Consider the following 57,671-nt stretch of genomic DNA (forward strand, 5'->3'; position numbering starts at 1 on the left):
TCTCCCTTTCTCTAAAGAATGTCAGCTAAATTCTTATCCATAACTGACGTTAATTGGAGAATATAACCTTTGATTCTTCAACTTGTGTTTAGATTCATGCATATTCAATGGGTCAATTAATGACATCAACAAAAAAGGACTACCGAAATGGTAATCCTAAAAGTGATGAATATTTTTAGTTTTGGATTAGGAGTTACTCAAACTTAAAACCTAGGGAGCAAGGGCATTACCACGAAGAAGGCTACCAATTGTCTTCGCTGTAATCTTCATCTGCTTGAGGGGATTCGCAGGAACAACTGTCTTGTAGAGGTAACTATCAAAAGTTAGCTCTTGAACATCGATGTCTGCACACATTTCGACGAACGCTTCACGAGTTGCATTGGAACGGTAGAAAACACGTTGGAGGATATCGAGCACGAGGTAAGTTGCGCCGTACTTTTTATCCCAAATCTTGAGGTAGCGCTTGAGGTCAGCCTCTGTGGGAACAGTTTGACCGTTGTTGGATGCTTCAACGATGACCTCTGCACACATACGAGCAGACTTGGCTGCGAAGTAAATACCTTCACCGGAAGATTTTGTTACAGTACCTGCTGCATCACCAACGAGGGCAACACGACCAACTACACGGCGAGGTCTGGGGTGCTCAGGAATGGGGTGAGCTTCTACGCGGATGATTTCACCACCTTCGAGGCGCTTCGCTGCGCGGGCACGGATGCCAGCTTGAAGTGTTTTGATTTTGGCTTGGTTTACTTTCATGGTGCCAGTACCAACCGCAACGTGGTCGTACTTGGGGAATACCCATGCATAGAAGTCAGGAGAAACGTCGTCGCCGACATACATTTCTGCAAGCTCTTCGTAGTATTCCATCTTGTCTTCGGGAAGACGGATACGCTCTTGGAAGGCGATCGCGTAGTTGTAGTCACCAGCATCGATGGCCTTCGCGACACGAGAGTTTGCGCCATCAGCACCAATCACAAGGTCAACTTTGAGGGTTTTCATTTCACCCTTAATTGCACCATTGGTGTGGTCAGAATAGTGGAGGGTGTAGGGATCCTTGTCATTAGTGGGGATCTCTAGTTTAAAGACTGTGCCGTTAATGAGAGTTGCGCCAAGGTCAGCTGCGCGGTTACGCATGAAGCTGTCCATTACCTCACGACGGCACATGCCGATGTACTCGTCATCCTTGAGGGTTTGACCAATGCTGACCTCAACATTTGAGGGGGAGATCAGTTTCATTTTTCGTACACGACGGTCGATGATTTCGGGGGGAAGATCGAACTCGTCCACCATGCATAGGGGAATCGCGCCACCACAAGGTTTGGCGTTATCCAATTTGCGCTCGAAAATGTAAGTTTCGATGCCCGCTTTAGCTAAAATTTCAGCGGCGGAAGAACCAGCAGGGCCTCCTCCGACGACAGCAACCCGTAGTACCAAGGCTATTTCCTCGTCTCATGAACTATACGATGCGCATCGTATCACGCTCACTTTGTTTGATGCCTGTGGAATCGAGAGATCCTGACAATCTTGCAATAGACCGTAACAACTTCGTAACGAAAGTTAATGTACTTATCTTGGATGCTATGGGCTGGGTAGGCGATCGCCTATGTTCGGTTGGGGAAGGTTTTTAATCTCGAATGCTAGGGCTAAGGAAAGGGAAATGGGGATGCGGAAAGATGGTGATATGAGTCTTTGATGTTGTGATCTAGGGAGGGCTCTTGCTGTGTTGCTTTGTCTGCTGGGTCAGCTTTGATTTATGTTTTATTTAGGTTCACAGAAAAACACATATATTCATCTTTGCGCTACTGTATGTCCTGGTCGCTGGGTCATTATGGCGGACTCGATTAGGCTTGTGCTGGGGTGATGTTAGGCTGATTTGGTCATGGCAATTTTAACGGCAGCAATAATCACTCCAAGAACGGTTGCCCCCAAGGCAAAGGCGCTTAAACCTGCCATAATCCTTGGCCCCCAAAGACGTCGGGTTGTGTCTTGGATAAATTGATTGTGGGAGCCGGCATAGACCAGAATGCCCTCGATCGCGTTAATTTGTTTGTCTTTGTCATCGCCGGTCATTACTTCACCGATTAAGTTGCGCCCGACGATGGTGAGTCGTTGTCCGGGGTTGATGTAATTAATTTTGTTGTCGCGTTTCCAGTTGCGGGTGCGGTAGTTGTCGTTGGTCATGGCAATTTGTGTGTCTTCGAGATCTAGCAAGATTTTTAGGGGGGTCCACAAACCGTTGCCGTCGACGTATGCAAGGTACTCGTTGTTTCTGCCTTTAATGGGGTTATCGGGGCTGGCGATCGCCACGAGGACTAGGGGTTCACCGCTTTGTACTGTTGCGAGTTCGGTACTGTCCGTAACTGGGGGTAAATCAATGACTGATTGCAGTGCATTTTTAGCATTTAGGGTGTAGAGAATATTTCCCCCAAGCAGCAAAATGACCACCGTAAAGGCTGGCAACATCCTTTTGGCAAAAAGTTTGAGGGTCGGTGTTGTGGCAATGCCAAACTTAAATAGGACAGCACTGACGATTACTGAAAATAGAAAGATGAGGATACTGGTAAACATCGACTCGAATCAACGACATTGTCCTTAAGGTTAGCGGTAAATGGCTTATGGATCAGCGAAATAATCGGATTATCTATCGAAGTGATAAGTATGGTGAACTGCCGCAAATCTCGGCGCTGATGGAGGCTGTTTTCCAAGACTGTATTGCACCGGGCTATGATCCCCAAGGTATTGATGAATTTTTACAGTACATCCACCCCACGGCGATCGCCTATCGTTTGAAGCGCAATCATTTTTTACGGGTTGCGGAGGTAGAAGGCAACATTGTCGGTGTGCTCGAAATGAGAACTTACCATCATCTTTCTCTTTTATTTGTAGACCGAAAATTTCAACGACAGGGTATTGCTAAACGGTTAGTTCAGGAGGCGATCGCCATTTGCCATGCAGAAAATCCCCAGCTCCAAAACATTACTGTCCATGCTAACCCCGGAGCTATTCCTGCTTACAAAGCAATGCAGTTTCAAATCGTGGGAGAAGAACGGGTCGAAAATGGCATTCGCTATGTTCCCATGCGTCATGAATTGGAGCAAAAAAATCAGTCACACTAAAAACTATGTGACCTTTTCGGATAGACCAGTCAGTCCCTGTTTAATAAATCAAGCAGCTTCTAATAATCTTGTTTCTGCCAGCACCTGTTGGTAATAGCCACGTAGTTGTTGAGTTGCTGCAGCCCACCCCCATTTTTCAGCTTCAGCTCTAGCATTAGCCCGCATGATTTCCCGCTCTTCTGTCGCTGCCAATAAACGTTGCGTTGCTTTCACCGCGCCATCTGGATCAACAGGATCAAACATAAAACCGTTTTCGCTATCAGTCACAATATCGGGAATACCGCCAGAGTTGGCTGCCACCACGGGACAGCCTGCCGCCATCGCTTCGAGGAGAACCAAACCAAGGGTTTCGGTGCGAGAAGGAAAGACAAAAGCATCGGCAGAGGCAAAAGCAGAAGCCAGTTCTAAACCTTGGAGATAACCGACAAAGTGTGTATTCGTGCCAGCAAAATGTTCTTCTAATTCACTGCGGTAGGGGCCATCACCGACGATCGCCAACCGTGAACCCGGAATTGCTTCAAGGACAGGTTTAATCTGGTCAATTTGTTTTTCTGCTGAAACCCGACCAACGTAGAGAAGAATTGGGGCTTCTGGATGACCTTGGGAGAGGCGATCGCGCATCTTTTCCGACTTGAGGCTGGGCTGAAACATTTCCGTATCAACGCCCCGCTGCCACAGATCCAAATTTTTAATGCCATGTACCCGCAACTCTTCAACCATTGCCGTTGACGTACATAAATTTAAAGACGCTTGATTATGAGCTGCTTTCAGAAGTTCCCAAAGTACCCCTTCCAAAGCTCCCAAGCCGTAATGTTGCAGGTATTGGGGTAAATGGGTGTGGTAAGAGGCCATTAGGGGAATATCCATTGTTTTCGCGAAAAAAATCCCGCCTAACCCTAAAATTGCTGGATTAACGACGTGAATCAAATCCGGTTGAAATGCCTCGAGGGCTTTACCCACCGAAGGGCCAGGAAATGCCATCTTTAGTTCGGGATACCAGGGAAGCGGATTGCCTTTAACGCCGTAAACCTGTGCGCCTTTATGTTCCCGCAGTCCACCATCGGGACAGAAAACCATCACCTGATCACCACTGCGCTGCAAATGATCGACTGTGTGGCGGAGCCGAGTTACGATGCCATCTACTTTTGGTAAAAATGTCTCAGTAAAAAGGGCGATACGCATATTACAGAACTTCACAAAGAAAATGATTTGTCTGTAGGGTATCAGACAAGGTGGCATTTCTTCACATAATAAATCCTTAATTAGTTGCTATTTATGGGTTTGCTCGGCAAGGGCGATCGCCAAGTGCCCTTTATTAAAAATGTCCAAGTTGCAAGGTTAAACTTTTGGCTCCTTGACATTGTCATAGCAAACTGCGTAGCCAAAAAATCTTTGTTGAAGTCAAAATTGTCAAGACAGGCCCGAAGTTTTCCTAACAAAAATCCGGCAGCCTTAAATGGTTCATCTCCACTGTTTATTGTGTCGAGCCAAGAGAGTCTTACCAAAAATCCCAATGACTGCAGTTACTGCTCCAAGTTTATTTGTAACTAAACTCTTGGCGATCGCCCCGCTCACTTTTCAATCAATTTTAATGAAAGTCTTATTTCTCGACTCCTAATTTCCCAAAACCCGATAATCCACTAATGGCAATCTAGGCTCTCTGCCAAGCCCAAGCCTTTGTTCGGCAAGTGTTGATCTGAAAGTACTGTCCTTATACCTCTTGGGTTCCTAAACTATTAGCTCTTAGTTTTGGCGCAAAAGCCTAGGCCAACTTCAAGAAATGCATTTAGCCAATTGTTTTGTTCTAGTTGGCTGGAATGACCCATTTGTCCCTGTATGTCTATAAGTAATGGCAGCCAGAAAACCCATTATTTGCCGTAGCGATGGCGATATCACCAATGTCGTTAAGCAAGCACCATCAAGAAGATCTCATTATTCCATCTAAAGATGAAGCCGCCGCAACCGCAGCCCTCAAAACTATGCTCGACCATCCAAACAAAACTCGCAAGATGGGTAAAAGCGCCACACACCTAATTTCGGACAAAACTCACATGGGATGTCACACCCCAATAGTTCATTCAATATTTTGAAGCCGCGCAATCAAACTAAACACGATTTCTCTAAAAACAGGCCAAAATAATTTAGAAGAACATTCACCTTGCCCCAACTATTTTCCTCCCTAATTTTTAAATGGTTACCGCAAAAGCAAAACAAAACGATCAAGCACTGACCCCAAAGCAAGAGAGTAAGCTCATTCCCCACCCTCAAGTTCCGGGGACAGCCTGTCTTGTACTCGGCTGTGCTGCCGCTTTTGCGATGTATCCCCAAGCGGCAAACGAAAGCCTTGAGGCCATGGCTCAAGTTGCAGCAGAATATGTCGGTTTAGGATTTCTTGGTAGTTTGCTGTTTGATCTAACGAAGGGTTTGCGAAATCTTCTGAGAACTGATGTTCTTTGTATTTTAGGAATTTATGCTTTAACCCTTGCTGAATTTTTGTTTCCTCAAGAAGGATTTAATATTTGGGCACTCACACCAGAAACATTTTCTGTCGCTATTAATATGACGCTGCTCGGCATTCTTGTATTTTCTGTAAGCCGTCATTTAGTCAAGCCGACTCGCATTAAAGCTAAAATTCTCAACTTGGAAGGTCTTTCTCCCAATGCGATTGTCATTGTGACGATTGTCTGTGCCTTTTTGGGCTTTCTTTCGATGTTAATATCGGTGGATTTTCGACTTTTTGGTGACGAGCCCGGTAGTCGAGGCATGTTTTCTTACATGCAGGGAGCTCGCTTCAGTCAACCTTGGTCGAGGGCTGGTCGTTTAGGGGGGGGGTTAGGCACTTTGCTTGGGGAACTGGCTTTATTGCAATATGTTATTCCGCCTTTGTTTGGTGTCGCGATTAATCGTTTTAAGCAGTTTGGGATTGTGCGTTTTGGCATTATGGCTGCGATGTTTTATGCGGTTATGTTTGGCGCTTTTGCTGGAGGCACTAGAAATATTTTTGTTGCTCATATTTCAACCTTCACAATGAGCTATTTAGTGACTGTGCCGAAGAAAAGTTTTATGCAAAATTTCATTCGGATGGTTTTGCCTACAGTCTTTGTTTTCTGGTTAACTGGCTGGGCTTCTTACCATATGCTTGAATTCCGCACAATTGGCTTAAGGCGCTATTTGGAAGATGAGGTGTATAAGACTGAGTCGGTGAGAGACACTTTAGCTGTGGATTATAATCTGGCTTCTATGGCTTTAATCGGTGAGGGGATGCCGAAAAATTATCCTTTCCTTGGTAATGATTTGGTGGTGTGGGCAGTTGCCAAACCGATTCCGCGAGCATTATGGAAAGGCAAACCGGAGGGTTTGAGTGTTTCGATGGAAGAGGTTGCTGGTGTGTCAGGCTATACGATCGCGATTACTTATATTGGTGAAGCCTACATGTTTGCTGGGTGGCCGGGAATTGTTATTTTTTCGGCGTTTTTTGGGGCTTTGTCGGCTTGGTGGAATCGAATGGCAATTTTGACCCAGTCTGATTACGGGTTGGTGGTCTACGCACTGGGATTTTTTGCGGCAGGTTTAACGATGCGCAGTTGTTTTTGGACGACGACTGCTATTTTGCCTGTGATTGCCCTTGTGGTGTTTCGGAAGTTTGGACCTTTTAAGTGATTTTTATCGGCTGGAGGCGATCGCCTTCAATAGAGTTGTTTTAGTATTACCGTTAGTTGAGAACCTTGCGCTGAGCCATCCATGAAAATCCTCCACATTATTCCCTCGATTAGTGCCGATATGGGAGGCCCTTCACAGGTCGCGCTAAACTTGGTTAAAGCTTTGCGAGATCTTGGGGAAGATGCGGAGATTTTAACCACTAATTTTGGGATGGGAGAGATCAAAACAGGCGATCGCCTCGACTATATTTTTGATGAATCCCTCAATTTGTCTGTCCCTGTATGGTTTTTGCCCTACGATCCGCCAAATCTGAAAGAGTTTATTTTTTCTAAAGCCGCGACGGCTTGGATGTGGCAAAATCTCGCCAACTACGACATTCTTGACCACCATTATTTATTTTCCTACTTGCCGACCTGTGCCGCGGCGATCGCCCGTTTCAAGAAAATTCCATATACCGTCAGAACAATGGGACAGCTCACACCTTGGGCACTCAATCAAGGCAAAGCAAAAAAACAGCTCTACGCCACTTTGTTTGAACGAAAAAATCTACAAAAAGCCGCCGCAGTTCACTGCACTGCCCTAGGGGAAGCAGAAGATGTGCGCTCCTTTGGTATTGACACACCGACAGTGACTTTGCCATTAGGAGTCAATATTCCAGACGAGATTCCCAACGCAAGACAGCGATTACGGCAGCAATATAATTTGCCTGAAAATGTGCCAGTAATTTTATTTTTATCGCGTCTCCATTACAAAAAACGTCCCGACTTATTGCTGAGATCCCTAGCAGATTTACAACGGGAAAATGAACCCTTTTTTGGGATTTTTGCCGGGACTGGAGAGCCAGAATATATCGAAGAACTACAGCAACTTAGCCAAGCACTAAAATTAACTAAAAAGGTTGTTTTTCCCGGCCTGATCACAGGTGAAGAAAAAGAATGTCTATTGCAAGGTGCAGATATTTTTGCCTTGCCGTCCTACTCTGAAAATTTTGGTATTGCGGTAGCGGAAGCCCTCGTCGTGGGTTTACCTGTCGTCATTACGAAGGGTATTCAAATTTCCCCTGATATTGATGCTGCAGGAGGTGGCATCGTCATCGAAGATACCCAATCATCACTAACCTCTGCCCTGCTAAACTTGTTGCGTCAGCCAGAGGAACGAAACGCAATTGGCACAAAAGGTAAAGCCTTTGCCCGTCACACTTACTCTTGGTCGGCGATCGCCCAAAAACTCGCAACAGAATACCAAAAACTTTGCCATTAGCTATCTAACGTGAGTTTTGCTTAAGCATGCTCGGAAGTACGACGCAGTGAATGGGAGAGCGAGAGATCGGGAGATGTTTCTATACAAACAATCCTACTAGCTTTCAAAAAATGCAAATTTTCGTTGCTTCCCCATGTCTCTCCCTCTCCGTGTCTCCTTTTCTCTAAAGAATTTTGGCTACATTCTTATCCATAACTGACGTTATCTAAACCTTGAAACCATATCACCCGCAGCAAATTAACGTTACTCATAAATTATTCACAATAAAAAAGAGAGGCCTGAAAACCCCTCGATAAAAATTATTGAGATCAGAAAATCTAGTTTTTTATCCCATTGAGTAAATGACCGAATTTACTCTTCGACTGCACTGACGTACTCCTCTTCAATTTCCACAACATCAGCAGTATCCTCTTGCTCCTCAACAGTCAGACCAGCCGCTTCAGCCAAGAGTTTTTGACGATACTTTTCAGCCATTTCCTCAGCCTTCTCAAAGACAAGCTCGCGATTCTTGAGCATATCGCCGGGTTCAGGCTCAAGCTGCTTTGTCGAGAGGGAGATTCGGCCACGCTCAGCATCAAGATCAATGATCATCACCTTAAGTTCGTCGTTCACTTGGAAAACACTATGAGGTGTATCAATGTGATCGTGGGAAATTTCGGAAATGTGAAGCAAACCACTCACACCACCGATGTCAATAAATGCACCATAGGGCTTTATACCACGGACGGAACCAACAACAACCTCACCAACTTCAAGGCCGTTCATCTTACGCTCAACAAGGGCGCGACGGTGGCTGAGGACGAGGCGATTGCGATCTTCATCAACCTCAAGGAATTTAAGGGGAAGCTCTTGACCCACTAAATCTTCCTTAGCTTGGCGGGTGCTGATGTGAGAGCCGGGAATAAATCCACGCAAACCCTCAATACGAACCAGCGCACCACCACGGTTGGTTGCAAAAACAAGGGAACGAACCGTTGCATCTTCTGCTTGCAGCTGACGCACACGCTCCCAAGCACGCATGTACTCAATACGGCGAATAGAGAGGGTTAACTGACCATCTTCGTTTTCATCAGTGAGGATAAAAAACTCACGGGTTTCTTCTGCTTGTAATACTTCATCCGGAGAATCCACACGGTTGATGGACATCTCCTGAATAGGAATATATGCTGCTGTCTTTGCACCAATGTCAATCAGTGCGCCTCTAGGCTCCATGCTAAATACCGTTCCGGGAACAATATCTCCGGGACTGAAATGGTAATCGTACTTGTCTAAAAGCGCGGCAAAATCATCGTGGGTAAAACCAATATCTACTGTAGTTGTGTTCTGACTGACCATGTGTGTTCTATTCCTAGTGTTTAATCTCCTAAATTGTTTGTTGCTTGCCCCCTTTTTTGATGGCTGGTGAATTTTCTAGATTATCGCTACTCTGGGGAGAACAATCTAAGTCAATTCTTCATCGTTGTGGAGGTATAGCCAAGGGATGGGAAAGCATCTCCTTCGCTAGCGTAGGTAAATTACGGAGAGTGGCGATCGCAGTTAGGGATGCGGTGCATAGTAATTTACAGCAGCAAAAGACCGTCGTACTACTTACAGATCGTAGTATGACTATCATCAATATCTTAAAAATGACAAAAAGTAAATATATTAAGATACAGGATATCAATAGTATCTTAAAAAAGGTCTGAAATCCATAGTTTTATCAGGCGAGTTTAGCGAAAAGCATACTCTAAAGTTATAAAATCCTTTCCTAAGCTTTATTTAGTTGTGGTGGAGGCTAAAACAGAGGCGGGGGATTCGGAGGCTGGCGTGATTTCTGTTTCGGTATCTTCTAACCACTGACTCGCTTCTTCTGCTGTATCTTGCAAGTGATTTAGGGTATTGATAAAGTCATCGACATCTTGGAAGTTGCGGTATACAGATGCAAAACGGACATAAGCAACTTCGCTTTCTTGTCGTAAACGGTGAAGGACTAATTCTCCGATTTTGTCGGTAGATATACTACGCTTTGGGCTCTGCTGTAATTTGGTTTCGATATCTTCTGTAATTGCTTCGATGGTGCTGGCAGAAACATTGGTTTTTTCGCAGGCTCTTGCCATACCGCGCATGATCTTGGAGCGGTCAAATGTTTCGCTTTGTCCATTGCGCTTGATGACAGAAACTGGGACAAATTCGATGCGCTCGTAGGTGGTGAAGCGGTGCTTACAGCTTAAACATTCACGGCGGCGACGAATGCTACGTCCTGCACCTGTAGCCCTCGATTCAAGGACACGGCTATCTGTATGGTCACAATAGGGACAATGCATAATATCGAAACTGTTTATTCAATAAACTCTTGAGGGTGGAATGGTGCTAGGTGCTGTGTTTTCTACTACGAAATCCTGAACCAAGTGCCTCTTGTGCGATGTACGCGTTAGTCGGGACTTGATTCAGGGAAACCCATCGGAAAAAATTTCAATCGTTACTTTTCGATGCGGGGGGGCTCACGGAAGGCGATCGCAAAGAAGAGCACTGATAATGCCATCGCGAGGACGACAATGTAAGCTACACTATCCATTTTTATAAACCAATATATTTTGAACTTTGGTATAACTTTAACATTTTTTTCGTTGAAATCATTGTCGGTACTATTCGAGTGAACTCTTTTGCAAAAATGCTTTAAATTTGGTTGGTTTGATTGTTCTAAATGGCTTGTATTTCAAGGTGTTGTCCAAGACGCTGATAGTCTTAGAAGGGGTTTTGAAGAATGGTTGTAATTTGGATGATGGGCGGCATCAATGGTTGATACTCGACAATATTTGGTTACAGCTGAAGGGCAAGGGCAACGTCTTGATCTCTGGTTATCACTGCAGTTAAATGACCTATCGCGATCTCGGGTTCAAAAACTTATTGGACAGGGACAAGTGGTTGTTAATGAGGTTGTTTGTACGGCGAAGAAATATAAATTAAATGATGGCGATCGCCTAATTGTGACCATTCCGGCACCGACGACTTTGGAGCTAGAACCGGAGGAGATGTCTTTAGATATTTTGTTTGAGGATGAGCATTTACTGATTGTCAATAAGGCCGCGAATGTGGTGGTTCATCCTGCGCCGGGTCATTACACAGGCACTCTTGTCCATGGACTGCTGGCGCACTGTGGCGATCGCCTGGCGGGGATTGGTGGTGTACAGCGGCCGGGGATTGTCCATCGTCTAGACAAGGATACGACGGGGGCGATCGCCATTGCGAAAACTGACCAAGCCCACCAACATTTACAGGCACAAATTAAGGCAAAAACTGCACGGCGAGAATATTTAGGTGTGGTCTATGGTTGTCCGACCCAAGCCGCTGGCATTGTTGATGCTCCCATTGACCGCCATAAGGTTGATCGAAAAAAAATGGCTGTGCTCGACTCTGGTCGTCCAGCGGTAACGCGGTGGGAACTGCAAGAAAGGCTGGGGAATTATTCACTTTTGTATTACCGATTAGAAACAGGTCGTACCCACCAAATCCGAGTCCATAGCGCCCATATGGGCAATCCGATCGTTGGCGATCCTCTCTATACAAATAATCGATCCTTTAAAGTAAATTTAACGGGGCAGGCGCTCCATGCTCGTAAATTGATTGTTCAGCATCCTATTACTCATGAAACCATTGAGGCGATCGCCCCTTTGCCCACAGAATTCGAAAAATTATTAAACTTCCTGCGGCAGCGCGGTTAAAGCCGGTAGCTCGACGTAAAAAATTGTGCCCCTTGGCTGATTATCTTGGATGCGAATCTCACCGCCATGGGCTTCGACAACCATCTGACAAAACGCTAATCCTAAACCCGTTTGAGCTATTTTTTCTTGCCTTTTACCAATGTCATATTTTTGAAAAATGTGGGCTTTCTGCCCATCGGGAATACCTTGCCCAAAATCTTTTACGGCTAATTGCAGTGCTGTTTCACCAGAAATCTGATTTTGAGTCGCGCTAATATGCACCTCAATGGTGGTTTGGAACGGCGAAAACTTTAACGCATTCGTTAAAAGATTATTTAAGACTCGTACTAACAAAGGGCGATCGCCAGTAAACCTTTTTGGTAAATCATCAGCGAAAATCACCTGGATTTGAACCCTTCTCGATACTGCTAGATCTTCAAAATCCGCCACCGTATCTTTAACCCAGTCTTGAATCACAAACGACTCCTTCTGGAGCGTCAGAACACCAGCCTCGGCCTTCCCATAGGTCAAAAAATCATTACGTAGCCCTTCTAAAGAATTTGCCGCTCGTCGAATACGAGATAAACCCTTTTTTACCTGTTCTGATAATTCCAAACGATCAAGAATTTCCGTTTGTAGCAAAAGAGTCGTAATTGGATTTGTAAAATCATGGACAACCATGTCTGTCAAATCATCTCTTAATTTGCGGGAATTTTTAAGGGCATCATATTGAAATTTGATACGGAGCATCGAAATCACCCGTGCCCGCAGCTCAACTTTATTAATCGGCTTAGCGAGGAAATCATCTGCACCACTTGCTAAGCATTCTGCTAAATAATCATGGCCTAATGCTGTGATCATGATCACAGGAATATGTTGCCATTGTCTATTTTTTTTGAGGCGTTGACAAAAACTAAAACCATCGATCTCTGGCATCATTGCATCAACTAAAATCAAATCTGGAAGATGCTTTTCGAGCCTTATAAATGCTTTTTTCGCGGATCTAAGATAGCTAAGGTGATAGCCTTCGGCAAATAAAAATCCTTCAATGACGTCAAAATTGTCTGGCTCGTCATCAACAATAAGAATATATGGTGTTCTAGGAAATAAAGGTTGATTCATGGATTGAGGATTTGCTGAAATTCTTGCCCTTGCTGCATTACAGCCGGCGTAGTGCGATTTGTTTCGGATCTACTATTATTGATGGCGCTGTTATCGAAATGATAACTAGACAATATTAAAGTATTGATAGTCTAAAGCTAATTTGTCTTGGGATAATATGAAAAATGTATTTTTTTGCTAAAGGCGACTACTTAAGTAATATCGTAAAAAAAAGTATTTTCTGTATGTCTTTTGGGGGACTGAAAATATTTGTTGAGATGGTCATTCCCCTAGGGCATTGTGGAGTTCTTGAAATATTGTCTTGAGGGAATTGTCGGTCTTATTTTATGGTGAAATTTGTGTAATGATTATATCTAAAAAATAAGAAAAGTTTTGAGGTTAAGCATCGTTTAAGAGAATTTTTTCTTGATATTTGCTTGGGGGTTGAATGGGATATGGGAAATGATGTTTGATTGGTTTTTGTCAATTTTTTTGGATGAAAGGTGTCCTTTGTGTCGGCGGGCAGCCGGGGGAGACTTTGTTTGTCAAGGGTGCGATCGCCAGCTCCAGAGGTGTCAGTTCTCAAACCCTAAGTATTATTGGCAAGGAAATTTTCCTTTGTTTGTGCTTGGACATTATGACGGGACGTTGAAGGGGGCGATCGCCGCCATGAAATACAATAACCAGCCAGCCCTTGGTACATGGCTAGGGGAAAAGCTGGCCTATACTTGGCAAACATCCTTTTCTGCTCCGCCTAAAGTGACGGTGATTCCCGTGCCGATGCATTCTGAAAAACAGCAGCAGCGGGGCTTTAACCAAGCCGGACTGATTGCTAAACGCTTTGCCGAGATTAATAAATTACGCTGTGACCATGTTTCCCTCCAGCGAACTAAGGCAACAAAACCTCTCTTTGAACTAAATGTGGCGCAACGACAACAGGAAATGGAGGGGGCTTTTTCCTTCGATGCTAAAACCTTTCGGCAACGACCCCAGAAGCCTGTCTTGCTCGTGGATGATATTTATACGTCTGGGACAACTGCCCGTGAGGCTAGGCGAGTATTACAAGAAAATGGTGTTTCTGTGCTGGGTATTGTGGCGATCGCCACTCCGAAACTGCCCCCAACCCCCAAGAGCCCCAAGGACAAATAACCCCTAAAAATCTGGCAAATTTGACCTAACAATAAAGAAAACTAGATAACAATTCCTCCTCAAACCCTTAGAGACAAAGCTTCTGCCCAAAAGCTATCGTTTGGTAAACCCAGCGGGCAAATTAACGGGAAATTCACCCAACAACGGTAAAATGTGGTTTGATGATGCAAGCCTGTAATGTAGCTAAAGCTCCATGATTTCTAGTAACGATTTTCGTAGTGGTACATCCATTGAATTAGACGGTTCTGTTTGGCGTGTTGTTGAATTTCTCCACGTAAAACCCGGTAAAGGCTCAGCCTTTGTTCGCACTAAGCTCAAAAATGCCCAGACAGGCAGTGTCGTCGAAAAAACATTCCGTGCAGGGGAAACAGTTCCCCAAGCGATCCTCGATAAACGCACAATGCAACACACCTATAAAGAAGGTGATCAGTTTGTGTTTATGGACATGGAAACCTACGAAGAAGTTCGCCTCGGTGAAGCTCAAATTGGCGATCGCGTCAAATATCTCCTCGAAGAAATGGAGGTAAATGTTCTTTTTTGGAACGACCAAGTTATTGACGTTGAACTGCCCAATACCGTTGTCCTCGAAGTAACGGAAACCGACCCCGGCGTGAAGGGAGACACTGCCACAGGCGGTACAAAACCTGCAACTGTTTCGACTGGTGCTCAAGTCAATGTGCCCCTATTTATTTCCATCGGAGAAAAAATCAAAATCGATACTCGCGAGGATAAATATTTAGGCCGCGAAAATTAATCTTGAGCTGACGACTGTGCTTACCCGAAACATCAGTATGTGTTGCGCCATGGCCACTACTGCGCGTAGGCAGAGATCGAACAACCTTTTTATGAAGACCTCAGTAATGCTGAATCTTTTTGTTGCTGTCCCTATCGTTGTGAGGAATAAACCGTTCTGTGGCTATTAATCTACAAGAAATTCAAGAGCTACTCAGTGCCATCGGGCAAACTAACGTCACCGAATTCGAACTCAAAACTGACGACTTCGAGTTGCGTGTGAGTAAGGGCACAGTGGTTGCAGCACCCGCCGTTATCCCTCAGGATGTCAATCTCGCAGCACCAAATATTGCGCCACCGCCCGTAGTTCCGACTCCAGCTCCAGCTCCAACCCCTGAAACATCCGGTGGTTCTGGTATAGACGACAAATGGGTTGCTGTCACTTCTCCGATGGTGGGGACATTTTATCGAGCGCCTGCTCCGGGGGAAGATCCTTTTGTTTCTGTGGGAGAGCGCGTCAGTAGCGGTGATACGGTTTGCATTATCGAAGCGATGAAACTCATGAATGAAATTGAGTCTGAAGCGAGCGGTGAAGTGATGAAAATTGCCGTTGAGGATGGTGAACCAATTGAATTTGGTCAAACGTTGCTGTGGATTAACCCTGCATAGCGCGATGTGGTTGTTGTGTTGACGGTGTTAGTCTGGAAAAAATGCTTCTGTAGGGGAGGCTATTAAAGTGCAGTCATTTTTCTCAGGATTGGGATCTAATAAATTACAACTAATTGTTGGGCTTGTCAGTTCAGTCTGATTGTTATGGCGATCGCCCATTGCGCTAACATTTATTGTTAACCTAGCAACAGAGATTGGGTTTGCATCTAAACTCTAAAAAATCTTGCTTGTACGTATTCTAAAAAAAACAGTTAACCACGATCTATGACTTCCTATTCCACTTTTTCTGCCAGAGCTGAAATGAGTGAGCTACGCCGCCTCAAGACTCTGTTACCCCCAGAACTACAAAGCTGGGTCATGGTAGAAGGCACAACGGAAGTGAACCCTCCCCTAATTCGTTCTGAGGAATTGGGTAAGGATGATATTGAAATTCAGATTGATTTACCGAAGTGGGAAAATTTGGCGATCGACCAGCGTAATTTGATTTTCTGGCATGAGGTTGCCAAGATTCAAAATGATACGATTCCTCGCGAAGGCTGGGAAATGGCGGCTCTGGCCATTGGTTTAGGTGGTGCTGTGGGTGAGCTGTGGGTGCAGGATGGTTTGTTGTTGGTTTTGGCTTTAGCGCTGTGTGGTTTTTCTGGCTATCGTCTATGGCAAAAAAATAGTGGCGAAAAACGGATGACGGTAGCCATTGAAGCTGATGAGCAGGCAATTCGTTTAGCAACACGGTTTGGGTACACTTTACCTAATGCCTATAAGAGTCTTGGTAGTGCTCTTAAAACGTTGATTGAGCAAACGCCCAATCGTCGTAAGCGCAAGGATTTTGAGACAAGATTACAGTTTTTGCGTAAGAGTGCTTCGAAGGCTAAAGCTCAAATGGAAGATAAAAAAGTGCGTCGCCCAAAAATGAGTTAGAACCCTCACTAATGGGCGATCGCCTTAATCTATTTAGATTTAAATAATTTTACTTAAGGGAGTAAATGAATTTCGACTCTAACCTTGCAGCCACGGCAGTTGGGTTAGAGTTTCGCCGTTAGTAAGGTGGTAGGTTTGTAGTCCTGTTTTTTGTGCACCTTTGATGTGGCGGATGGTGTCCTCAATGAAAAGGGTTTTAGCAGGGTCTAATTTTTGCTCGTCGATCACTTTTTGGAAAATACTAGGGTTTGGTTTGCGATCGCCGATGTGGTGGGAGTAGTAGGCCTTCTCGAACAGTTGATCTAGATGATCATAGCGATCGCCACAGGTTGACTGGAAAATCTCATCAAAGGCAAGCTTATGAATCGAGTTGGTATTAGACAATAGAAAGAGTCGTTTATGCTGACCCAAAGCTTCAAGGAGTTCGATGCGACTCAGGGGAATATCCAAAAGCATGGCGTTCCAAGCCCGATCGATGGCTTCGTCACTGCAATCAAGATTAAGGATATGGCGTAAACCATCCCGAAATTCCCATGCCGGAATCTGCCCCTTTTCAAAGGCATCGAATAATTCCGCCTGGTCGTCTTGGCTATAGGGAAAATCTTGCTCCTTATTATGCAGCGCATTAAAGGCCAATATTGTCTGGGGATAGTCAATATTGATAATCACGCCGCCGAGATCAAAAATAATCGCGTCAATGTTATTCAAATCCATAAATTCTGCGGTTACCCTTTGTTCTCACGTTTGATTTTAGCAAGTCACTAAAATACATTGAGTAAATTTCTAGGGCGATCGCCAAGTATCTCCGCTACCATGACCATTAGGAATTTTTTGGGAGAACCACAAGATGAGTGAAGCCACAGATTTTGTCACCGTGATGCACGACGATCTAGGGGAACACTACCAGCGCCTGATGCTGAAACATAAGGGCAATATCTCTGCTGACACCGCCCTGAACGTTGCGGCCACCCTCACCGCAGCCCAAAATAATGCAGCCTATCTCAGTATGCTCCAAGATGAAGTTGCGACATTGCGTAAGGCCATGATTGCCATCGAGAAAGCCCGCCAAAACGCGTAGGTTTTATTCTGGTTCTTAGTGGCGCAACGCCGCATTCGCAAGAGACATTGCCGTAATCGATGCTGTCACTGCTCGCAGAATAGATCGCCCCAAAGAAGCTGTTGTCATACCGTGGGCGATCGCCTGTTCAATTTCTGGCTCAGTCCAACCCCCCTCAGGCCCCACACAAATCGCCAAATCATCGTGGGATTTATTAGACAAAGCATGGGTTGTCAGCAGCCCTAACAAATGTGGAGATTCTGCTCTCGCTGCGCAGAGGTAATGGGTTGAGTTTCCTTGCTGTTGGAGATAATCACCAAACTTTACAGGCGCGTCAATTGTCGGGACAAAAGCTCGCTCCGACTGTTCCGCAGCTTCCGTCGCAATTTTTTGCCAACGCTTTAATTTATTTGCACTCGGTTTTAAGACTGTTCTCGCGGAAAAGATCGGCGTAATGCGCATGACCCCCAACTCCGTGCAGCAGCGCACCACCTCATCAAAGCCATTTTTCGGTAATGCCGCCACCAGCTGAACGGGACATGGTAGCTCAGTTTTAAATTGATAAGGTTCTAAAAGACCAAGGGTTGCTTCAGATACTAACTCCGTCAGCCAGCCTTTTCCCGAACCATTTAGGGTGATGAGGCGATCGCCGATGCGCAAACGTAACACACTTAGCAGATAATGCCGCTGCTCAGGAGTTAAATAAACAAGAGAGTCGCCGTCGAATTGCTCTGGCGTCACCACCAATCGTTGCATAATCTTTTTTGGGAAAAATAAATATATCTCAATCGCTGTTAGTGCAGCGTACCCACGACAAACACAAAGCCAAATCCCAAAGCTACCTATAACTTTGGATAGATCTCTGTTAGTATTTGTACCTAACAAAGAGACTTGACAAAAATTTATATATTTCCGTAAACCCTCACCCAGTCTAACCCATGGTAAGCACCCAACTCCCAGACCTCACCCCCACAACGGATAAACACAAAGTTGTCATTATTGGTGGTGGCTTTGGTGGTCTATATGCCGCAAAAACCCTTGGTAAAAACGATTTGGTCGATGTCACCCTAATCGACAAGCGGAATTTTCATCTCTTCCAACCGTTGCTATACCAAGTTGCGACAGGGACACTTTCTCCCGCAGATATTGCTTCACCATTGCGGGGAGTGCTTAGTGGGAATCAAAATACCCATGTATTGTTAGACGAAGTGCAAGATATTGACCCCGAAGCGAAAACGGTGGTGATGCAAGAGGGGATTGTCCATTACGACAGCCTGATTGTGGCCACGGGAGTGAGTCACCACTACTTTGGCAATGACCAGTGGAAACCCTTTGCTCCCGGTTTGAAAACCGTTGAAGATGCCCTTGAAATTCGTCACCGTATTTTTATGGCCTTTGAAGCGGCGGAAAAAGAAACCGACCCCGCATTGCAACAGGCATGGCTGACCTTTGTCATTGTCGGTGGTGGTCCCACTGGTGTAGAGCTAGCTGGTGCAATTTCTGAGATTGCCTATAGTGTGCTCAAAAAAGATTTCCGTAAAATCGATACGGCGAAAGCAAAAGTAATTCTCCTAGAAGGCATGGATCGTGTCTTGCCTCCCTACGATCCGTCGCTGTCAGCTAAGGCGGAAGAATCTTTAGTTTCCCTCGGTGTAGATGTCCAAACTAGCAGTATGGTTACCAATATTGAGGGGGATCATGTCACCCTCAAGCAAGGTGATCGGCTAGTCGAAATCCATGCGAAAACGATTGTGTGGGCGGCTGGTGTGAAGGCTTCTGGCATGGGTCTGGTTTTAGGCGATCGCCTCGGCGCGAAGCTAGACCGGGCGGGACGGGTGATCGTTGAACCAAACCTCAGTATCGAGGGCTATCCCGATGTTTTTGTGATTGGTGATCTTGCTAACTTCCCCCACCAAAACGAGCGTCCTTTACCCGGTGTTGCCCCCGTCGCCATGCAGGAAGGTCAGTACGTTGCAAAGCTACTCAAACAGCGTTTACAAGGCAGTGAGATGGCACCGTTCCGTTATATGGAAGTGGGTAGCCTTGCGGTGATTGGTCAAAATGCCGCTGTGGTTGACCTAGGCTTTGTGAAATTCTCTGGTTTCCTTGCTTGGTTGGTGTGGATTTTTGCCCATGTTTACTACCTCATCGAATTTGATAACAAGATGGTGGTGATGCTGCAGTGGGGCTGGAATTATTTCACCCGTGGCCGAGGCGCGCGTCTCATTACTGGTGAGAAAGATCTGCAAAGAGGTTTCCAGCTCTATCAAGATTATTCGGAAAAAGAGACTAAGGTGAATGTCAAAGTTGAAGCATAGAAGCTGAGATGATTGATTTTCTAAACTTTGGTTCAAACATCAAAGGTTAATGGATAGGCGATATTGGGTTGTCTATCCGTATGGTAATTAACGTCAGTTATGGATAAGAATGTAGCCAAAATTCTTTAGAGAAAAGGAGACACGGAGAGGGAAAGACACGGGGAAGCCACGAAAATTTGCATTTTTTGAAAGCTAGTAGGATTGTTTGCATAGAAATATCTCCCGATCTCTCGCTCTCCCATTCACCGCGTCNGTACTTCCGAGCATGCTTAAGCAAAACTCACGTTAATTAACGAGTGCGTTGCTCTGGGGTTAATGCTTCCCAGCGGGCTAGCGGAATCCATGGGGCATCTGGTGATTTGTTCGCACTATTGGGCAAAATAAATCCCCTGACGGATCGAATGTTTTGCCGAGACGATATTTTTGATGCCATAGCCATAGTTGCGCAGTTAGCCTCGCATTGCGTTGGCTGGTTTCGCCACCTGTTGGCGGCATAATCACTAAATCTCCTTGAGCGCTGCGCTCGAAGTGGTAGTTTTTGTTTTGTTGGCACAGCTGAAAAAACTGCTTGTCACTGAGCTGCCAGTTATCTAGGCTGAGTTCGAGGGGTAAGGTCATCCCCATGTTTCTGTTTGAACCACGCAACTATTGCTATTGTAAATGAGAAAAAAAGGGTGGCGATCGCCCGCTCGACAGTCCAGTGGCATCACGCACGCACTATCCACAAAAAGGCGCGTTACATTGCATTAACCCATCCTTGTATGTAATGCGAGAAGGATAAGAAGTTATCTTAATCGTATAAGGAAGTAAGAACGAAGAGTGACTCTGGACGCATCCTGAAGCATCAAGCTTGTTTCGTAGATAAAGAGCCTCCGGCTTACTTCGCCGAATGTTACCTCAAGCAGACTGGACAGTATCAACTGATTCTCCTTCAGAGATAATCAGTATTTGCAAGGATAGCGCAAGAGTGTAGCAATCATTTCTTCCCCTGAAATTAGGAGTTGGACAATGACAGCAACCATTTTGGGACTCGATATCAGTAAGGATAAATTTCATGCTGCCCTACTCAAAACCCAGAAAAAAGCCTCGGTACAAGTCTTTGAAAATAGTTGGGATGGCTTTGAACAACTACAACATTGGCTGCTTAAACAGAGTGCCGAGAAAGTTCATGCTTGTTTGGAAGCAACCAGTATCTATGGTCACCCTGTAGCAACATATCTATACCATCAAGGTCATACAGTCAGCATTGTGAATCCTTCTCGCATTAAGGGATTCGCCCAAAGTCGTTTGAGCCGGACGAAAAATGATCGTGCCGATGCAACAACCATTGCTTGTTTTTGTGCAGCTTTACAACCCCAAGCTTGGACTCCCCCAACTCCTGAGTTAGCAAAATTGCAAGGCTATAGTCGTCGTCTGCAAGCCTTGGAAAAGATGAAAACCCAAGAGCAAAATCGCCTTCAGATATCCGACCCGGAGCTAACGACAGACATCCAAGAGCACATTGAGTTTTTGGAGCAACAGATGGTCTCTATAAAAAAGCGGCAACAAGCATTGATTGTGGAATCATCGACTCTGCATGAGCAACAACAGTTACTGACATCTATTGTTGGTATTGGAGAGAAAACCGCCGTGATTATCCTGTCTGAGATAGGCTCTATTGAGCAATTTACATCTGCTCGTCAGTTAGCCGCTTTTGTTGGTCTTACTCCCCAAGAACACCAATCGGGCACTTCCGTTAAAGGGAAGACCCGTTTATGTAAAATTGGCAATCCTCATGTACGCAAAGCTTTGTATTTCCCGGCTTTGACTGCAATTCGCTACAGTCCTCAAATCCAAGCTTTACGGAAGCGGTTTTTAGAGGCAGGCAAAAACAAAATGCAGATAGTCGGCATTGTCATGCACAAGTTAATTCGTATTGTGTATGGTGTCCTTAAATCGGGCAAACCTTTTGAACCACAGAAGCTAGAGTTTTCTCCATCTCATGCTGGGGATACTATTCTTGCTGCCTCTTGACGTCTTCTTTTCTACACAGTATCTACAAGATTGGTGATCATACTCAGGATGACTCTACATTGAGCCACTCTTCGATAAGTAAAAATGACTTTGAGTCTGGCTTGTGAAGGGGCGTGATTGTAGCAGTCATCGTTAATGGCTCCCAATTCTTCGCATTTGTTTTGAAGTCGCCGTAATACTTCACATCAGCCACCGAGCGAAAGTGACGAAACCAAACGCCGAGTTCGGGAACTGGTTCCCTTACATAGTTGTACTCTCCAGTAACTTTTGCCAGTGCGAACGGAAAGTGATGAGCAAAGAGAAGAATTTGATCTCCCGACTTCATCTCATGAGCAAAGCCCCAATAGTTTTTCTGCTTTTCGGGCAACTGCGACTTTGTGATTGTTGTTAGATCTGGTATATTTTCGGAGAAATCTAGCCCGATGTACCCCGCAGAGAGACTTTCGACAGTGTGCTTGATAGCGCCGCCCGGAGCCGAAGGGTGAAGTTGCATTCGCCAGTAGGTCATACGCTCTCCATGATGGGTGTTTGTGTTCAAATTAGAGTTTACCGTGGATTGATTTTGACCGATGCAGATACCTCTAAAAGGTTTGTGTCTAGATTATGCGTAGGTCTTAGGGGATCAGTGTTAGTCTGTCCCAATCTAGCCCGTCATTCTTTGTAACTTTGGTATGTGGGGCGATCGCCGCCCTTTTTCCTCAGAGATTCATGATTAGAGATTCATGATTTCTACGGGTTCAATTTCTTCGGCGGGAGTGAAGCCAAAAATTTGCGAGTAGAAATAAAATTCGCTGTCTAGGGCTTTTTTGATGTTGGCGGCCTGACGGAATCCATGTTGCTCTCCCTCGAAGGAAACGTAGGCGACGGGTAATCCTTTCGCTTTAATGGCATCCACCATCATTTCCGCTTGGTTGGGTGGCACAACTTTATCTTCTAAGCCTTGGAAGAAAATCGCGGGGCAGGATAATTTCTCGGTGAAATGGATGGGAGAACGAGACACATATTTTTCTTTTTCTTCGGGATATTTGCCAATTAATCGGTCGAGGTAACGGGCTTCAAATTTATGGGTGTCGGTGGCTAAAACTTCTAAATCTGAGATGCCATAGTAGCTGGCTCCGGCTTTGAATACATCGTAAAAAGTTAACGCGGCAAGGGTTGTATAGCCCCCTGCACTACCGCCGGCGATCGCCAATTTATTTTCATCAACCAAGCCTTTTTTTACTAAATATTTCGCGACATTGACGCAGTCCTGCACATCGATAATGCCCCAATTGCCATCGAGCCGTTGGTGATATTTTCTGCCGTAACCCGTGCTGCCACCGTAATTGACATCGACGAAAGCAAAACCGCGACTAGTCCAATATTGGATGCGCAAACTTAAGCTGGAGCCAGCCATTGCCGTGGGGCCACCGTGACTTTTTACGAGTAGTGGCGGCGCAGTATTTTCGGGGGCGGCGAAATCTTTGTTGTTGGGCGGGTAGTACCAAGCGTGGGCGGTTAATCCATTTTCGGTGGGAAATTCGATAGGTTGTGGTGCGGACAAATAGCCTTGGTCAACTTGCAGGGTGCTGGCTGCTTTGATGCGTTGGGTTTCGCCCGTGGCAAGATCTAGGGTGGCGATCGCCGTCGGTAGGGTAGCTGAACCGCCGATAAAGGCGACTTTTTCGCCGTTCACCTGCAAATAACTGATGCTGCTGTAGGGTACGGCGATCGCCGTCAGCTCTTTTGTTTCAGTATCAATTTTCGCGAGTTTCCAAGTGCCGTGATCGTTATAGGTGCAAATCAAAGTTATCGCATCTGCAAAGCCTAAAATCGATTCGCCAAAAACCCAATGAGGATAACCAAATTCTGCTTCGGCGGGATAAATTGCTTCTACTTCGTCACCTTTCACTCGATAAAAATTCCAATAGCCACTCTTATCGCTGCTGAAATATAACGTGCCATCGGGCGACCAACGGGGTTCTACAACGGATTCTTCTTCACCACCTGCAATAAGTTTTTTCTTACTTAAGCTGCCATCTTCGGTGATCGCCGCCGTCCATAACTGCGAATTGTCCCAAGGCATATCGGGATGATCCCAACTCACCCAAGCTAAGGTTTTGCCATCGGGGGACAAACGGGGCGACGTATAGAAATCGTTGCCCTCAACTAAAACTGAAACGTCACCAGAATCGAGGGCGATCGCCACAATGTCATTTTTCGGTTCTTGACCTGCTCCGGCGTGATCTTCGCTCACACAAATCAGGCGATTATTAACTGAATCTAAAATAAAATCGGCATATCTGCGTTGATTTTCCGGCGTTAAAACTTCGGGTTCAGCATCTTTCTTTTGCACATATACCCGGCGATCGCCATCATTAGAAAAATACACCGTTTCATCATCAGTAATCAGAAAAGCACCACCACCATACTCATGGACACGGGTGCGCACATTAAATCCCTGCGGCGTAATATCTTGTTCTGAACCGTCAGAATTTAACCGAACTAAAACATTGCGCCCCTTTTCCTGCGGGCGACCTTCTAGCCAAAATAATGTATCCCCAGCCCAGGCCACCGCACCCAAACCGATACTGCTAGAGACAATCAAATCTGAAGTGATCGGCGATCGCCAAGAACCGTAGGCAGCAGTTTGGGGAATAGTCATATCGTGAACAAAAAGAAACGAAACAGCCTTGCCATTTTATCTCAATGCCCTTCTCTGCTCAGGGGAATACATTCCCATAACATCCTAGAGTAAAGATTTTAGGGTGAAGTTAATAGCATATCTTTAAAAATAAGACACAATGAATTATCAGCTTCATTAGCCTTCAATGTTTTACCCGAAAATGTTAATCCGCCCCCAATCCCTAAAGCGTGTGCTTGGCATTCTGCTTTTGGCGATCGCCTACTATGGATTAGCCGAATTGTCCCGTACATTAGCCGCCACCCCCCAGAATGTAACCCCAGTGTGGCCGCCCGATGGCATTGCTGTCGGCGCAGTGATGTTATTTGGCAATTGGATGAATGTTGGAGTTTTCTGCGGATCATTTTTAGCTAATTTTTGGGCTTTTCGAGATACAACAAACTTATTGTCCCTCGCCATCTCTATTTTTCCAGTCATCGGCATCGCCCTTGGCACAAGCCTAGGCACTTGGTGGGGAGCCTTTCTCCTCAAAAAAACAACCAACAATCGTTATCCCTTTGCACGCACATCTGACGTATTTAAATTTTTGGTTTTAGCCGGTATGGCTGGCCCTTTTGTTAATGCAACCGCTGGTGTCACCTGTCTCGCCTTAAGCCAAACAATACCTTGGACAGACTACCTTTCCGTCTGGCTAACTTGGTGGATTTCTAATGTTTCTGGAATTTTTATTGTCACCCCAATTTTATTAAGCGGACAACACTTTTTTCAAAATAGAAAATACATCAAAAACGGATCTTTTTGGAAATTTTTTACCTTGCTCGTGGCTCGAGAAGAATATCTTTTTATCAAACAAGATCTACCCATTAAAGAGCGATACAAACTCTATAAACTATGGATGGTTATTGAGCCATTTTTGCTCATCAGCTTACTTGCTATTATCGACTATATCTCTTTTCAAGGAAATTATAGTCTGGAATACATGTTGATTCCGCTGTTACTTTTGTCAGCCTTTCGTTTTGGGCAATTTCAAGCAGCAATTCTCACCTTTTTTATTACAGCTTTAGCTGTTGTGTCCACAGTAAATGGGCAAGGTAGCTTTATCGCGACAAACCTCAATCAATCATTGATTCAGCTACAATCATTTATTGCGGTCATAACATTAACAGTTTTAGTGTTTACTGCAATGATGAAAGAGCGAATGCAGTCAGAAGTACAACTCAATTTAGCCTTTTCAAAATTAGCTCAAACTAATCAAAGTCTAGAGAGCCGAGTTCAGCAACGAACAGAAGAATTAAAACAAAAAAATCTAGAATTAAATACGAAAAATGAAACTTTAGAGCAGACTTTAGATACCCTCAAGCAGACTCAGCTTCAGATGATTCAGAGTGAGAAGATGTCTGCATTGGGGCAAATGGTCGCAGGCATTGCCCATGAAATCAATAATCCGGTTAGTTTTATTTCAGGTAATCTTGTTTACTTATCAAATTATGTGAATGATTTATTAAAGATTCGGACTTTACACCAACAACATTTACCAGAGATCCCTTCAAGTTTAGAGGCAGAACTAGAAGAGTTAGAGCTAGATTTTGTTGAGGATGATTTATCGAAGGTGCTGCAATCGATGAAAATGGGAACAGAGAGAATCACCCGTATTATTTCATCATTGCGTAACTTCTCCCGTTTAGATGAGTCGGAGTTTAAATATGTTGATCTCCATGAAGGGATAGAGAGTACTCTTGTGATTTTGCAACATCGACTAGTACCAAAAGGTGCTGGATTTTCGGCGATCGCCCTAGTAAAAGACTATGGTGAGTTGCCTCTCGTCGCTTGTGATGCGGGCTCCCTGAATCAAGTGTTTATGAACTTATTAAGTAATGCCATTGATGCTTTAGAAGAAAGTGAAACGATGGAGCCAAAAATTTATATTCAAACATCTCAAACGGAGGATCAAAGGATTCGAATTTGCATTGCTAACAATGGTACTGTGATTCCTGCGGAGATCCAATCAAAGTTATTTGACCCATTTTTTACGACAAAACCAATGGGTAAAGGAACGGGTTTAGGTCTTTCCATGAGTTATCAAATTGTGACAGAACGCCATCGGGGTAAGTTGTGGTGTGAGTCACGGCTAGGGCATCGGACAAAGTTTATTATTGAGATCCCCCAAGAGAGGATGATGTCTTAATCCGGCGATCGCCATGCCACAGTCTTAAGCTTTAACTTTTGGGGAGACGGACTGAATGGTAAACGGCTCGGCGGGATAATGTTTCCAGCTTTTTTGATAGCGCTCTGAAATAAAAGGACGCACTGTAAATTTGGGAGGTGTGGCAGCTTCAATGTCAACGTCAATTCTGAGAAAAGAGTAGGGCTGTTGTTTTTCTTTGCCTTTACCGGTTTTGCCGAAAAAGACTTTCGACTCGGCGATCGCCGGACTTGTTGCATCAAAATCTGCCGCGTGCAATACATTACCTTCACGACGCTGACGACGGAGACTGTAGCCACTTCCCCCTGCCACAATCCAGTTTGTAAACGAGTCGCCATGGCCTGTATTCCACGTTTCGATATGCTCCATGCAGTGGGCATGGCCATTAATCACGAGATCCACGAGGGGGCGATCGCCGACATTCCAGTTTAGAGCGACACCAACATTATCCAGAACAGCCTGCAAATTATCCCGTACGGCATGGGTTTGACCTTGATACCATTTTGTTGACTCCGTGACGTAGGGCGGATGGTGGAAAAATAAGACACGGCCTGTCACTGTTTCATTTTGCCAAGATGCGATTAATTCCGTTTCCAGCCATTGAAGTTGCTCTAGATCGATGGAGTTGTCTTCCGGATTAAGCTGTTTGTGAATATCCCGTTGGATTTCGTCGATTTGTTCTAATTTTTCCCGCACTTGCTGCTCGTCTTCGCTATCATAATCCGGCGATCGCCCCATCATTTCTAGGGACGCTTGCAATGTTTCTTGCTCGTTTTGTAATTCAACTAATTTGTCCTGAAGTTGCCGCTGTTTTTCGTGATTTAAAGGCTTTCCCAAGGATTTTGGTGAATGGTTAAAAGTGTTGGAATCAAGGGCAAAAAAATCAACGCTACCCACCCGAAATGTATAGTAGCGATTGGGGAGACGCGTAAATTCGTTGGTGTCGTAATGTAGACAGCGCTTCGTTTCACCAGGGTGGATTTCGTGCTTACGGTAATATTTTTCGAGGTGTTTTTCTAAACTCCAATCAAGAAAAAAACGGTCAAGACAATCGATAAAGGCACGGGAATAAGCTTCACCATCAAAAGAACCATGCCAGCCAATATCCCAATCAGAGCCAAGGGAAAAAACCTTACGGAATGTTTTGGTCACCCCGGAAATCAAGCCATAAATCCAAGGTAAATTGTAATAATCATGGTTTCCTAAAACAGGTAAAAAAGGCAAATTAAAAACCATTTTGTCATAGGCGATTTGTTGGGGTTTGTCGCCACCTTTCAGGAAATCACGATAGGGTTTAATGAAATTTTCGGTGTAATACTCACTCGAACCGACAAGATAAACGACATCGCCGGTATGCATGACAAAACTTGCCCCCTCCCGCTGGGTTTGCATCTGTGCGGCGATCGCATATTGGGGGTCATAACTACCCTGTTTACCAGTACCACTATCTCCGATGACGAGGAACGAAAAATTTTTAGCCGTGGCATTGTTGTCGTCTAATACGAGGTGAGTTTGATCAATCCCCTGTTTCTTTAGCATTGGATGTTGCCAACGGATTCGCTCTTGCATCGCTTGGATTTTACGGGCGATCGTCGAATCAATTACAAATTTCATAGGAGGAGATCGTTTAACAATTTAGGCAACTTATTCTTTCATCTTAAAACGATACTCCCGGCGATCGCCTGACCCTATCAGCAGAAATCACCCAATTACAGCGCTCTATCCCTAGCCTAATTTTTTGAAATTATAAGATTAACTGATCATCACGACTTAATAAATCCCAGCTAGTCCGATTGTGGCAGGGTATGTATTCCAAAAAAAACTGCAGTCCCCACCCTCATCTTTTTTTCATCGCAAAACACAAAGAAACCCTGAGTTCAGAATTTACCCACAAAAGGCAAACATAGAACTAAGGGTCTCTAAAATTAGGCTTCCGAAAAAACCTTAGTGGCTGACTTTAGCCAATCAAACCTGTTCTAAAAAATTAGGACAAGGAGTTGATAACGTAGTCAAGCAGAGCATTGTACTCAGTGAGAGCCTGTGCAGACATGTCACGAGGAGCACAACCACGGTTACGAGCGAAGCTAAGAGCCTCAACGTAAGGAGCAGTAGGAAGATTTAAAGCACGGTAAACTTCACGCTGACCAGCAATACCCCACTCATCAAGAGGACCAGTACCACCAACAACGAGGCTGTAGTTGATCAAACGGAGGTAGTGCTTAACGTCGCGGAGGCACTTTTCTTTGAAAGTGTCAGTGGAGTTAGCCTGACCAGCATCATTGAGGTAAGGGTACTTCTTGATGCAAGCATCATAAGCTTCCTTAGCAACAGCATCGATATTGCCAGCGAGCTTCTCAGCAGCTTCTAGACGAGCAGCAGCACGTTGGATGGAGCCTTGAACGGACTCAAGATCAGAAGAAGTGGGAAAACGACCTGCAGCATCAGCAGAAGCGATCGCAGTAGTAACAACGGATTTCATGTCTTTACTATCCTTTAGTTTTGACTTGATTTGATTTATATGTGGTCGGAATCCAGAGCTCGGAACCCAGACCAAAAATTAAAAATGAAGAACTATAACCAAAGCGGCTATAGGAGTTGTTAGCTAAGAGCTGCAACAACGCGGTCGAAGTAGCTACCAGCTTCTGCAACGAGGCTTGCACAACGATCTTCAACAACGGGGGAGCCCATCTTACGAAGACGGCCGCCGGCACGTGCTTCACTGGGGTTGTCTTGGATGTGAGCAGCAGCTTGAGCTTTCATGATGCCTACTGCGCGTGCAGTGGACTGAAGAGGTACACCAAGAGCTGTGTAAGTTTCCTTGAGGCCGTTCAAACAACGATCTTCAAGTACAGATGCATCACCAGCGAGAAGCGCGTAGCTTACATAACGCAAGATGATTTCAGCGTCACGAAGGCAAGCAGCCATGCGACGGTTGGGGTAGCAGTTACCACCAGCTTGGATAAGACCAGTGTTCTCACAAATCATGCCTGCAACTGCGTCAGAAACCATGCAGCTAGCGTTGGAAGCGATCGCATTAACTGCGTCTAGACGACGGTTACCAGAAGCGATGAAATCTTTGAGTTCAGCGAGTTCACTGGAACCGATTGCAGCAGTCTTGCTATCAGCAGTTACAACTGCTCTAGAAAAAGCGTCAAGCATTTGAGCTCTCCTCTATAGTTATTTGAACAAAATTGACTTTTAAAAAGTTTGAGTTAGTCGTCGTTGCGAACCAACTGAAATGAGAATAAATGCCAACCGGAATTCCGGGGGCTTTTTTGAGAGACAAAGAAACTTTTCGTAACATTTGATACGTGGGTAATCTTGGTTTCATGGGGTACGAAACCTTTGTGCTGAAAGCGTTTTTTTGAATGTTACGGTTGTTGCGAGTGGGCGTAAAAAACGTGTTTTTTACATTACGAAATGTTGCTTTCTCAACAATGCCCTTAAGCCAGTCGGATGCCATCTCATATACTTGCAGCAAGTTAACTATTCCCCTACAGCCCATTGGACGAAGTTCATGTTTCAGCCTTTTCTTAGACATTTAGAGCAAGAGTTGTTCAGTCGCTTTGAGCTAAAAAGTCGTCCTATTGATCCTGAGCTTGAGTTTCAGATGAGTCAGCGCGGCAAGAACCCGGCGATGATTGAGAGCTGGTGTTATCAGTCTCCGGAGCTTCGTAAGATTCGTTATACGTATATCAATGCGGGGAAAATGGCACAGATTTTTAATAGTGTGCTTTACCCTGACTACCATTATGATATGCCGCTACTCGGTATTGATTTTTTGGCGTTTGGCCAAAAGAAAATTTTGGTTGTGCTTGATTTTCAGCCTTTGTTTCGGGATGAGGCTTATATGGAGAAGTACATTGAGCCTGTGAAGGAGATCCGCGATCGCTATAGTGAATTGGCGCAGGATTTACCGATGAAGTTTTATGATGCGGCTCAGTATTTTTCGCCTTATTTATTGTTTGCGAAAACGGATGAGGCTACGGTTGTTAGTAGCTTACTGCCTGCTTTTAAGGAGTATTTGGGTTTGTATTGTGACATGCTGAAGGGTTTAGAGCCGACTGATGATCCGAAGCGTATTGCAGAGGTTACCCAAGCACATAAGGATTATGATCAGTATAGTGCTGAGCGTGATCCGGCTTCTGGGTTGTTTAATAGCTATTTTGGCCATGAGTGGTCTGAGCAGTTTTTGCATGAGTTTTTGTTTGAAGAGTCAACGCCTTCAGAGCAGGCGCTCCATGCTTAAGTTTGGTGAGCGATTTATTCTTTTTTATAAATAAGGTTTGGGTCATACAGTGATTTGTCTGTTGTGCCCTCATTTTTTTCTGATTTTTTTATAACGTTTAAATTTTAAGATTCAACATTTTTTCCTATGTCTGTTTATCAATCTTTTCTCGATTATGCGACTCAAGTAATGGGCGATCGCCTGCCGGAGTTGAAGCCTTATCCGATTCCTGAAGGTTTTGAGAAAAATGAGGCAACGGTTGGTAAAGGGAAACGGGAAGCCCATGTGGTGACGACAAGCCATGGTTTTTGTACGCCTAAGCTGCGGCAAATTCGGGCGGCTCATGTGGAAGGGGGCATCGCTTGTCAGGTTTTGAATTTTGTGATTTTCCCTGACTTAAATTATGATTTGCCTTTTTTTGGTGCGGATTTGGTGACCTTGCCGGGGGGGCCTCTGATTGCCATTGATATGCAGCCTCTCTTTCATACCGATGAATATCGTGCTCGCTATAGCGATCCGGTCATGCCATTGTTTGAAAAGTACCGGGAGGATTTACCTTGGGGCGGTGATTTTCCGGAGGAAGCAAAGGCTTATTTCTCTCCTGCATTTCTCTGGACTCGTCCCACAGCGCCTGATGCGGTGGAAACCCATGTGTTTGCGGCGTTTAAAGACTATCTCAATGCTTATCTGGATTTGGTTGAAAAGGCTGAACCTGTGACTGATCGTCTAACTTTAGACAAAATCCGGGACGCGCAATTGAGCTATGTGAACTATCGAGCAGAAAAAGATCCGGCGCGGGGCATGTTAACCCGTTTCTATGGCGCGGAGTGGACAGAAGAATATATTCATGGTTTCTTGTTTGATCTTGAAAGAAAGTTGGCGATCGCCGCGTAGATTTAGCTGTAGAGGCCGCCTAGATTTAGCGAGGATAAAATGCTTAGCCCGAAAGTAAAAGAACTGATTGTAAAAGCCCGCATTGTGAGTTTTGACAGTTGGCCAGATGATTTTTCGCCTGAAGTTATTTCACGTTTCCAAGGGGTGGATGATGAAAAATATTATTTAACTGACGAGGATTGTGATGCGATTTTTAAAGAAAAACCGGAGCTAGAAAATAATCTGGCGATCGCCAAGCTCCTGCGTGATAACGCCACAGATATTGTGTCGAAAGCTAGGGAAAACGTACTAGCCGAATTTCCGGGTATTACAGACGAAGATGGCGAGCTGTATCCTGCATTTCGGGCGGAGGCTTGCTGGCGAGATTTTTGGCAATTTTTGCGTTGTGTGACCTATGGCGTTGCTGCCAACCGGGCAGATTACATCAGTGAGATCGGTCTTGGATTTATGGAAGCGCTTTATCGAGAATTAAGCGTACCTTTGCCGGCAATGGTTTGTGGTGTGAAAGGGTTAAAGCAATATAGTTTGGGTTATGTTCCAGCAGAAAGTGATGTTGATATTGCACCACCATTCGATCACTTAATAGCAGGTTTGAAAGGTTTCACTCGCGAATAGGGTGCGGCGATCGCCCTTAAACACAAATTAGCTTGCTGTTATTTCATCCAAATCAAAATCATTTGCCTTCATGTACTTAAACTAAGATGCTGCGAACTTCGCTTTTACAAAACCCAGAAACCGCTTCCAATTTGCCCGGAGCACTTTGCGTTGATCCAATGTATGCAGAATTATAAATACCAAAAACGTATAAGCTAGCCAAAAATGTAAGTTTCTACCGAGATCAACCAATGCCTCATTTTGAGGAAATAGATCCGGCAAAACAATCCCAAAAAGCTTCACATTATTACTTTTGAACGAATTCGAAAAGAAAAATCCACTAACGGGCACTGCCCACATAAAGACATACAGTAGAGCATGTAAGCTTGCTTTCTGCCACCACTTACGACTGAGTTTAGGCAAGCGTTTCGTATATTTTTTCCACCATACTTGCAGCAGTACGATAATCCGCCAAGTGAGTATTGCCATCACCAACGCACCTATCGACTTATGAAAATCATAGAGGGGACTGCGAATGAAAAACTCCCTGGGGAGCCGAGCCATAAATGATCCCGTCATAAACAGAATGAGGTAACCCGCTGCCATCAGCCAATGCACGGACATTAGATGCTTAAAGGCTGAATTTAACCGATGTTTAGTCTTTTTCTGAGAAGCAGATGAGCTTGCAGACATTGATTGGAATCTCCAAATCGATAAATTTTGACGAATATTTAGAGTTAACGCTGGGCGCTTATTGTTAGCTTGCCATTAATTTTATTTTATTGCCCATCTAAGAAAAGGACAATCTCTTGTTTTTGCATCATATTGTTTCCCCAAAAGAGACAATATCTATAATCTATTTATTTTGAGACCTCTTGAATGTTGCCTGTATTTAAAATAATTGAAAAAATGAAAAGTCTGTGGTGTTTAACTTGCGGGCAATGGAATAAAGGACGCAAGGCCAAGAGATAAAAGCCATTGGAGAATCTGATCAAACTTTTTCCCAACGTTAGGCATTTTTGACATAAGTTGTGATTTACTGTTTGATTTTGTATGTTTCAGGGTTTGAAATCTGTTTCTTGTTACTCTAAGTTTTATCTGTCATTAAGTTTTTTTGTTGTAGTCGGCACTCATTAAAACGACTTCAGATCGCCTATCGACTAAACTGGAGTTTTGATTTTCAGGCGATAGGAAGCGATGCAACAATATTTTGCGACGGTGGCACGGGGGGTGGAAGAGATTGCGGCAAAAGAACTAGAGACCCTTGGGGCACAGGAGATTCGGCCGGATTATTGTGGTGTCTATTTTCGGGGCGATCGCCTTTATCTAGCGTAATTATTCTTTCCCTGTAAATTTTTGGATTGCTTGCAGGCGAGATGGCATTAATACACATTCAGTCAATAACGTAATATCTAAATCTGGCAGTAGCTTACTAGCAGGTATTTCTTGATATTCACCGTTATCTAATGAATAAAGAGAAAGTTGATTATTTTGCCACATCCATACTTCTTGAATTGAAAATCTTTTATATCTCTCAAGTTTTCTGGGACTACCGCTGGTGATATTGACTTCAATCGCTAAATCTGGATGCTCCCTTTGTTCTCCGAGGTAATAGGATTCGTCAGGCTCAAAGGAAACAGAATTTTCTTCGGATTCGCGGGTCGCACTGCCAACAGGTTCAAACTCGATACCTTGGTTGAACAAAAATAGCTCAATCAAAAAGCCAATCATTGTTTTGATCGATTCGTGGCGTTCACCAAGGGTCATAAACTCAATCACTCCGTCTAAATATGACAGCCTCACGCCAGACTCACTTGTGGCAGCTTGAATAGCTTGAAATTTTTCCCAACTGTGGCGACCGGGAAGCACAAATCTTTGGGTTTCGGTAAGGGTCAGTCGAGACGTTGCAACCGTCATGAAATTTGACCTCGCTATCTTCACTAGCTTCTATGTCCCATTTTAATTGAACCAATAAGAAATAAAGCGGTGATCGCCTATCGACTAAACTGGAGTTTTGATTTTCAGGCGATAGGAAGCGATGCAACAATATTTTGCGACGGTGGCACGGGGTGTGGAAGAGATTGCCGCAAAAGAACTAGAGACCCTTGGGGCACAGGAGATTCGGCCAGATTATTGCGGTGTCTATTTTCAGGGCGATCGCCGACTTTTGTATAAAGTTAATTTGTGGTCACGGCTAGCCTTTCGGGTGCTGGTGAAGATTAAGCGAGTCAAAGCGTTTACGGTAAAAGAACTTTATCGCGGTGTGCAAAGTATCGATTGGTCTGAATATGTCACCCCCGACCAAACCATTGCCGTGAACTGTACAGGCAAAAATAAAAAGCTCAATCACACCCATTTCACCGCATTACAAATTAAAAATGCCATTATCGATCAGCAGCGAGAACAGTTCGGCGATCGCTCCAGTGTCAATGTCGAAGACCCAGACGTGCAAATAAACGCACATATCCACGAAAACCGATGCATCCTCAGCCTAGACAGCTCCGGCCATAGCTTACATCGACGAGGTTATCGCCCAGCCATGGGTAAAGCCCCCCTCAAGGAAAACTTTGCCGCTGCCCTATTAGATTTAGCAGAATGGACACCAGAGTTGCCCCTTGTTGATCCCCTGTGTGGTTCCGGTACTTTTCTTATCGAAGGAGCCTTGAAAAGTATGAATTTTGCGCCGGGATTATTCCAAGGAGATTTTGGTTTTCAGCACTGGCAAGACTACGATGCAGACCTTTGGCAAAATTTATTAAACGAAGCTGAATACGCTGCAAAAGATAAGATTCAACAACCGATTGTTGGGCAAGATAACGATGAAAATGTGGTGCAGCAAGCTTGGACAAATGCCGAAAATTGTGGTGTCGCAGAACAAATTAAATTAAGCTGTAAAAAATTAGAAGCCGTAGAAGCACCCGCAGACCATGGCGTGATCATTTGTAATCCACCCTATGGCGTGCGCATTGGTCATGATCAAGATTTGGAGCTTTTATACAAAACCATTGGTGATGTCTTTAAACAAAAATTTAAAGGCTGGACAGGCTACATTTTGACAGGTAATGCAGACCTAGCCAAAAAAGTAGGATTACGCGCATCCCGTCGCTTCGTTGTGTATAACGGCGGCATTGAATGTCGTTTATTAAAGTATGAACTGTATTAAAAAATCACCGAATAAATAGCACTTGCTTGGTATTTGATATCTGATGTCTGATATCTGATATCTAACCAAAAGCAAACTGGACTAAAAATCTCTGCTAGGATCAAAGTCAAAACCGCCCTAATATTTACTGAAAAAATTGGCATGGAGATCCTCTGTACCCGCCCCAACTGCGGTAGCCCTCAAAATCAGTTTAGTGATCTCGATGATCCCACACATTTAAAAACCACACAGCAAAAATATTGCACAAGTTGCGGTATGCACCTCATCCTTGGGGGGCGGTATTTAGTCGAAAAATTATTAGGACAAGGGGGATTTGGAGCTGCTTATCTAGCGCGCGATCGCTACACCCCAACCATGCGAAAATGTGTGGTGAAACAGTTTCAACCCATCGGTAATCTCGATGACGAACAGTTGGCTTTAGCGCAGGGGTTATTTGAGCGAGAAGCCCATGTTTTAGAGCGTATCGGGAATCGCCATAAACAAATTCCTGATCTTCTTGCTTTTTTTCCGCTCATTGTCCCGACCGCACATGGGACAGGGAATGACCAATATTTTTATTTGGTGCAGGAATATATTGAGGGTGAAGATTTAGAGCAGGAGCTAGAGCGTAAAGGCAAATTTTCGGAAGCGGAAGTGCAAAGCATCTTGATATCGATGTTGGGGGTGTTGGATTTTGTCCATACTGAAGGTACGATCCACCGTGATATTAAACCGTCTAATATTATGCGTCGCAAAGATGGGCTGTTTTATTTACTGGATTTTGGTGCGGTAAAGGAGGTGACGATTGGGGTTGCGGCGAAAACTCCATCTCAGCGTTCGACGGGTATTTATTCTCCGGGTTATGCTCCTCCTGAACAGATGCGTGGGGCGCAGGTTTTTCCGGCAACGGATCTCTATGCTCTGGCGGTAACTTGTATTGTTCTCCTCACGAATGAATCGCCGAAAACGTTGTTTGATGCCTATAGTAATTCTTGGCAATGGCAAAAATTTGTACGGGTTAGTCCTTTGCTGGCGGCTCTGCTTGATCAGATGTTGCAATCGGTTCCCGGCGATCGCCCTGCTACTGCTAAAGCTGTTTTAGATGCCCTTAGGCCTGCTCCATCTGCGCCATCCCCAACGTCCTACCAAGGAACTCAGATCCAATCCAAGGCGATCGCCCCGAACCCAAGCCCTACACCAAAACATAAGCCTCAGCCCACCCAAACTCCCCGAGCTCGCCCAGCCAAAAAACCTGCACCACCGTCAAGCCAAAAGCAACCAGATAACGAAGGCTCGATTGTTAATTCTCTCGTCGGCGCGGCCTTTGTGGGTCTGGAAGGAACCTTTCTCTACTTTGCCACCATGGGTTTTGTGGGGGGGAGCTTGGGGATTGGTCTTTGGGGAGCCATTATGGGGGGCTTGATTTTTGGGATCGTCCGCAAAGTGATCTCCGGTGGTTGGATGCCCGTTTTAGGGATTTTATCGGCTGGGGTTGGGGGCATTGCCGCCCAGTCGACATTTGGTATGTCGTTTTTTCCCGTACTCTTTTTTGCGGTGATAGCAGCAGCAGGCGTAACGTTTGTGTTTGTTATTTTTACTGTTGTCTATCGTCTTTTACAAAATATCTTATAGACAGGATCAGCGGCGATCGCCATCAAATATCGCCATCCAATGAAGACTGAGATTTTTACGGCTCGACGACTTCCACCCCTGGGCTAGAAGCAATACCATTGCTGGCATCATCACCCTCTCCGGATAGCTCTTCCTCTAAAATCTGAATCGCCCCACTAATCCTGAGTAGAGTATCCCGTAAATTAGTTTGCTTCGTTTCTAGCTCCACCATCATTTTTTGACCAGACTCATACTCTTGCTTAAGCTCAGCCAAACGCTTTTCTAACTTTTCTTTCATTACCTGATTCGCCCATAGAGACTGTACTGGCAATATTTTAAAGGCGTAATTTCTGACAGTTCGTCAAGCTTAGGAAGCCTTAACCTTTGTATTCGTCGTTTGAAAAGAACCCTTGCCCATATACTGCAACATCGTATCGGGAATCGGACTAGGCGAAGAAGGCTGTTGAGCCGGAACCATCACCATAAATTTGGCATCAAATTGCGATCCCTTTAAAATGACAGGCTTGCCGCTGGACTTTACTTTTTTCGCCTTTTGATCACCAGCTAGAGATTGAATAAATAATGTGCCACTACCCGGAATGGTGCATTTTGAAGTGGTGTAGAGGCAGCCAGAAACAATCACAGTAAGCTCATCGCCATCAATGCAAACCGGTTTTCCCGTGACTTTTGCCTTGCCTTTGCCCGACATAATGCCCGGTGGCGCAATAACCTTTGCATCTCCAAAGGTCGACCCATCGAAAATTGCTTGATCGCCAGTAATGACAATAAAATCTCCCATAATTTTTGCACAAAACTTAAATCAAATTAACGCAACCCGATCGCGAGAAAAGAGAAATATCGATCGGAGGCACTACCACTACCACCACCGCATTTAATTCGGCATTTCCTTTGACTAATGTCGACAACGACCGCATTATCCCTAGTATCGCCACCACTACTATTGACAGTATTCGGAAAGTCCTGAGTCGCAATGACAGCGGGATGATCTGCAAACCTTGTAGAAAACGTTATTTCATAAAGACCCGTCGAAATTTTCCTTGAGGTAAAACCACTACCACTATAAATCGTGCCATCCGGCTTAATTAGTCCCCGAAGCATGGTTAGACTATTTTCCGCGCCTGTTGTTGCCCAGTTCCCTGCAATTTTTAGAGGTGTTGTTCCTTGGATTTCGACGTGACCTAATTTGCCATTGCCAATATAAATTGCATCGCTTGAATGATCAATCTCATGACCAATATGGAGATTGGATCCTGTCCAGTCAATAACTCGGCCACGAACCTCTAGTTCATTCCAGTGACCACTCATGACAATGGTTTCTCGTGAATTATCTAAGCCTCTTTTGTCACCATAAATGGCGCGATTATTATTAGCATTAAATCGTAGCTTTTTGTCAAAATTTTGGTTTTCCGAGAATGTGTTGGCACTCCTTGTTGCGACTTCGTTCCAACTTGGATTGCTAGTGTTAGTTGCTTCAATTTTACGAAAGAATAAACGATCATTATTTTTGTATGAAGCAGCAATTTGTAGTTGATGATTAGTACTTAAATTACCATGGCGCGCTGTAATTAAGTGACTCCAATCGTGGCTAGTATCGGGGACATTTCCTGTTGTTTGTTTATTTCCTCCATTTTCATAAAAACCGGACGCTAATTTCGTGCCGAAGTTTGAAATCACGGCCTCGTGTCCTAAGTAAGCTGCACCACCAATTGTTAAGCTACCGCTGATTTTTGTGTTACCTGTTCCCCCTTCTACTGCCAAAAGTGATGTCCAGCCAGAAGACCACAAGCCAAACTCTCGAGTTGAGTCGAGATGAACACCGAAACCAATACGTCCAAAAGCCCCTCGCGAAGCTGTTCCGTTTTTTATTAAGCCTTCGTTCCAATTTTTCGAGGTGTCTCTCAGCCAAGTGAATTTTGGCCATTCATCTGACGCACTATCAGAAAAAACGTTGAGGTTAAATGTGCCAGAAACAGTGAAAGTTTGGTCAACAGTCAAGTTCCCTGCAAAAGATGATGTTCCACTGCCATAAACTGTTAAACCACCATTCGCTGCAGTTGTGAGTTTCATTCGCTCATTTGTACCAGCATTATCGCGCCAAGAGTGATTGCCGTTGGCTGCATAGAATAGAGTCGAGCCATTCATACCCAGACCATAACCAGACCACAGTTGAATTTTTAAATTATTGGAAGTATCTGTATCGCTAAAAATGATTTTTTTTGAGCCTTGGAGGTTCAATGTTTCTGTGACAGTTAATTTGCCCTGCACTTGTAACTTGGAGTCACCCGGATCTGTTGTGCCAATACCGACGTTTCCTGTCTGAGTAATATTTAGTGCGTCACTACCGCCAGAGGTCCAAAGAGCAAGTCGACCGCCCGGACGGTTTGCTACTTCAACGCGTTTATCTAGGCCTTCTTGTGTACTTAATCGTAAATAAGCTTGAGTCCCCGTTGATTCAAATAACCCAACGGCATCGCCTGTTTTGACATGGAAAAAATGTGTCGGTTCTGCTGTGCCGATGCCAATATTGTTGCCCAATGGATTGATACTTAAGGGCTTCGCATTATGGGATTGAATCCAGCCGTATTGTAGGTTGTGACCCAGTCGCAGGGTTGAGCCGATCGCCAAAGCATCACCGTTTGCGTCTTGACTTTCATGGGCGATCGCCACTTTGCCTGTCACATTGAGATTTTTGCCAACTGTTTGATTGCCAATGGTTTCCGCGTCGCCCGTGACTTTGAGACTGCCATTTAAAACAGCAAGATTAGGGTGTGCTGTGCCACCGGAACGAATAGAAAGATTTTGGTTGGTGGCATTGGGCAAGTAAACGCCGGAATAGTTGCAAACGGTACTATCCACCTGCACTTCATCATCGCTAATAGTTTCGTAAGTGCATAGGGCGATCGCCGCCTCTGGTAAGGTTTCTGCGACACTGACAACGATATTTTCTGTCCAACGGGTAAAGCTTTCTGCAATTTCTTCCTGTTGTTTGTTGGCTTTTTCTTGGGTGAATTGAAGGTATAAAATACCGGCAGTTAATTCGCCAAAACTAGAGAAATTTACTTTTTGTTTAAGCACCAAAAGATTGCCTGCGCTATCAATAGCTGTACCTGCGGCAATTTCGACTTCTTTTTTGTCTTGGATGGGGGTCACTTCTAGCCCTTCTAAAACTCCTGATACCTGTAGACTTTGGTTGTGATAGGTTTGGCGATCGCCGAGATATTTGTGTTGCAGTTCAAAGTCATCTTCAAGGAGAAATTGACCGGGAAAATAGTTCGGTCGTTCAGTAGCAAAGTTAGTGAAATCTTGTGTGGCAGGCATTGATTTAGTACTCCTGAAAAAATCAGTAAAAAGTAGTTTTAAAGCATCGTTTTAAATAGCTTGGCTGGTGGTTCCCAAAATAGTGTTACCGGAATAACCATTAGCTGAGGTGGGATCGCGCTGACAAATCTGCATTCGGTCAAACTCTCCAAGGGCAGCAAGGTTAAAAGCTTGGGAAATAATGCGGTGGGTCACTGTTCCCTGATTAAACTGAAAAGAAATATCAATATTTACCTGTCCAGATAGTTGTTTAAGGCTAATATTATTTAGTCTTAGTTGATAGCCTTCTAGGGTTTTAAGGAATTGTTTATGGGTCACTACTTTCTGAAAAATAAGAATATTTTCTTCGATATTGGGTCGGTAACTGAGGAGATGGCTATTGGAGTTTTGCTCTCGAATGGTTGTCCCTAATTTGAACATTAAATCGCGGTTTATTTCTACGGGTTGTTGTATTTCTTCGTCATCTTGCCTGATTGTTTCGGTGGCAGATTCAACAATAATTTGAGTGTTAAGGGTGAAGGTTTGAATTTCTGGTCTATCAAATAGGTGAAATGTGTGAGATTGTGATTTTATTTTATCTGTAATCATCAGGCCTGCTGGGTCATGATCTGCAAAAATTATGGTGTTACCTTGGTTATCTTCTGGGTTTATTATACGTAAAACTGGGAGAAGATTTAGTTGTTCTGTGTAAATTTGGTTGGTGACTTTTTGGTGATTGAGATGGTAATGGAGGTTGACGGCGATCGCCCCAAGAAATAGAGAGTCTGTTTGGTTGGAAAGAACAATATTCAAACCATCAAGGGATAAGAGTGATTGCTGGTAAGAAATAGAAAATGTTTGGACAAAAGAATTGCCTCTAATGGAAGTTTGTTGAGAAGAGAATTCAGTAGATTTATGGTTATTTTCAAGGGAGACTTTTAATTGTTGTGCTAGCCAACTGATATTTTGCTCCGGACTATTTTCATCGGGGGTGATGGTGATTGATAGCTCAAAAGCTCTCTGTTCTGGTGGGTCAAATAACGTAAAACGAAAATATTGATGCACATCTTTTGTGATCTGCATCGTGGGCACAAGAATTTTTAGCGTGTAGTAGGTGTGGGCTGGTTTTTCTTGGTCAATAATGGCTTTGGCAATGCGGGCTTGTCGCCAATATTTTTCGGGGTCGCGATCCGGTAAGGTGAGCTGAACTTGGAAGTAGTGGGGCAAATGTTCAAAATGCTCGTAGACTTTTACTTTGTCGCCAAAACCTGAGTTTTTTAAATACAGGGCTAAAACCTTTTCTAAACCGATTTTTGTGCCGCGCAGTTGATATAAAGAAATGACTTGACGAATGAATTCTCTTTTGACCCGCACATCCCATTCATCGCGTAAACTTAAGCCGACCCAGCCTGCTAGCCAAGGTAAAAATTCTGAGGGGGTATCTTGGGGGCTAAAGTAGAGATGAATATTGTCGAGAATACTTTCTAAACCGGGTGGTGAAACTGCATCTGAAGGAATGATTATGGCGGCTTGGGGTTCTGTTTCAAATCCGCTTAGAACTTGCTCAAAACTCAATAAAAATTGCGCGAGTAATTGGTCTTCCTGAAGGATGGCTGGGAGATAGGAAATATACTGGCTATGGAGTGGGTTTTGGTTGAGCATCATGCGTTTAGATTGTGTAATTTTTTGAGGGGAAATGTGGGTTAGATCCCCCTAAATCTCCCTTTGAAAGGGGGACTTGGACTGACTGGTGAGTTATTAGAGTTACGGATATTTTTCATTAGATTTCGCGGGTTTCGTTGCCGACTTGGACAATGGTGGTGATGTCGGTATTTGTTAAATTAAATTCAACTAATTGATCTGGCATTAAAGCGACCTCCTCAACAGTTTCTCCCGCCACATTTTTTAGAACCAATTCGCTGACATAATCCACCCCTTCGACCTTATCGAGCAGACTGTAAAGTTCAGAAATATAGACGCTACGCCCAAACTGCCAGCCTTTGCCTTGCCAATAGTTCCCGGAATTGGTGGGATGAAAAAAGAAACTTAGTTCTTGTTCGGCTAATTTTTTAACGGTTTCGGGTTGGCTACCGTCATTTAAAATCAGCTTTGTTTTGAGGGCGATCGCCACATAGGTTGGTGTGACAATGTGCAATTGGGTTGTGAGTAACCGTCGGGCATCAAGGAATTCAAAAAGCTTTCGGGGATTTTGACTAAGGGGATTTGCCGTTAACGCTTCTGTTTGTTGGGGAAGCACCACAATGCTGAGATGACTTTTTGCTGTTTCGTAGGGGGTTGCAGAGGTGAGATTTCTTTGGGGTAAACATTTCACGCGTATCACTTTCAGGTCTGTTGCATTCGCTTGGTGTGTCCATTCATGCAAAATCAAATGGCGAAAATCTGGGGTGGTGACGGCGCGATAGCGTTGGCGCAGTTGGGAGAGGGTCTGGCGAATTTCTGCCTGTAACTGTTCCTGCTGTTGGTCGGGGGTAAGATTGATGGGCAGCTTGTAGGGTTCGCCCTTTAGCAAACTCAAAAAACTCGTAATATTTTGGTCGGGCACTTGGTTGACGCGGTATAGCACCATTTCTGTGAGCCATGCCAACATTTCAATGAGCGTAATGCCTGTATCGGAGGGGTTGTGATCTGTCCACTCTGGATATTCCACCGGAATCTGGGCGATCGCCGCTTCGACGAGCTGGGCATAGTTACGGTCATCGAGGTTGGGTAAGGGTAAACTCATTAGCGTTGACCTCCGCGCGGTGAAACTAGGGTGATATTGTGGCGACCGGAATAAATGAGGGTGGTAGCGTCAAAGTCTTCGGTTTGAGTTTCATCTTCGGCATTGACTAGCTCAATATTGAGGGATCGCACAAAGTCTACTTCCGGCAATGATTGTAAGAGGGCGTATAGATCAGAGTCGTGGGGATAGCGCCCAAATTCCCAGCCAGTACTAGCTGTTCCGCCAGTGAGGGGGTGCAAAAATTCGTCTAGTTTTTCGAGGACTGCTTGGCTAATGCGGTCGGCTTCGTCGAGGGAAATGGGCACAAGTTTAGCGGTCACTTTCACCTCTTGCCAACGGGGCGGCACAATGAGCACATTAATGGAGGCTTCGGCGCGGGACTCAATATAGGCGCGGATTTCTTCGAGTAAACCAAGGCTGGCAGTGGGGCGGCGATCGCCACTTTGGGGCAGCACTATCATTTGCACAGAACCGGCTTGGGTTTGGAGATTGCGGAGGGAGGCGGTTAATAAATCCCGTTCGGCATTGCTATTAATTTTGTTGGCTTGGCTATCAAGGAGGGTTTCAAAATTGGCAAATTTCTCGGTGGGATCTAACCAAAACTGTTCGTTAATGGCGTTGAAATGGGGCGTAAGCACATCCGGTGTGAGGATTTTTACCCGTGCCACTTCGGTGGAAGCTTCATAGGCAAGATCACCGATATCCTGCAATGTTACCGCGCGGTCGCGATGGCGGAGTTGTTTCGGGGCACGCTGTTTTAAAGAGATTAACGCTTCCTGTTCTGCGCCGCCCCCTGCCGCTTCGAGATTAATCACACTGGCCACATAGGGAATGCTGGTTTTTAATTGCGTAACAGTATTCGCCGCAATATTGCCCTGTTTACCGCCGCCCGTTTGGTAGCTCGCTAAGCGAATATTTTGTTGTCCTGCCGGGGGAATCAGACCTGCTTGTCCATCTCCAAACTGAATTTTTCCCGTTTGTCGATCCAAAGTGTAATGGCGATCGCCGGCCCTAGAGCTATAGAAATCTGGCACTTCCCGCCACCGTACCCAAATCTCTTCAATTTCACCGAGGTCGTTGCGGACAATATCGAGGGGTTCTTTCCCTAATTGAGCTAACGGAGTTTGGTCAGGGATTTCGGCTTCTGCCACCTCAAGGACTTGCCCCATCAATACCGGAGTTTGGCGGGTGTAGAAGGTTTGATTGGCGTTGTTATTACTAGAGCCGAGGAGTTCAGCGGTCAATGTCGTCGCCTGATTTGCCCAGATTGTATTTGTTAAAATCCGTCGCAACTGGGGCGGAATGGGAAATGCTCCCGACACCCATCGCACCCGCAACCAAGCCCGTTCTTGATCCCGCGATCGCCACAGACTCAGATCCGCTGGCGCAATAAATTGCACAATGCCCCGCTGGGAAAAACCATGGGTTTCATCCTGCACACCCAGCCGCTGCCAGCCTTGGGGAGAGCTATATTCCCACACCAACTGCGGCGCATCCTGACTAAAATCTGGTGACCCATCGGGGTCTGGTGGATCAATTTGAAAGTACAGTGTCGTGGTGTTATTGCTAAAGGGCTGACTAAAGCCGAGGTATAGGGTCGGCTCGGTTTCGGCGATCGCCACAAAGGGGCGAAAATCCCGCTTAATCTCGCTATATTTCGGGGTGTATTTTTCAATGGCGGTCTTGAGTAAAACCCGATTTTCTGGGGGCATAATCCCAATAATTTGGTGGGAACCGTTGGGGGTGGTCAACATTTCACCGACATCTAAATGCTCAATACTGTCTAGTTCCAGATGGCGATCGCCGACCTGGGCACTGCGGGCGAGTTGCGTTTGAAAAGGTATGCCTACGGCGTAACCAAAATCATTTTCTGCGGTGACAATGGCATCATGTTCCAGGGTGAAATCGTAACTGAGACGAAGGAATTTCACTTGGGGCGGTTCATGGATCGGTGTGGGGGTTTCCGTGGCAATGGTTTTCCGTAATACCCGCGTGCCCACCGCCAAAGACTGTTTGAGATTGGTATCGAGGCTAATGGTTTTTGTGTCATAGGCGATCGCCGTAATTTCATGCTCCTCTGGATATTGATAAACGTCGCCCGTGGTGATGGGATAGAGCCGCACCATATCACCCACTTCAAGGATGTCTGCACTATCGACCACCACTTGATTTTCACCCATATTCGCTGATGTGCCCACAATGGTCAGCTCATCATAAATCGGGTAGCGTCGCGCCTTCGGGAGAATACCAAAAAAGCCCTCAATAATTCGCGCCCGTAACCAATAGCCCGCTTCCCCGTCTACCGTACTGAACTCAGGTAATATCTCTGGCAAAGTCAAAGTTGCTGTCAGTTTCAGGCCACCATAAAACTGGATATCCCCCTCCAAAAAACTCACAGCTCGCCACTGCAAACCGTCTCCTAGTTCCCATTGCACTGTCACATCAGCAGCAGTTACCTCAGTCGTTTCAGATAAATCAATTTCAAGTTTTACCTTGCCGCCGGGATGTACCGACTCCGTTTGCAGTTGCACATAGAAAGCATCATTGAGCGCCGACTCTTCCCCAAAGGGATAAAAATCCTTCGTCAAATCCAATGCCACATCGTTCTGCAAGGCCTTACCGGGCAGTAAATTTTCCCGCACAATCGTCGCGGTGCTGGCGATCGCCTCAAGGGTAGGCATCACATCGGGATTGCCAGAATAAGTCGCCCGTAACCATTGGGCGGTCTGTCCGCGATACTCTGTCGCCACAAGGGCTGGCACATCGCTAAATTCTAAATTCCAAACCTTTGACTGGACATTATTGCGGGCGGGTGTCAAGGTTTGCCAAGTGCCATTTTGCCAAATTTGCCAGGTGGGTTCGAGAGCCTTTAATTGCTTTGCCTCTGCCGTTTTCCCCGCCGTAATTTTCAGGGCGATCGCCTGCAATCCTTCTAAAGCAAAAATTTCTGGACAGCTCACATAAAGATAATGGGGAATGTCGTTTTCCCCCGCAAAGGCTTCATAGGCAGTATTGGTGATACCTGTTGCCGCAGCGAGGCGATCGCCCCAAGTCTGGTGGCGGGGGTCTTGCATCCAAACCGTTTGTAGTTGGGCTGACGTGAGCACAATGGGACGGTCAGTTTCAAAGACAATTTCGTCCGCTTGGTCTTCGCTGGGCGGCGCAGCAACGGGCGTATGTTCTGGCACAAACACATCACTTTTTGTCCCTACGGCGAGCTGAAATGTTACGGGCACTCTGGCCGCTTCGGGTGGTTTCAGTTGGGAACCAATCAGATCGAGAAAGCTTAAAAAATTCTTTTCCGGCACATGATTAAGGCGATCGCTCACAGTGGTGATCATATGGCCAAAAATGCGAATTAGGGCTTTCCCTGCGTCAGTATTTTCCGAAGACCACCGTTTTACCCAAACCTCTGTAATACCCGCTGAAATAAGATCATCAAGGGCGATTTGTGTGGTTTCTGCTGCAATTTCAGTAACCGTTAAATTGCCAGAAGCAACTAAATTTTTACCTCCATCAAAAACATCTTTTGCTAAAACTTTCCCCAATAAAGCTTGATCCACAACCTGTAACTCAGCCGTATATTTTTCGGTGAGAGCATAAAGTTGCTGAACGACATCTTCATAACGCCGCTGATCAATATTTGGGGGCGAAAAAGTCATTGTAAATAAAATGGGTAAACAAGGTTAAAAATATTATTTGTCGTACGCACTTGATAATGCACCCGAATTAATAAAACATTGGGATTTTCTTCGTCAGGATTTGTATCAACATCAAGCAAATCAATACGCGGTTCCCATGCCGTTAAAGACTCCCGCACATCGTTGATAATTTCACCAATCGTGCCAGAACTATTCGGCGAAAAAACGCGGTCATGGATCCCACAACCAAAGTCCGGGCGCATCACCCGTTCCCCCTTTGCGGTACTGAGGATTAGCCACACAGATTGGCGCACAGCTTGCTCATAGCGCGAGGTTTCAAAGGAGCCGTTATTAAGGGCAAGGGGCGATCGCCACCCCACTCCGAGGAAATCAATATCCATCTACATCACCTCCAGCGAACTGCTATTCACTTTCACACCGGACGAACATTTCAAGTCCATCCCAGACTTTCCTTCAAAGGCCGCTTTATCGCCAGTAATTCCGGCAGCACCTCCGGCTTCAATGGTCGTATCAGCACTGGTTTTTAGGGTGAAGTTTTTACATTCAATCTCAAAGTCTTTATCGGGATTTTTCAGGGTAATATTTCCCGTTCCTTCTAGTAAAAAATCTTGGTCTTTCCCTACAGTGATTTTTACTGGAGTTGTCGAAGCATCAAGGGTAATTTGGGCTTTATCTGGCTCTAAATCTTTAAGTTCTTTGGCTTTGTCATTGAAAACCATAATAGTATCTTGAATGACGACTTTGTTTTTGCCTAATTTGTCTTGAATAACGATGCGTTCTTTCCCTTCTGTATCGTCGAAAATCACTTTATTGCCATTGCGAGATTTAAACACTCGCAAATCATTTTTTTCGTCTTCCTCTTTTTCGATAGGGGGTTTATCCACGCCATTCCACAGCACTCCCATAACATAGGGCTGACTGATATTGCCCTGTTCAAAGGCGACTAAAACTTCATCTTCGATTTCTGGCAACATATACAGCCCGCGATCGCCCCCCGCCATGGGCATTACTATGCGCGCCCAGTCGCTTTCTGCCCCTTCTTTGCTTTCTTCGGCGTTGGTCAGCCAAGGGAATTTCACTTTTACGCGCCCCAATTTTTCGGGGTCTTGGTTGTTCGTGACAATGCCAATGACCATGCCGTAAATCTTTTGGGTAGGTTGTTCGGGAGCGAGGAGATCTAAGCCAATCATGGGGCGGTTTCAGGTATCAGTGAACAGGTATCAGTGAACAGGTATCAGTGAACAGGTATCAGTGANACAGGTATCAGTTATCAATGACCAGTTATCAATGACCAGTTATCAATGACCAGATATCAAAATGTAGGGTGGGTAGAGCGATTTGCAATTTAGCGGGATTTTTAAAAAAATATGTTTGAGCGGAACCCGCCATCGATAAGGTTTTGCTCATGTGGAATTTCGCCTCGCTGTAAATTTTGTTTCATAGCCGTTTTCCTCTGAGTAAGTGTGTTCAACGGCAGTTAGGTAATAAACACCGCTAAATGTACTGCCTGCATCGGTAATCGTGATGGCGCTACCAGCCCGTAGAATGGCTAAGCCTCCGCAGGTTACTTCGGCAGTGATAAAGGCGATCGCCATATCCCGTTGTTGTCCGGTAGCAAGGAGATCGGCTTCTGCTTTTGTTGTAATTGACTCTGTGACGACTGTGTGGCTCGCTTTTGAGGTGGATGAGCCAAAGGCTTTTTTCGTTTGGACTGTACCGAGTTGTTTACCGCCCATTTTGCCGCCAAGCTTACTAGGTGCTGTGCTTGCCATGCCGACGATCGCCTCTTTATCTTTTACTGACCAACCCCGCACTTCAACCCTTGGCAACTGAGTCATGGTGGTGAGACGGGGCAGAAATTCCAATAAGTCTTTTTGAGCACTAAAACTCATTACCTCTTTCTCTGTGGTGCTGTGGGGACGAAAATGTAAGGTTTTGCCCTCCACCATCAGTTCATAGCCGATGCGCTTGGCACGGGCCGACAAAAATTCGTAGTCTGTCTGGTTATGTTGCAGCACCGATTCCAGTACGAGTTTTGGCTGAGTTTCGACAACCTTGGGGGTTAAACCATGGATTTCTGCAATCTTTTTGGCGATCGCCGCATCGGACATTTTGGCAAAGGATTTTGTTTTTTTTCCTCGCAATAACAAATGGCGACGGTCGTGACCCCGCACCACTAATTTCGGATTTTCGCCATGTCTAAACTCCGGCTCTAGCCCTGTAATCTGACCGATAAACACCGTTTTGAGATCTTGATTAAAGCCCATCTGGATTTCCACTTCACTCCCAAGGGCAAGCAAAGAATCATCCAGCCATGCCAACTCTTGCTTGAGATCATCCCAAGCCTCAATGGCAATCTCGAACATGCCCACTGCATCCAGATCTTCCGACACCGTAATCGACAAAATATCCGACACCAAATCTTTAGCTGCGGCTTTGTTCTCTATCAGCAATTTAAAGTTTGGGAGCAGGGCTGCTTGGGCAGTTGTTTTTTTCGGCATAATTAACCCCCTCCCCCAACGGTGCTAGAGGCGGCAAGGGGCGGAATGGTTAGCACAGTTCCGGGCTTAAGTTTACGGGGATTGAGTAGCTTATTTTCATCGGCAATAATCCGCCATAAATGGGGGTCTCCATATTCCTCTTCGGAGATGCTGCTCAGGGTTTCACCGCGTTTGACAATGCGAACTGGATCGTCAACGGGATTGAGTTTTTTATCGGCTAGATCGGCATCTGTCCATGCCTGAAATTCACAATTGAGTTTTGCTCGGACAGGTGTACCATCTGCCCAGAAGTGGGTTAACTCTTTTTTTACGGACTTAACAAAGCAGCTATCAAAAACAAGACCTTTATCGTCACTAAAGTTGCCCCAATAAATTTTGCAGAGGGGAGGACGTTTCGGATCGCCACTTTTGGGGATAGAGGGCACTGTTAGCTCAACAATTTTTTTGGTGTATTTCTGCACATTCTCCGGCGGAATTTCGCCCACAGAAATATCGATGGGTGAACCAAATAAAGAAACAGGGCGCGGGAAGGAGTTGCGTAATAGTTTGGGAGAATGGGTGTAAAGAGTCGTATCGTAAAACAGTTCTAGGCTGAGGGTATCGGGGGAAGAGCTACCCTGTACGAGGTTGCCTTTACGGTTTACATCCCAACCGCCATAGTCAAAGCTGAGGCTCTGGGGATTAAAAAAGACATAGATGGCATTGGTGCTTAGGAAGTTGCCTTTTATATCGGTTTCGGGGATGATCCTCAGTTTTGCTAACGCCATCTGCCTTGCCCCCTTCTTTCGCGTTCAATGACCATTTTGCGACGGAGTTTGCGTTCAACTTGGTTGGCGATCGCCTGAATATCAATAGGTGGGTTCGGTTGCTGTGTAGATGGTAGTGGTGGAGCGTGAAAACTCTCGACGATAGGGGTGGCGATCGCCTGAATATTTGGCTGGGCTGTCGGTGCTTGTGGTGGTTTGGGAATAGAGGATTGTTGGATGCTTTGAGCAGGGTTCCCTGTTACTGCATGGTTTAGGGGCAAAGCCGATTGATCGCTATTGCTCTGTTGCGTCAGTGACAAGGGCTGCACTGGTGTGGAGGTCTTAACGGGGATATCCGGTAATGGAGGTGACGGCACGAGGGGTTGTACCAGCGGTATGGTTTGCCGGTTGTGGTGTGGAGAACGCACTTGGACTGTCGGTAAATCCGATTGCTGTTGACGACGTTGTAAGAGTTGCTCTAGGCGGGTTTTAACAATGGGAAGTGGTTCTGTTTTGGCTTGTGGAGTATCGGTATTTGCTGGCGGGGTTACGGGTTGTGCCATGACTAGGGGAAGCTCGGTGGGTTGATTTGGTGCTGCTAAATTTTCTGTCTGGTTAATCTCAGGGCTTTCAAGAACAATTTTTGTCTCGTTTGCATTCTTCACAGCATCCGAATGGGGCGATCGCCGCTGTTCTGATGAATCTGTATTTTGAGACAGCGTTAAGGCTTGGGTAATATTTTGATCGCGAGAAGTCGACGGTTGATGGAAAACGGTGATACTTTGGCTTTCATCGGCTGTTTCGTTTATTTCGTGCAAACTAACGGCTACTGAATTTGAACTGTCCGGCGATCGCCCTTGTACTTCTGGGATAGTATTTTGAATTAGCGTTAAATCTGGCGTTGTTGCATTAGGTGGAGAAACGTCAACTTGATTGGTGACAATGGCAGTTTGTGGAACACTATCATTGGTGACAGAAGGCGATCGCCGCATGTCCGGAGTAACATTTTCTACCTGAACCAATTGTTCTGTCTGTGTCTTCTCTGCAACCTCACTCGGATCCTTTAGACTCACTGTGGGCAATGGCAACTCAGACGGTGTTAGAGCTTGAGGCGATCTAGTTTCAGAGGTAACAACGGGTGCGCTCATCTCCTCTTGAAACGGTGATAATTCTTGCGGGAGAGCCGCATAATGCTCAGATAATGGGCGATCGCCTACTGATTTAACCGAAGACTCAATACTGGCAGAACTGCCACTGGGATCAATGCGCCGCTGAATCACCAAATCTCCCACAGTATTGCCAGAAGAGACAGGCGATCGCCCAGACTGATTCACCACAGGAACAGACAGATCATTCGGTTGTTCCCCATGCCCACGATTCACAACTTGTTGAGCCTGAACGGCCGCACTACTCTCGGTTTTGTCAGATAGATCTCGCCGTTGTTGTACCAAGACAATCGGCACAGTATGCCCGTGGACTGCTTGAAACTTACCCCACCGCTGGAACTGCTGCTCCACTAGCGAAAAACGTGTCAAAAACCGATCCGTGCGGTTAATCAACACTTGCCCCATATTTTGCCGATTTAAAGGCTGTTGGAGACGTTCGACAAACCGCTGACTTAGACCCTGCTGCCAATTCATAATTTCTCCCTACAACCCAAGACTTAATGACGGGAATTTCGTTAAACCTTGATGGGTTAACGTAATTTTTTCCACTGCCACTTCATCAGACCCTGCATTTAAACCCGGCCCCTCCCAACCAATGGGATATGCCATCTTAAACATCCAGTACATCGGCGGAATCGGCAATCGCTTCGCAGGAATCGGCAATCGCTTCGCATTAAGCATCAAAATCGTGCCATTCATCGGCATCACAATGCCTCGACTCGTTGCCTCAAACCACCACCAAAAAAAATCTACATTCACTAAACCCCGCGACAAGGTAATATCACTCGCGCTGGTGCGGGTCGGAAACTTATGCGTAAAGCCATTGACACCTCCCTCCGCATACTCTTCCGTTTCAATACTGCTACTGAGTCCCCCCACTTCACTAAAACCACCAATCACAACTCCTCCCACCTCCACCAAAAAATTATGAACAAGGTACGGATCATGACCGAGCTGGCTGGCTGCCGACCCACTCAACAGAGCCGCCTTTAAAGCTGCTTTTAACGCCACACTCGATCCGATACCAATGCCGCCCATTCGGTTTTCATCTCCAAAAAATTAACGATTAAATGAATGTCTTAAATATCTGAATACTTATCAATGTGGACATTACCCACCCGACAATTTGATGTCTGATGTCTGATGTCTGATGTCTAATATCTGGCTACTGTTCACCGTTAATCCGTTGATTAATACTGGCGATTTGCGCTACCCAGTCCTGCCGCTCTCGGTGCTCCAGACCCATAATTCGGTCGTAGTCCCAATGGAAGTGATAAGCCAAATAGGCGATCTCTTCCTTTAGGCGATCTAGGGGGTAGCGTGTTACTCCCCCACTGGCACTGTCTCCACTTCAAATTCCCCTTGGCAATGGGGACAGGCAACTCGTAAGCGGCTATGGCCATTTTGGTTAATGCGCTGATAGAGATCTTGCAAATAGAGCAAATCCCCAGAAAATAACCCCTCAATTATTTGAGTATTAATTTGATCCAGAGTACCGAGACGTGTAATGACCCGTGAAAGCAGAATAATCACGAGATAACCGGGATTTCGCTGTACTCGTGGGTCGCGCATGGGCATAATTTCATCGTAGGCAGTCGCTAAACGCATCACACCTTCTCGATGGCGATCGCCCTCTGAATCTAGATAGCCTTGGGGTAAAACGAAGGCAAACTCTGTCTGCTGCATATCCCTATTAAAGTTCAAATTTAAAAAATGAAAATTAGCGATTTTCCTCTTTTTTAGCGGATTTTGGAGCCTGTAGCGTTTGATGCACATACTCCGTCACAGACAGCTCATTTCTATGGAGATTCAACACGTCTCATGAATTTTTGTGTGGGTTTATCTCAGAATTGATCTCTCACTTAAGCCTTCTTAAACTCAATGCCTTCATAAACAAGCTCTAAAGATTCGATCGCAAATTCATCGGCGGTCGCATTCATATCAGGTCCCGTCCAAGTCGTTGGCCAACAGTCAGAAAGATTCCAGCGCATAATTTCATCCCCAAGGTCATCGGTCAGCACAATAGAAAGGTTACGGCGAGGAATATTGCCTTTAAAGACATCGTTATGCCACTCCCACATTTCACTGTTGTTTGTCATACCCCGTTTGAGGGTGATATTCCCCTTCGAATTTAAACCGGGAATTTGACGCATCCCTAGACTGGCATCAGTTCCTTCACGATAAGTTCCAGCGGCACGGGTCAGGGATAAGCCGCTACATTCTTGAAAGCCGGCGTGGACAATGTTGTCCCATTCGACCCAAAAGTTATAGCTAGCGAAGGGATCATGGACATTACTTAGGGTTGGCATTGGTCAATCTCCTGTAAAAACAAAGTATGTAAGCTCAAAAAATTGCAAAGAATTGAAGGTAAAGGTCACGAAAAAAAATTAATTTACAGTCACCCCATTTTCGCCGTGGACAAGGGTTAGGTGAATAAATTCGTTAGGGATGGTGGGTGCAAGCCCAATTTCGGCAATGACTTGCCCTTGGTCGATGGTGGCACTGGTATTGGTAACGGCATCACAGCGGACAAAGTAGGCTTCGTCGGTGGTTACCCCTTGGAGTGCTCCTTGGTTCCAAAGGGTTTCGCAGTAGTAGGACAGTTCCCGTTGAATACGCAGCCAGAGGGCAATATTGTTTTCTTCAAAGGTAATATCTGCCAGCTCGCGATCGCACCACCGTTTAAATTGGATAAATAGTCGCTGCACACTGATGTAAAGCCAGTTTGAATCGGTGCTAATGGTGCGTCCTCCCCAAATCCGCATTCCTCGTCCGGCAAAGGCTCGGATACAGTTAATGGCTGGGCGATCGCCTGTGTTCAGCATTCCCTGTTGGGCTGGGGTAAAGAGCTGAGAGAGATCCAAGACACCTGCGAGGGCAATATTCGCGGGAGTGCCATGCACACCGACGTGACGATCATTTTGGGTGAAAACCCCAGCAACATGACCACAGGGTGGGACGAGGCGATCGCCAAATTCTGTTTTGAGCCAAGGGGCATAAACGGCAGCGCGACGACCTTTTAAGTAATGCCGTTGAGCATCGATATCCGATAAGGCATCTAAAATCGCGAGGCGATCGCCCATCCTGTCGCAATGGTCTATCACCATTTGCTGAAGTTGAACCGCTTGGGGATGCAACGCCACATCAGGTACACAGAGCAAATCAAAGTTTTCGATCAATTCTGTTTGCTCTAGACCCTCTCGCAATGCTTGAAAGCCTTTGTCCCGCAGCGGCACGACGTAGCAAATTTCACCGCCGTTTTCAAAAAAACCCCGAATTACATCCCCAAGAAAGCTATCGGCATTCGTTTGGAAGAGCTGCTCAAATTGTGTCCAGAGCGTTAAGCGTTTTGCCTCCCATGAGCCATCTCTCGCGGTAGCAATACCGAGAAAAGCGGGAATGCCCGAAAGCAATGCTTCCGTCGGGGTGGGCGCAGAAAAATCAAGCGTAACGCCCGGAATCTTGAAATCAAAACCTTGCATAGACAGGTATCAGGTATCAGTGAACAGTTATCAGTGAACAGGTATCAGGGAACAGGTATCAGTGGACAGGTATCAGTGAACAGTTATCAGGGAACAGGTATCAGGGAACAATGGATCATTCTTGATAGGAACGACAAAGGTTGGTGGTAGTTAACTTTTCAGCAGAAGCCAGTGAAACAGGTCGTTAGTAAACCAATCATCAAATTTATAATTACTGATAACTGATAACTGATAACTGATAACTGTCCACTGATAACTGATTAACTGCCAGACCATTGGCTAATGCGGAAGATGACAAATTCAGCAGGCTTCACCACCGCCAAACCGATTTCCGTTACCACTTGCCCCGCATCACGGACTTCGGGGGGGTTGGTTTCTGAATCACATTTCACGTAAAAAGCCTGATCCGGTGTGCTGCCAAACAAACGACCATTACTCCATTCCATCGTGAGAAAGGCGGTTACATTGCGGGAAATTTTTGCCCAAAGTTCTGAGGTATTGGGCTCGAAAACAGTCCACTGTGTACCCTCATCAATGGATTCTTTAATGTAGTTAAAATGCCGCCGAATGTTGATGTATTTAAATTCGCCGTTGGCATTGCCCCCAAGGGTGCGCGCCCCCCAGATGCGGATGTTGCCGTTGAGCTGGCGAATGCAGTTGATACCGTCGGGGTTTAAGCCGTCTTGTCTGGCTTTACTGATGGCATATTTCAAGCCGAGTGCGCCTAAAATACTTTCATTGGCTGGGGCTTTGTGGACACCGCGCTGGCTATCTACCCTGGCATAAACACCGGCGATCGCCCCACTGGGTGGCACAAAAATATTGCTATCGGAACTAGGGTCATAGACCTGAATCCAAGGGAAATATAAGGCGGCGTAATCTGAATTAAAAGGTTTGAGATCCGCAACGAGAGAAGTACTGCTGAGATTTTGATCTTCTTGACTATCTAATATGGCAAAGCGATCGCCCATCTTCGAGCAGTGGTCGGCAATATCATCGCGGAGGTCGAGACTACCGGGCGCGAGGACTAGGGTAATTTCGTCGATCGCCTCAAAATCTTCTAGGACACCTGCAATCTTACTTTGACCAGAAATCCAAACAATATAGCAACGCGTGCCGCCATTTCTGAAAAAGCCATATACCGAATGGGCAAGGGTATTTTGGCCGGCAGTCTCGCCCGTGGGAGCCATAAAGTCCCCAAAATATTTTTTAAATTCGGTGAAATTAGTGCATAGTTTGATTTCCCCTTCCGTGGCATAGGTTGAGGTGCTGGCAGCGCTGACTTCAGTGTCGTAATAGCCAGTGATCGCTGCGCCGGAAGCTACTGCTGTCTCGAATTTGACGGTGACAGTTTGATCAGTGTCATTGTTCGTGACGCTTTCAACGGCAACTGCTTCGCCATCGACAAAAAAACCATAATTACCGCCAGACACAGGATATAAAGCCGCAAAAACATAATTCTTTTTTGTGCCGCCATCCCCCGTACCGATCGCCACAGGAGCCGCGCTAGTGCCAATGGTTTGGGTGGTAGTGCCACTGCTTTGGTAGGCCACGGGATTAATTGTGCCAATAAAGGCGGCGATACTGGTTCCGACTCCGGCGATCGGGGCAGAACCGGAGGGCACTTCCTCAACGTAAACACCCGGTGAAAGATAACTCGGCATGGATATCACTCCTTAAGAACATCAAAATTTAAAATCTCTTCTTGTCCCCCTTTCAAAGGGGTGGCGAAGCCGGGGGGATCATGGATCACTTCCATCACCCTCCATAACCCCAAAGTCTGTCTCAATCCAAAACAAAATCGATGGTTGTCATCACCCCCCGTTGCAGCATTACTGATCGCCGTTGCGATGGATGATCAGTACGAGAAATTTGAAAAACGCTAGGTTGGGTCGAAGCGCTTAACCCCACAAATCGAAACTTGCCGTCTACATCGCTCAGGGTCTCTGCATTATCCTCAACTGCTCGAATCTTAGCGTAGGCGATCGCCTGCCCATTCCCTAAAATTTGACCCTTAAGGCCTGTCGGTAAAATCTCGAAATTACCAGTCGCTGTTGCGAAATTTATCCCCGTCTGTTGCTGTTGCTGTTTTACCTGAAACGCCCTAGTCACCGCTTGATAGCGATCGCCGCCATCGGGAACTGAAGCCTGTAAAACATAATCTCCTAGGGGCAAATCCGTAAAGAAAAAACTGCCGTCGCCACGGGTAAATTGACGATCAATCCTTTCCGGTAAAGTGTCCCATTTTTTCCCCACCTGCATCGCCTTCAGCTGAAGAATACGTTGTAATTTCGAGGGCATTTCAATCATCTCTACCCTAGCCCCAGCCAGAGATTCGCCCGTTTCTGCCAGTAAAACTTTCCCGGCGATCGCCACCTGCACATTTTTGAAAGAGAGTTTTAACATTTAGTGTTTCTCCCCTAGGACCATACCGACTAATGGCGCTTCCGACGCTTCCAACTCCAGATCAACGGCGATCGTCACAGTACAGTGCAACACCACCTTCGGCCTTGTGCCATCACGGCCACCCATCGCCTGCCAAAATTCCCCAAAACTATTGAGATTACTCGGACGCAAACTCACCATACGGATTTGAACCGGCTGATCCTTCAAACTATCCTGCCAATAGACCTCCGGGATACGCCGAAATCGCAACAATATCCGCGTTAATTCACCGAGCAACTGGTGCTCCGTTTGAATATCCTCATCATTTTGAGGCCATGCCGTCACCAAATAGGAACAATCAACCCTCGCAGGGGGACGCTGTTTTACCGCCCGGCCATTATCCTGCCGCTCCCAACCGCCAACCACATTACGCAACTCCAAATTTTCCTGTACGTCATACAAAAAAAAGTTGAGGGCTGGCTTCTGGGAAATGGCCCCATGAAAAGGCGTTTCAAAACTAATATGAACTGCCGTTGAAGACGAAGGAACATCCGCCGGAAATTCCCGCTGAATTAGAGTTTCTAAAGTGGCATCTAAATCTTCAAGCATTGCGTCCTATGAATAATGCTGGCAGCTAACATGGCAGAGTTGAGTCGAACCAAACAATATTTAACCCATGGTGATTTCACACTTTTTTATG

General features: G+C 45.5%; 51 protein-coding genes and 3 pseudogenes. 18 read left to right on the plus strand and 36 right to left on the minus strand.

Features of this window, described 5'->3' with window-relative positions; genetic code table 11:
- Positions 1 to 210 precede the first annotated feature (210 nt).
- Together chlP and NIES208_RS07365 are read right to left on the minus strand one after the other, a co-directional pair.
- On the minus strand, positions 211 to 1,434 hold the full coding sequence (gene chlP / locus NIES208_RS07360) for a geranylgeranyl reductase (protein ID WP_075891280.1): 1,224 nt from the start codon (positions 1,432 to 1,434) through the stop codon (positions 211 to 213).
- 429 nt (positions 1,435 to 1,863) lie between these two features.
- Positions 1,864 to 2,568, minus strand: coding sequence for a hypothetical protein (locus NIES208_RS07365; RefSeq protein WP_075891282.1), 705 nt, complete (start codon positions 2,566 to 2,568; stop codon positions 1,864 to 1,866).
- Positions 2,569 to 2,615: 47 nt separating this feature from the next.
- On the opposite strand from NIES208_RS07365, the gene NIES208_RS07370 reads away from it, so the two are divergent.
- A complete protein-coding gene (locus NIES208_RS07370; RefSeq protein WP_075891284.1) occupies positions 2,616 to 3,116 on the plus strand; it encodes a GNAT family N-acetyltransferase in 501 nt (166 codons plus the stop codon).
- A 48-nt stretch (positions 3,117 to 3,164) separates the two neighbouring features.
- Here the strand turns inward: NIES208_RS07370 and NIES208_RS07375 are convergent, their stop codons facing one another.
- Positions 3,165 to 4,298 carry a glycosyltransferase gene (locus NIES208_RS07375; protein WP_075891286.1) on the minus strand — a complete coding sequence of 378 codons (1,134 nt, stop codon included), beginning with the start codon at positions 4,296 to 4,298 and terminating at the stop codon, positions 3,165 to 3,167.
- A gap of 1,008 nt (positions 4,299 to 5,306) precedes the next feature.
- Here NIES208_RS07375 and NIES208_RS07385 point away from each other — a divergent pair.
- Positions 5,307 to 6,776: a hypothetical protein gene (locus NIES208_RS07385; RefSeq protein ID WP_075891290.1), complete on the plus strand. Its 1,470-nt coding sequence runs from the start codon at positions 5,307 to 5,309 to the stop codon at positions 6,774 to 6,776.
- Positions 6,777 to 6,857: 81 nt separating this feature from the next.
- Positions 6,858 to 8,036 (plus strand): glycosyltransferase, encoded by a 1,179-nt coding sequence (locus NIES208_RS07390; RefSeq protein ID WP_075891292.1) that lies wholly within the window; start codon positions 6,858 to 6,860, stop codon positions 8,034 to 8,036.
- Positions 8,037 to 8,387: 351 nt separating this feature from the next.
- Here the strand turns inward: NIES208_RS07390 and NIES208_RS07395 are convergent, their stop codons facing one another.
- From NIES208_RS07395 to NIES208_RS07410, 3 genes are all read right to left on the minus strand, one after another.
- Positions 8,388 to 9,371 (minus strand): 30S ribosomal protein S1, encoded by a 984-nt coding sequence (locus NIES208_RS07395; RefSeq protein WP_075891294.1) that lies wholly within the window; start codon positions 9,369 to 9,371, stop codon positions 8,388 to 8,390.
- A gap of 419 nt (positions 9,372 to 9,790) precedes the next feature.
- Positions 9,791 to 10,339, minus strand: coding sequence for a transcriptional regulator NrdR (gene nrdR / locus NIES208_RS07405; protein WP_075891298.1), 549 nt, complete (start codon positions 10,337 to 10,339; stop codon positions 9,791 to 9,793).
- A gap of 155 nt (positions 10,340 to 10,494) precedes the next feature.
- Positions 10,495 to 10,590, minus strand: coding sequence for a photosystem II reaction center protein T (locus tag NIES208_RS07410; RefSeq protein ID WP_024544706.1), 96 nt, complete (start codon positions 10,588 to 10,590; stop codon positions 10,495 to 10,497).
- 220 nt (positions 10,591 to 10,810) lie between these two features.
- On the opposite strand from NIES208_RS07410, the gene NIES208_RS07415 reads away from it, so the two are divergent.
- Entirely contained in the window at positions 10,811 to 11,737 is a 927-nt protein-coding gene (locus NIES208_RS07415; protein ID WP_075891300.1) for an RluA family pseudouridine synthase, read from the plus strand.
- Here the strand turns inward: NIES208_RS07415 and NIES208_RS07420 are convergent.
- Positions 11,711 to 12,838 carry a hybrid sensor histidine kinase/response regulator gene (locus NIES208_RS07420; protein ID WP_075891302.1) on the minus strand — a complete coding sequence of 376 codons (1,128 nt, stop codon included), beginning with the start codon at positions 12,836 to 12,838 and terminating at the stop codon, positions 11,711 to 11,713. The two genes, NIES208_RS07415 and NIES208_RS07420, sit on opposite strands and share 27 nt — an antisense overlap.
- Positions 12,839 to 13,279: 441 nt before the next feature.
- On the opposite strand from NIES208_RS07420, the gene NIES208_RS07425 reads away from it, so the two are divergent.
- The 4 genes from NIES208_RS07425 (at position 13,280) to NIES208_RS07440 (ending at position 16,285) form a co-directional block, all read left to right on the plus strand.
- A complete protein-coding gene (locus NIES208_RS07425) occupies positions 13,280 to 13,966 on the plus strand; it encodes a ComF family protein (RefSeq protein ID WP_225875271.1) in 687 nt (228 codons plus the stop codon).
- 193 nt (positions 13,967 to 14,159) lie between these two features.
- Entirely contained in the window at positions 14,160 to 14,720 is a 561-nt protein-coding gene (gene efp / locus NIES208_RS07430; protein ID WP_075891306.1) for an elongation factor P, read from the plus strand.
- Between the two features lie 158 nt (positions 14,721 to 14,878).
- A complete protein-coding gene (accB, locus tag NIES208_RS07435) occupies positions 14,879 to 15,367 on the plus strand; it encodes an acetyl-CoA carboxylase biotin carboxyl carrier protein (protein WP_075891308.1) in 489 nt (162 codons plus the stop codon).
- 264 nt (positions 15,368 to 15,631) lie between these two features.
- Positions 15,632 to 16,285 carry a DUF3318 domain-containing protein gene (locus NIES208_RS07440; protein WP_075891310.1) on the plus strand — a complete coding sequence of 218 codons (654 nt, stop codon included), beginning with the start codon at positions 15,632 to 15,634 and terminating at the stop codon, positions 16,283 to 16,285.
- A 78-nt stretch (positions 16,286 to 16,363) separates the two neighbouring features.
- On the opposite strand, the gene NIES208_RS07445 is transcribed toward NIES208_RS07440, so the two are convergent.
- A complete protein-coding gene (locus NIES208_RS07445) occupies positions 16,364 to 16,999 on the minus strand; it encodes an HAD family hydrolase (RefSeq protein WP_075891312.1) in 636 nt (211 codons plus the stop codon).
- 133 nt (positions 17,000 to 17,132) lie between these two features.
- Between NIES208_RS07445 and NIES208_RS07450 the strand changes: the two genes are divergently transcribed.
- Positions 17,133 to 17,363, plus strand: coding sequence for a hypothetical protein (locus tag NIES208_RS07450; protein ID WP_075891314.1), 231 nt, complete (start codon positions 17,133 to 17,135; stop codon positions 17,361 to 17,363).
- A 15-nt stretch (positions 17,364 to 17,378) separates the two neighbouring features.
- On the opposite strand, the gene NIES208_RS07455 is transcribed toward NIES208_RS07450, so the two are convergent.
- Positions 17,379 to 18,098 carry a 16S rRNA (uracil(1498)-N(3))-methyltransferase gene (locus NIES208_RS07455; RefSeq protein ID WP_075891316.1) on the minus strand — a complete coding sequence of 240 codons (720 nt, stop codon included), beginning with the start codon at positions 18,096 to 18,098 and terminating at the stop codon, positions 17,379 to 17,381.
- 182 nt (positions 18,099 to 18,280) lie between these two features.
- On the opposite strand from NIES208_RS07455, the gene NIES208_RS07460 reads away from it, so the two are divergent.
- A complete protein-coding gene (locus tag NIES208_RS07460) occupies positions 18,281 to 19,660 on the plus strand; it encodes an NAD(P)/FAD-dependent oxidoreductase (protein ID WP_075891318.1) in 1,380 nt (459 codons plus the stop codon).
- A 292-nt stretch (positions 19,661 to 19,952) separates the two neighbouring features.
- On the opposite strand, the pseudogene NIES208_RS07465 reads toward NIES208_RS07460, so the two are convergent.
- Positions 19,953 to 20,278: pseudogene (locus NIES208_RS07465) on the minus strand (Uma2 family endonuclease); the annotation flags it as partial.
- 390 nt (positions 20,279 to 20,668) lie between these two features.
- On the opposite strand from NIES208_RS07465, the gene NIES208_RS07470 reads away from it, so the two are divergent.
- Complete coding sequence (locus tag NIES208_RS07470) at positions 20,669 to 21,673, plus strand: IS110 family RNA-guided transposase (RefSeq protein ID WP_075891322.1); 1,005 nt, start codon at positions 20,669 to 20,671, stop codon at positions 21,671 to 21,673.
- Positions 21,674 to 21,716: 43 nt separating this feature from the next.
- Here the strand turns inward: NIES208_RS07470 and NIES208_RS07475 are convergent, their stop codons facing one another.
- Positions 21,717 to 22,181 (minus strand): hypothetical protein, encoded by a 465-nt coding sequence (locus tag NIES208_RS07475; RefSeq protein WP_084176571.1) that lies wholly within the window; start codon positions 22,179 to 22,181, stop codon positions 21,717 to 21,719.
- A 204-nt stretch (positions 22,182 to 22,385) separates the two neighbouring features.
- Positions 22,386 to 24,317, minus strand: coding sequence for a S9 family peptidase (locus NIES208_RS07480; protein WP_075891324.1), 1,932 nt, complete (start codon positions 24,315 to 24,317; stop codon positions 22,386 to 22,388).
- Positions 24,318 to 24,483: 166 nt separating this feature from the next.
- On the opposite strand from NIES208_RS07480, the gene NIES208_RS07485 reads away from it, so the two are divergent.
- Positions 24,484 to 26,481, plus strand: a complete 1,998-nt coding sequence (locus tag NIES208_RS07485; RefSeq protein WP_075891326.1) for an MASE1 domain-containing protein — start codon at positions 24,484 to 24,486, stop codon at positions 26,479 to 26,481.
- A gap of 24 nt (positions 26,482 to 26,505) precedes the next feature.
- On the opposite strand, the gene NIES208_RS07490 is transcribed toward NIES208_RS07485, so the two are convergent.
- The 3 genes from NIES208_RS07490 to cpeB all read right to left on the minus strand — a co-directional run bounded on the left by NIES208_RS07490 (position 26,506) and on the right by cpeB (position 29,658).
- The gene (locus NIES208_RS07490; protein ID WP_075891328.1) at positions 26,506 to 28,113 is read right to left on the minus strand and encodes a metallophosphoesterase family protein; all 1,608 of its coding nucleotides are present in this window, start codon (positions 28,111 to 28,113) and stop codon (positions 26,506 to 26,508) included.
- A gap of 370 nt (positions 28,114 to 28,483) precedes the next feature.
- A complete protein-coding gene (locus NIES208_RS07495) occupies positions 28,484 to 28,978 on the minus strand; it encodes a globin family protein (RefSeq protein WP_075891330.1) in 495 nt (164 codons plus the stop codon).
- 119 nt (positions 28,979 to 29,097) lie between these two features.
- Positions 29,098 to 29,658, minus strand: coding sequence for a C-phycoerythrin subunit beta (gene cpeB / locus NIES208_RS07500; protein WP_075891332.1), 561 nt, complete (start codon positions 29,656 to 29,658; stop codon positions 29,098 to 29,100).
- 358 nt (positions 29,659 to 30,016) lie between these two features.
- Between cpeB and NIES208_RS07510 the strand changes: the two genes are divergently transcribed.
- From NIES208_RS07510 to NIES208_RS07520, 3 genes are all read left to right on the plus strand, one after another.
- Positions 30,017 to 30,748 (plus strand): 15,16-dihydrobiliverdin:ferredoxin oxidoreductase, encoded by a 732-nt coding sequence (locus tag NIES208_RS07510; protein WP_075891336.1) that lies wholly within the window; start codon positions 30,017 to 30,019, stop codon positions 30,746 to 30,748.
- Positions 30,749 to 30,874: 126 nt separating this feature from the next.
- Complete coding sequence (locus tag NIES208_RS07515; protein ID WP_075891337.1) at positions 30,875 to 31,621, plus strand: phycoerythrobilin:ferredoxin oxidoreductase; 747 nt, start codon at positions 30,875 to 30,877, stop codon at positions 31,619 to 31,621.
- Between the two features lie 39 nt (positions 31,622 to 31,660).
- Entirely contained in the window at positions 31,661 to 32,236 is a 576-nt protein-coding gene (locus tag NIES208_RS07520; protein WP_075891339.1) for a globin family protein, read from the plus strand.
- A gap of 81 nt (positions 32,237 to 32,317) precedes the next feature.
- On the opposite strand, the gene NIES208_RS07525 is transcribed toward NIES208_RS07520, so the two are convergent.
- The gene (locus tag NIES208_RS07525; RefSeq protein ID WP_235641349.1) at positions 32,318 to 32,839 is read right to left on the minus strand and encodes a cytochrome b; all 522 of its coding nucleotides are present in this window, start codon (positions 32,837 to 32,839) and stop codon (positions 32,318 to 32,320) included.
- 573 nt (positions 32,840 to 33,412) lie between these two features.
- Between NIES208_RS07525 and NIES208_RS18555 the strand changes: the two are divergent.
- Positions 33,413 to 33,532 (plus strand): annotated as a pseudogene (locus NIES208_RS18555) (RNA methyltransferase); the annotation flags it as partial.
- Positions 33,533 to 33,550: 18 nt separating this feature from the next.
- On the opposite strand, the gene NIES208_RS07530 reads toward NIES208_RS18555, so the two are convergent.
- The gene (locus tag NIES208_RS07530) at positions 33,551 to 34,132 is read right to left on the minus strand and encodes a Uma2 family endonuclease (RefSeq protein WP_075891343.1); all 582 of its coding nucleotides are present in this window, start codon (positions 34,130 to 34,132) and stop codon (positions 33,551 to 33,553) included.
- A gap of 121 nt (positions 34,133 to 34,253) precedes the next feature.
- On the opposite strand from NIES208_RS07530, the gene NIES208_RS07535 reads away from it, so the two are divergent.
- Both NIES208_RS07535 and NIES208_RS07540 read left to right on the plus strand, forming a co-directional pair.
- Entirely contained in the window at positions 34,254 to 35,378 is a 1,125-nt protein-coding gene (locus tag NIES208_RS07535; protein ID WP_075891345.1) for a THUMP domain-containing class I SAM-dependent RNA methyltransferase, read from the plus strand.
- 141 nt (positions 35,379 to 35,519) lie between these two features.
- Positions 35,520 to 36,989: a protein kinase domain-containing protein gene (locus tag NIES208_RS07540; protein ID WP_075891347.1), complete on the plus strand. Its 1,470-nt coding sequence runs from the start codon at positions 35,520 to 35,522 to the stop codon at positions 36,987 to 36,989.
- A gap of 55 nt (positions 36,990 to 37,044) precedes the next feature.
- Here NIES208_RS07540 and NIES208_RS07545 read toward each other — a convergent pair whose 3' ends face one another.
- The 19 genes and pseudogenes from NIES208_RS07545 to NIES208_RS07630 all read right to left on the minus strand — a co-directional run bounded on the left by NIES208_RS07545 (position 37,045) and on the right by NIES208_RS07630 (position 57,580).
- A complete protein-coding gene (locus tag NIES208_RS07545; RefSeq protein ID WP_075891349.1) occupies positions 37,045 to 37,266 on the minus strand; it encodes a hypothetical protein in 222 nt (73 codons plus the stop codon).
- Positions 37,267 to 37,335: 69 nt separating this feature from the next.
- On the minus strand, positions 37,336 to 37,767 hold the full coding sequence (locus tag NIES208_RS07550; RefSeq protein ID WP_075891351.1) for a hypothetical protein: 432 nt from the start codon (positions 37,765 to 37,767) through the stop codon (positions 37,336 to 37,338).
- 26 nt (positions 37,768 to 37,793) lie between these two features.
- Positions 37,794 to 40,307: a hypothetical protein gene (locus tag NIES208_RS18370; protein WP_084176572.1), complete on the minus strand. Its 2,514-nt coding sequence runs from the start codon at positions 40,305 to 40,307 to the stop codon at positions 37,794 to 37,796.
- A gap of 51 nt (positions 40,308 to 40,358) precedes the next feature.
- Positions 40,359 to 41,951, minus strand: coding sequence for a phage tail protein (locus tag NIES208_RS07560; protein ID WP_075891353.1), 1,593 nt, complete (start codon positions 41,949 to 41,951; stop codon positions 40,359 to 40,361).
- A 115-nt stretch (positions 41,952 to 42,066) separates the two neighbouring features.
- Complete coding sequence (locus NIES208_RS07565) at positions 42,067 to 43,029, minus strand: baseplate J/gp47 family protein (RefSeq protein WP_075891355.1); 963 nt, start codon at positions 43,027 to 43,029, stop codon at positions 42,067 to 42,069.
- Entirely contained in the window at positions 43,029 to 46,691 is a 3,663-nt protein-coding gene (locus tag NIES208_RS07570; RefSeq protein WP_084176573.1) for a putative baseplate assembly protein, read from the minus strand. Before NIES208_RS07570 ends, NIES208_RS07565 begins: the two co-directional genes overlap by 1 nt.
- Positions 46,688 to 47,071, minus strand: a complete 384-nt coding sequence (locus NIES208_RS07575; protein ID WP_075891357.1) for a GPW/gp25 family protein — start codon at positions 47,069 to 47,071, stop codon at positions 46,688 to 46,690. The genes NIES208_RS07570 and NIES208_RS07575 overlap by 4 nt, the downstream gene beginning before the upstream one ends.
- Positions 47,072 to 47,881 carry a phage baseplate assembly protein V gene (locus NIES208_RS07580; RefSeq protein ID WP_075891359.1) on the minus strand — a complete coding sequence of 270 codons (810 nt, stop codon included), beginning with the start codon at positions 47,879 to 47,881 and terminating at the stop codon, positions 47,072 to 47,074. It lies immediately after the preceding gene.
- A gap of 213 nt (positions 47,882 to 48,094) precedes the next feature.
- Positions 48,095 to 49,192, minus strand: a complete 1,098-nt coding sequence (locus NIES208_RS07585; protein WP_075891361.1) for a phage late control D family protein — start codon at positions 49,190 to 49,192, stop codon at positions 48,095 to 48,097.
- A 2-nt stretch (positions 49,193 to 49,194) separates the two neighbouring features.
- Entirely contained in the window at positions 49,195 to 49,959 is a 765-nt protein-coding gene (locus NIES208_RS07590) for a CIS tube protein (RefSeq protein WP_075891363.1), read from the minus strand.
- Positions 49,950 to 51,578: a hypothetical protein gene (locus NIES208_RS07595; protein ID WP_075891365.1), complete on the minus strand. Its 1,629-nt coding sequence runs from the start codon at positions 51,576 to 51,578 to the stop codon at positions 49,950 to 49,952. Before NIES208_RS07595 ends, NIES208_RS07590 begins: the two co-directional genes overlap by 10 nt.
- A 9-nt stretch (positions 51,579 to 51,587) precedes the next feature.
- Positions 51,588 to 52,142: a phage tail protein gene (locus tag NIES208_RS07600; RefSeq protein ID WP_075891367.1), complete on the minus strand. Its 555-nt coding sequence runs from the start codon at positions 52,140 to 52,142 to the stop codon at positions 51,588 to 51,590.
- Between the two features lie 127 nt (positions 52,143 to 52,269).
- Positions 52,270 to 52,401: pseudogene (locus NIES208_RS19770) on the minus strand (DUF6760 family protein); the annotation flags it as partial.
- A 26-nt stretch (positions 52,402 to 52,427) separates the two neighbouring features.
- On the minus strand, positions 52,428 to 52,790 hold the full coding sequence (locus tag NIES208_RS07605) for a hypothetical protein (RefSeq protein WP_075891431.1): 363 nt from the start codon (positions 52,788 to 52,790) through the stop codon (positions 52,428 to 52,430).
- Positions 52,791 to 52,966: 176 nt separating this feature from the next.
- Positions 52,967 to 53,413 (minus strand): phage tail protein, encoded by a 447-nt coding sequence (locus NIES208_RS07610; protein WP_075891369.1) that lies wholly within the window; start codon positions 53,411 to 53,413, stop codon positions 52,967 to 52,969.
- 78 nt (positions 53,414 to 53,491) lie between these two features.
- The gene (locus NIES208_RS07615; protein ID WP_075891371.1) at positions 53,492 to 54,586 is read right to left on the minus strand and encodes a phage tail sheath family protein; all 1,095 of its coding nucleotides are present in this window, start codon (positions 54,584 to 54,586) and stop codon (positions 53,492 to 53,494) included.
- 260 nt (positions 54,587 to 54,846) lie between these two features.
- Positions 54,847 to 56,250, minus strand: a complete 1,404-nt coding sequence (locus NIES208_RS07620) for a phage tail sheath family protein (RefSeq protein ID WP_075891373.1) — start codon at positions 56,248 to 56,250, stop codon at positions 54,847 to 54,849.
- 121 nt (positions 56,251 to 56,371) lie between these two features.
- Positions 56,372 to 56,992 carry an MSCRAMM family protein gene (locus NIES208_RS07625; protein ID WP_075891375.1) on the minus strand — a complete coding sequence of 207 codons (621 nt, stop codon included), beginning with the start codon at positions 56,990 to 56,992 and terminating at the stop codon, positions 56,372 to 56,374.
- A complete protein-coding gene (locus NIES208_RS07630) occupies positions 56,993 to 57,580 on the minus strand; it encodes a Pvc16 family protein (protein WP_075891377.1) in 588 nt (195 codons plus the stop codon). It abuts the gene before it with no gap.
- Positions 57,581 to 57,671: the final 91 nt, after the last annotated feature.

The organism is [Limnothrix rosea] IAM M-220, assembly GCF_001904615.1.
Lineage (GTDB): Bacteria > Cyanobacteriota > Cyanobacteriia > Cyanobacteriales > MRBY01 > MRBY01.

What these genes read in the sequence shown, in the direction of transcription:
- NIES208_RS07425 (WP_225875271.1), top strand. Translation starts at nt 13,280, where the DNA reads ATGATGTTTGATTGGTTTTTGTCAATTTTTTTGGATGAAAGGTGTCCT.
- NIES208_RS07395 (WP_075891294.1), bottom strand. Translation starts at nt 9,371, where the DNA reads ATGGTCAGTCAGAACACAACTACAGTAGATATTGGTTTTACCCACGAT.
- NIES208_RS07470 (WP_075891322.1), top strand. Translation starts at nt 20,669, where the DNA reads ATGACAGCAACCATTTTGGGACTCGATATCAGTAAGGATAAATTTCAT.
- NIES208_RS18370 (WP_084176572.1), bottom strand. Translation starts at nt 40,307, where the DNA reads ATGCCTGCCACACAAGATTTCACTAACTTTGCTACTGAACGACCGAAC.
- NIES208_RS07475 (WP_084176571.1), bottom strand. Translation starts at nt 22,181, where the DNA reads ATGACCTACTGGCGAATGCAACTTCACCCTTCGGCTCCGGGCGGCGCT.
- efp (WP_075891306.1), top strand. Translation starts at nt 14,160, where the DNA reads ATGATTTCTAGTAACGATTTTCGTAGTGGTACATCCATTGAATTAGAC.
- NIES208_RS07515 (WP_075891337.1), top strand. Translation starts at nt 30,875, where the DNA reads ATGTCTGTTTATCAATCTTTTCTCGATTATGCGACTCAAGTAATGGGC.
- NIES208_RS07445 (WP_075891312.1), bottom strand. Translation starts at nt 16,999, where the DNA reads ATGGATTTGAATAACATTGACGCGATTATTTTTGATCTCGGCGGCGTG.
- NIES208_RS07570 (WP_084176573.1), bottom strand. Translation starts at nt 46,691, where the DNA reads ATGACTTTTTCGCCCCCAAATATTGATCAGCGGCGTTATGAAGATGTC.
- NIES208_RS07605 (WP_075891431.1), bottom strand. Translation starts at nt 52,790, where the DNA reads ATGCAGCAGACAGAGTTTGCCTTCGTTTTACCCCAAGGCTATCTAGAT.
- NIES208_RS07480 (WP_075891324.1), bottom strand. Translation starts at nt 24,317, where the DNA reads ATGACTATTCCCCAAACTGCTGCCTACGGTTCTTGGCGATCGCCGATC.
- NIES208_RS07535 (WP_075891345.1), top strand. Translation starts at nt 34,254, where the DNA reads ATGCAACAATATTTTGCGACGGTGGCACGGGGTGTGGAAGAGATTGCC.
- NIES208_RS07375 (WP_075891286.1), bottom strand. Translation starts at nt 4,298, where the DNA reads ATGCGTATCGCCCTTTTTACTGAGACATTTTTACCAAAAGTAGATGGC.
- NIES208_RS07485 (WP_075891326.1), top strand. Translation starts at nt 24,484, where the DNA reads ATGTTTTACCCGAAAATGTTAATCCGCCCCCAATCCCTAAAGCGTGTG.
- NIES208_RS07595 (WP_075891365.1), bottom strand. Translation starts at nt 51,578, where the DNA reads ATGAATTGGCAGCAGGGTCTAAGTCAGCGGTTTGTCGAACGTCTCCAA.
- NIES208_RS07420 (WP_075891302.1), bottom strand. Translation starts at nt 12,838, where the DNA reads ATGAATCAACCTTTATTTCCTAGAACACCATATATTCTTATTGTTGAT.
- NIES208_RS07585 (WP_075891361.1), bottom strand. Translation starts at nt 49,192, where the DNA reads ATGCCGAAAAAAACAACTGCCCAAGCAGCCCTGCTCCCAAACTTTAAA.
- NIES208_RS07525 (WP_235641349.1), bottom strand. Translation starts at nt 32,839, where the DNA reads ATGTCCGTGCATTGGCTGATGGCAGCGGGTTACCTCATTCTGTTTATG.
- NIES208_RS07545 (WP_075891349.1), bottom strand. Translation starts at nt 37,266, where the DNA reads ATGAAAGAAAAGTTAGAAAAGCGTTTGGCTGAGCTTAAGCAAGAGTAT.
- NIES208_RS07560 (WP_075891353.1), bottom strand. Translation starts at nt 41,951, where the DNA reads ATGATGCTCAACCAAAACCCACTCCATAGCCAGTATATTTCCTATCTC.
- NIES208_RS07385 (WP_075891290.1), top strand. Translation starts at nt 5,307, where the DNA reads ATGGTTACCGCAAAAGCAAAACAAAACGATCAAGCACTGACCCCAAAG.
- NIES208_RS07610 (WP_075891369.1), bottom strand. Translation starts at nt 53,413, where the DNA reads ATGCCAACCCTAAGTAATGTCCATGATCCCTTCGCTAGCTATAACTTT.
- NIES208_RS07580 (WP_075891359.1), bottom strand. Translation starts at nt 47,881, where the DNA reads ATGATTGGCTTAGATCTCCTCGCTCCCGAACAACCTACCCAAAAGATT.
- NIES208_RS07455 (WP_075891316.1), bottom strand. Translation starts at nt 18,098, where the DNA reads ATGCAACGATTGGTGGTGACGCCAGAGCAATTCGACGGCGACTCTCTT.
- NIES208_RS07630 (WP_075891377.1), bottom strand. Translation starts at nt 57,580, where the DNA reads ATGCTTGAAGATTTAGATGCCACTTTAGAAACTCTAATTCAGCGGGAA.
- NIES208_RS07520 (WP_075891339.1), top strand. Translation starts at nt 31,661, where the DNA reads ATGCTTAGCCCGAAAGTAAAAGAACTGATTGTAAAAGCCCGCATTGTG.
- NIES208_RS07530 (WP_075891343.1), bottom strand. Translation starts at nt 34,132, where the DNA reads ATGACGGTTGCAACGTCTCGACTGACCCTTACCGAAACCCAAAGATTT.
- NIES208_RS07390 (WP_075891292.1), top strand. Translation starts at nt 6,858, where the DNA reads ATGAAAATCCTCCACATTATTCCCTCGATTAGTGCCGATATGGGAGGC.
- NIES208_RS07540 (WP_075891347.1), top strand. Translation starts at nt 35,520, where the DNA reads ATGGAGATCCTCTGTACCCGCCCCAACTGCGGTAGCCCTCAAAATCAG.
- NIES208_RS07365 (WP_075891282.1), bottom strand. Translation starts at nt 2,568, where the DNA reads ATGTTTACCAGTATCCTCATCTTTCTATTTTCAGTAATCGTCAGTGCT.
- NIES208_RS07450 (WP_075891314.1), top strand. Translation starts at nt 17,133, where the DNA reads ATGAGTGAAGCCACAGATTTTGTCACCGTGATGCACGACGATCTAGGG.
- NIES208_RS07510 (WP_075891336.1), top strand. Translation starts at nt 30,017, where the DNA reads ATGTTTCAGCCTTTTCTTAGACATTTAGAGCAAGAGTTGTTCAGTCGC.
- NIES208_RS07550 (WP_075891351.1), bottom strand. Translation starts at nt 37,767, where the DNA reads ATGGGAGATTTTATTGTCATTACTGGCGATCAAGCAATTTTCGATGGG.
- nrdR (WP_075891298.1), bottom strand. Translation starts at nt 10,339, where the DNA reads ATGCATTGTCCCTATTGTGACCATACAGATAGCCGTGTCCTTGAATCG.
- NIES208_RS07620 (WP_075891373.1), bottom strand. Translation starts at nt 56,250, where the DNA reads ATGCCGAGTTATCTTTCACCGGGTGTTTACGTTGAGGAAGTGCCCTCC.
- NIES208_RS07490 (WP_075891328.1), bottom strand. Translation starts at nt 28,113, where the DNA reads ATGAAATTTGTAATTGATTCGACGATCGCCCGTAAAATCCAAGCGATG.
- NIES208_RS07600 (WP_075891367.1), bottom strand. Translation starts at nt 52,142, where the DNA reads ATGGGCGGCATTGGTATCGGATCGAGTGTGGCGTTAAAAGCAGCTTTA.
- NIES208_RS07410 (WP_024544706.1), bottom strand. Translation starts at nt 10,590, where the DNA reads ATGGATAGTGTAGCTTACATTGTCGTCCTCGCGATGGCATTATCAGTG.
- NIES208_RS07440 (WP_075891310.1), top strand. Translation starts at nt 15,632, where the DNA reads ATGACTTCCTATTCCACTTTTTCTGCCAGAGCTGAAATGAGTGAGCTA.
- NIES208_RS07495 (WP_075891330.1), bottom strand. Translation starts at nt 28,978, where the DNA reads ATGAAATCCGTTGTTACTACTGCGATCGCTTCTGCTGATGCTGCAGGT.
- NIES208_RS07575 (WP_075891357.1), bottom strand. Translation starts at nt 47,071, where the DNA reads ATGGATATTGATTTCCTCGGAGTGGGGTGGCGATCGCCCCTTGCCCTT.
- NIES208_RS07370 (WP_075891284.1), top strand. Translation starts at nt 2,616, where the DNA reads ATGGATCAGCGAAATAATCGGATTATCTATCGAAGTGATAAGTATGGT.
- NIES208_RS07460 (WP_075891318.1), top strand. Translation starts at nt 18,281, where the DNA reads ATGGTAAGCACCCAACTCCCAGACCTCACCCCCACAACGGATAAACAC.
- cpeB (WP_075891332.1), bottom strand. Translation starts at nt 29,658, where the DNA reads ATGCTTGACGCTTTTTCTAGAGCAGTTGTAACTGCTGATAGCAAGACT.
- NIES208_RS07625 (WP_075891375.1), bottom strand. Translation starts at nt 56,992, where the DNA reads ATGTTAAAACTCTCTTTCAAAAATGTGCAGGTGGCGATCGCCGGGAAA.
- NIES208_RS07615 (WP_075891371.1), bottom strand. Translation starts at nt 54,586, where the DNA reads ATGCAAGGTTTTGATTTCAAGATTCCGGGCGTTACGCTTGATTTTTCT.
- NIES208_RS07565 (WP_075891355.1), bottom strand. Translation starts at nt 43,029, where the DNA reads ATGAGTTTACCCTTACCCAACCTCGATGACCGTAACTATGCCCAGCTC.
- NIES208_RS07590 (WP_075891363.1), bottom strand. Translation starts at nt 49,959, where the DNA reads ATGGCGTTAGCAAAACTGAGGATCATCCCCGAAACCGATATAAAAGGC.
- NIES208_RS07415 (WP_075891300.1), top strand. Translation starts at nt 10,811, where the DNA reads ATGGTTGATACTCGACAATATTTGGTTACAGCTGAAGGGCAAGGGCAA.